The 54291-nt window shown below is 60.6% G+C and carries 46 protein-coding genes, 1 tRNA gene and 4 pseudogenes; 24 read left to right on the top strand and 27 right to left on the bottom strand.

Annotated elements, in window-relative coordinates; translation table 11 throughout:
* Positions 1–120: 120 nt before the first annotated feature.
* Positions 121–1941, bottom strand: a complete 1821-nt coding sequence (gene ade, locus NKJ06_RS17920; protein WP_352629018.1) for an adenine deaminase — start codon at positions 1939–1941, stop codon at positions 121–123.
* A gap of 197 nt (positions 1942–2138) precedes the next feature.
* On the opposite strand from ade, the gene NKJ06_RS17915 reads away from it, so the two are divergent.
* From NKJ06_RS17915 to NKJ06_RS17905, 3 genes are all read left to right on the top strand, one after another.
* Complete coding sequence (locus NKJ06_RS17915; RefSeq protein WP_352629020.1) at positions 2139–2804, top strand: outer membrane protein; 666 nt, start codon at positions 2139–2141, stop codon at positions 2802–2804.
* Positions 2805–3077: 273 nt separating this feature from the next.
* Positions 3078–3163: transfer RNA gene (locus tag NKJ06_RS17910), tRNA-Leu, on the top strand.
* Positions 3164–3358: 195 nt separating this feature from the next.
* Positions 3359–3901, top strand: coding sequence for a DnaJ domain-containing protein (locus NKJ06_RS17905; RefSeq protein ID WP_352629022.1), 543 nt, complete (start codon positions 3359–3361; stop codon positions 3899–3901).
* Positions 3902–3924: 23 nt separating this feature from the next.
* Here the strand turns inward: NKJ06_RS17905 and NKJ06_RS17900 are convergent, their stop codons facing one another.
* From NKJ06_RS17900 to NKJ06_RS17895, 3 genes are all read right to left on the bottom strand, one after another.
* Positions 3925–4620, bottom strand: coding sequence for a GNAT family N-acetyltransferase (locus NKJ06_RS17900; RefSeq protein WP_352629024.1), 696 nt, complete (start codon positions 4618–4620; stop codon positions 3925–3927).
* Positions 4621–4711: 91 nt separating this feature from the next.
* The gene (locus tag NKJ06_RS35820; protein WP_502905631.1) at positions 4712–4924 is read right to left on the bottom strand and encodes an exopolysaccharide production repressor protein; all 213 of its coding nucleotides are present in this window, start codon (positions 4922–4924) and stop codon (positions 4712–4714) included.
* Positions 4925–5237: 313 nt separating this feature from the next.
* Positions 5238–5816, bottom strand: coding sequence for an NUDIX domain-containing protein (locus NKJ06_RS17895; protein ID WP_352629026.1), 579 nt, complete (start codon positions 5814–5816; stop codon positions 5238–5240).
* A gap of 209 nt (positions 5817–6025) precedes the next feature.
* Here NKJ06_RS17895 and NKJ06_RS17890 point away from each other — a divergent pair, with 209 nt between their 5' ends.
* The 4 genes from NKJ06_RS17890 (at position 6026) to NKJ06_RS17875 (ending at position 8219) form a co-directional block, all read left to right on the top strand.
* Complete coding sequence (locus NKJ06_RS17890) at positions 6026–7129, top strand: NADH:flavin oxidoreductase/NADH oxidase (RefSeq protein WP_352629028.1); 1104 nt, start codon at positions 6026–6028, stop codon at positions 7127–7129.
* 108 nt (positions 7130–7237) lie between these two features.
* Positions 7238–7555 carry an SH3 domain-containing protein gene (locus NKJ06_RS17885; RefSeq protein WP_352629030.1) on the top strand — a complete coding sequence of 106 codons (318 nt, stop codon included), beginning with the start codon at positions 7238–7240 and terminating at the stop codon, positions 7553–7555.
* Positions 7556–7671: 116 nt separating this feature from the next.
* The gene (locus NKJ06_RS17880; protein WP_352629032.1) at positions 7672–7950 is read left to right on the top strand and encodes a DUF982 domain-containing protein; all 279 of its coding nucleotides are present in this window, start codon (positions 7672–7674) and stop codon (positions 7948–7950) included.
* Between the two features lie 29 nt (positions 7951–7979).
* Positions 7980–8219 (top strand): DUF2188 domain-containing protein, encoded by a 240-nt coding sequence (locus tag NKJ06_RS17875; protein WP_352629034.1) that lies wholly within the window; start codon positions 7980–7982, stop codon positions 8217–8219.
* A gap of 100 nt (positions 8220–8319) precedes the next feature.
* Here NKJ06_RS17875 and NKJ06_RS17870 read toward each other — a convergent pair whose 3' ends face one another.
* Together NKJ06_RS17870 and NKJ06_RS17865 are read right to left on the bottom strand one after the other, a co-directional pair.
* Positions 8320–8604 (bottom strand): hypothetical protein, encoded by a 285-nt coding sequence (locus tag NKJ06_RS17870; RefSeq protein ID WP_352629036.1) that lies wholly within the window; start codon positions 8602–8604, stop codon positions 8320–8322.
* 56 nt (positions 8605–8660) lie between these two features.
* The gene (locus tag NKJ06_RS17865) at positions 8661–9674 is read right to left on the bottom strand and encodes an alpha/beta fold hydrolase (RefSeq protein ID WP_352629037.1); all 1014 of its coding nucleotides are present in this window, start codon (positions 9672–9674) and stop codon (positions 8661–8663) included.
* Positions 9675–9894: 220 nt separating this feature from the next.
* Here NKJ06_RS17865 and NKJ06_RS17860 point away from each other — a divergent pair, with 220 nt between their 5' ends.
* The 8 genes from NKJ06_RS17860 to NKJ06_RS17825 all read left to right on the top strand — a co-directional run bounded on the left by NKJ06_RS17860 (position 9895) and on the right by NKJ06_RS17825 (position 19686).
* The gene (locus NKJ06_RS17860; RefSeq protein ID WP_352629039.1) at positions 9895–10638 is read left to right on the top strand and encodes a competence/damage-inducible protein A; all 744 of its coding nucleotides are present in this window, start codon (positions 9895–9897) and stop codon (positions 10636–10638) included.
* Positions 10639–10719: 81 nt separating this feature from the next.
* Positions 10720–11553 (top strand): universal stress protein, encoded by an 834-nt coding sequence (locus NKJ06_RS17855; protein ID WP_352810324.1) that lies wholly within the window; start codon positions 10720–10722, stop codon positions 11551–11553.
* Between the two features lie 234 nt (positions 11554–11787).
* Positions 11788–12288 carry a xanthine phosphoribosyltransferase gene (gene gpt / locus NKJ06_RS17850; protein ID WP_352629043.1) on the top strand — a complete coding sequence of 167 codons (501 nt, stop codon included), beginning with the start codon at positions 11788–11790 and terminating at the stop codon, positions 12286–12288.
* A gap of 211 nt (positions 12289–12499) precedes the next feature.
* Complete coding sequence (locus NKJ06_RS17845; RefSeq protein WP_352629045.1) at positions 12500–12988, top strand: NUDIX hydrolase; 489 nt, start codon at positions 12500–12502, stop codon at positions 12986–12988.
* Positions 12989–13080: 92 nt separating this feature from the next.
* Positions 13081–13392: a PilZ domain-containing protein gene (locus NKJ06_RS17840; RefSeq protein WP_352629047.1), complete on the top strand. Its 312-nt coding sequence runs from the start codon at positions 13081–13083 to the stop codon at positions 13390–13392.
* A 661-nt stretch (positions 13393–14053) separates the two neighbouring features.
* Entirely contained in the window at positions 14054–17830 is a 3777-nt protein-coding gene (locus tag NKJ06_RS17835) for a vitamin B12-dependent ribonucleotide reductase (protein ID WP_352629049.1), read from the top strand.
* 282 nt (positions 17831–18112) lie between these two features.
* Positions 18113–18967 carry a hypothetical protein gene (locus NKJ06_RS17830; RefSeq protein WP_352810323.1) on the top strand — a complete coding sequence of 285 codons (855 nt, stop codon included), beginning with the start codon at positions 18113–18115 and terminating at the stop codon, positions 18965–18967.
* Positions 18964–19686, top strand: a complete 723-nt coding sequence (locus NKJ06_RS17825; protein ID WP_352810322.1) for a type I phosphoribosyltransferase — start codon at positions 18964–18966, stop codon at positions 19684–19686. Before NKJ06_RS17830 ends, NKJ06_RS17825 begins: the two co-directional genes overlap by 4 nt.
* A 151-nt stretch (positions 19687–19837) precedes the next feature.
* Here NKJ06_RS17825 and NKJ06_RS17820 read toward each other — a convergent pair whose 3' ends face one another.
* Positions 19838–20314 (bottom strand): hypothetical protein, encoded by a 477-nt coding sequence (locus NKJ06_RS17820; protein WP_352810321.1) that lies wholly within the window; start codon positions 20312–20314, stop codon positions 19838–19840.
* Positions 20315–20496: 182 nt separating this feature from the next.
* Between NKJ06_RS17820 and NKJ06_RS17815 the strand changes: the two genes are divergently transcribed.
* Both NKJ06_RS17815 and NKJ06_RS17810 read left to right on the top strand, forming a co-directional pair.
* Positions 20497–20961 (top strand): Ros/MucR family transcriptional regulator, encoded by a 465-nt coding sequence (locus NKJ06_RS17815; RefSeq protein ID WP_352810319.1) that lies wholly within the window; start codon positions 20497–20499, stop codon positions 20959–20961.
* Positions 20962–20994: 33 nt separating this feature from the next.
* Positions 20995–21525: a hypothetical protein gene (locus NKJ06_RS17810; RefSeq protein ID WP_352810318.1), complete on the top strand. Its 531-nt coding sequence runs from the start codon at positions 20995–20997 to the stop codon at positions 21523–21525.
* 117 nt (positions 21526–21642) lie between these two features.
* Here NKJ06_RS17810 and NKJ06_RS17805 read toward each other — a convergent pair whose 3' ends face one another.
* From NKJ06_RS17805 to NKJ06_RS17785, 5 genes and pseudogenes are all read right to left on the bottom strand, one after another.
* A complete protein-coding gene (locus tag NKJ06_RS17805; RefSeq protein ID WP_352810317.1) occupies positions 21643–23562 on the bottom strand; it encodes a hypothetical protein in 1920 nt (639 codons plus the stop codon).
* 12 nt (positions 23563–23574) lie between these two features.
* Positions 23575–25548 (bottom strand): hypothetical protein, encoded by a 1974-nt coding sequence (locus NKJ06_RS17800; RefSeq protein WP_352810315.1) that lies wholly within the window; start codon positions 25546–25548, stop codon positions 23575–23577.
* Entirely contained in the window at positions 25545–26213 is a 669-nt protein-coding gene (locus NKJ06_RS17795) for a hypothetical protein (RefSeq protein WP_352810314.1), read from the bottom strand. The genes NKJ06_RS17800 and NKJ06_RS17795 overlap by 4 nt, the downstream gene beginning before the upstream one ends.
* Entirely contained in the window at positions 26185–27042 is an 858-nt protein-coding gene (locus NKJ06_RS17790) for a hypothetical protein (RefSeq protein ID WP_352810328.1), read from the bottom strand. Before NKJ06_RS17790 ends, NKJ06_RS17795 begins: the two co-directional genes overlap by 29 nt.
* Positions 27043–27153: 111 nt before the next feature.
* Positions 27154–27300, bottom strand: a pseudogene (locus NKJ06_RS17785) (DUF4236 domain-containing protein); the annotation flags it as partial.
* Between the two features lie 393 nt (positions 27301–27693).
* On the opposite strand from NKJ06_RS17785, the gene NKJ06_RS17780 reads away from it, so the two are divergent.
* The 4 genes from NKJ06_RS17780 (at position 27694) to NKJ06_RS17765 (ending at position 33350) form a co-directional block, all read left to right on the top strand.
* The gene (locus tag NKJ06_RS17780; RefSeq protein ID WP_352810313.1) at positions 27694–28551 is read left to right on the top strand and encodes a metallophosphoesterase; all 858 of its coding nucleotides are present in this window, start codon (positions 27694–27696) and stop codon (positions 28549–28551) included.
* A gap of 67 nt (positions 28552–28618) precedes the next feature.
* A complete protein-coding gene (locus NKJ06_RS17775; RefSeq protein ID WP_352810312.1) occupies positions 28619–28909 on the top strand; it encodes a hypothetical protein in 291 nt (96 codons plus the stop codon).
* 180 nt (positions 28910–29089) lie between these two features.
* A complete protein-coding gene (locus NKJ06_RS17770; RefSeq protein WP_352810311.1) occupies positions 29090–30145 on the top strand; it encodes a 3'-5' exonuclease in 1056 nt (351 codons plus the stop codon).
* A gap of 385 nt (positions 30146–30530) precedes the next feature.
* Positions 30531–33350, top strand: a complete 2820-nt coding sequence (locus NKJ06_RS17765; RefSeq protein ID WP_352810327.1) for a TM0106 family RecB-like putative nuclease — start codon at positions 30531–30533, stop codon at positions 33348–33350.
* Positions 33351–33897: 547 nt separating this feature from the next.
* Here NKJ06_RS17765 and NKJ06_RS17760 read toward each other — a convergent pair.
* The 5 genes from NKJ06_RS17760 to wecB all read right to left on the bottom strand — a co-directional run bounded on the left by NKJ06_RS17760 (position 33898) and on the right by wecB (position 40347).
* On the bottom strand, positions 33898–34290 hold the full coding sequence (locus NKJ06_RS17760) for a hypothetical protein (protein WP_352810309.1): 393 nt from the start codon (positions 34288–34290) through the stop codon (positions 33898–33900).
* Between the two features lie 840 nt (positions 34291–35130).
* Positions 35131–36954, bottom strand: coding sequence for a helicase-related protein (locus NKJ06_RS17755; RefSeq protein WP_502905630.1), 1824 nt, complete (start codon positions 36952–36954; stop codon positions 35131–35133).
* A 381-nt stretch (positions 36955–37335) separates the two neighbouring features.
* Positions 37336–38154, bottom strand: a complete 819-nt coding sequence (locus tag NKJ06_RS17750; protein WP_352810306.1) for an aldo/keto reductase — start codon at positions 38152–38154, stop codon at positions 37336–37338.
* Positions 38155–38342: 188 nt separating this feature from the next.
* Positions 38343–39095 (bottom strand): hypothetical protein, encoded by a 753-nt coding sequence (locus tag NKJ06_RS17745; RefSeq protein ID WP_352810305.1) that lies wholly within the window; start codon positions 39093–39095, stop codon positions 38343–38345.
* 109 nt (positions 39096–39204) lie between these two features.
* Positions 39205–40347: a non-hydrolyzing UDP-N-acetylglucosamine 2-epimerase gene (gene wecB, locus NKJ06_RS17740; protein ID WP_352810304.1), complete on the bottom strand. Its 1143-nt coding sequence runs from the start codon at positions 40345–40347 to the stop codon at positions 39205–39207.
* Between the two features lie 1128 nt (positions 40348–41475).
* Between wecB and NKJ06_RS17735 the strand changes: the two are divergent.
* A pseudogene (locus NKJ06_RS17735) lies at positions 41476–42478 on the top strand (IS5 family transposase); the annotation flags it as partial.
* On the opposite strand, the pseudogene NKJ06_RS17730 reads toward NKJ06_RS17735, so the two are convergent.
* The 7 genes and pseudogenes from NKJ06_RS17730 to NKJ06_RS17700 all read right to left on the bottom strand — a co-directional run.
* A pseudogene (locus tag NKJ06_RS17730) lies at positions 42454–42649 on the bottom strand (electron transfer flavoprotein-ubiquinone oxidoreductase); the annotation flags it as partial. The pseudogenes NKJ06_RS17735 and NKJ06_RS17730 sit on opposite strands and share 25 nt — an antisense overlap.
* A 19-nt stretch (positions 42650–42668) precedes the next feature.
* Positions 42669–43610 (bottom strand): annotated as a pseudogene (locus NKJ06_RS17725) (electron transfer flavoprotein subunit alpha/FixB family protein).
* 25 nt (positions 43611–43635) lie between these two features.
* Positions 43636–44400 carry an electron transfer flavoprotein subunit beta/FixA family protein gene (locus tag NKJ06_RS17720; RefSeq protein ID WP_352810303.1) on the bottom strand — a complete coding sequence of 255 codons (765 nt, stop codon included), beginning with the start codon at positions 44398–44400 and terminating at the stop codon, positions 43636–43638.
* Positions 44401–44417: 17 nt separating this feature from the next.
* Entirely contained in the window at positions 44418–45275 is an 858-nt protein-coding gene (locus NKJ06_RS17715; protein ID WP_352810302.1) for a sugar phosphate isomerase/epimerase family protein, read from the bottom strand.
* Positions 45276–45278: 3 nt separating this feature from the next.
* Entirely contained in the window at positions 45279–46427 is a 1149-nt protein-coding gene (locus tag NKJ06_RS17710; protein ID WP_352810301.1) for a dihydrodipicolinate synthase family protein, read from the bottom strand.
* 11 nt (positions 46428–46438) lie between these two features.
* Positions 46439–47218, bottom strand: a complete 780-nt coding sequence (locus NKJ06_RS17705) for a 3-ketoacyl-ACP reductase (protein WP_352810300.1) — start codon at positions 47216–47218, stop codon at positions 46439–46441.
* Positions 47215–48357, bottom strand: a complete 1143-nt coding sequence (locus NKJ06_RS17700; protein WP_352810299.1) for an acyl-CoA dehydrogenase family protein — start codon at positions 48355–48357, stop codon at positions 47215–47217. Before NKJ06_RS17700 ends, NKJ06_RS17705 begins: the two co-directional genes overlap by 4 nt.
* Positions 48358–48513: 156 nt before the next feature.
* On the opposite strand from NKJ06_RS17700, the gene NKJ06_RS17695 reads away from it, so the two are divergent.
* Positions 48514–49530: an aldo/keto reductase gene (locus tag NKJ06_RS17695; protein ID WP_352810326.1), complete on the top strand. Its 1017-nt coding sequence runs from the start codon at positions 48514–48516 to the stop codon at positions 49528–49530.
* Positions 49531–49572: 42 nt separating this feature from the next.
* On the opposite strand, the gene NKJ06_RS17690 is transcribed toward NKJ06_RS17695, so the two are convergent.
* From NKJ06_RS17690 to NKJ06_RS17680, 3 genes are read right to left on the bottom strand one after another with little or no spacing between them, the layout of a single operon-like run.
* On the bottom strand, positions 49573–50832 hold the full coding sequence (locus tag NKJ06_RS17690; protein WP_352810298.1) for a glycerate kinase type-2 family protein: 1260 nt from the start codon (positions 50830–50832) through the stop codon (positions 49573–49575).
* Positions 50833–50872: 40 nt separating this feature from the next.
* Positions 50873–51646: an enoyl-CoA hydratase/isomerase family protein gene (locus tag NKJ06_RS17685; protein ID WP_352810297.1), complete on the bottom strand. Its 774-nt coding sequence runs from the start codon at positions 51644–51646 to the stop codon at positions 50873–50875.
* A complete protein-coding gene (locus tag NKJ06_RS17680) occupies positions 51643–53214 on the bottom strand; it encodes an acyl CoA:acetate/3-ketoacid CoA transferase (protein WP_352810296.1) in 1572 nt (523 codons plus the stop codon). The genes NKJ06_RS17685 and NKJ06_RS17680 overlap by 4 nt, the downstream gene beginning before the upstream one ends.
* 140 nt (positions 53215–53354) lie before the next feature.
* Between NKJ06_RS17680 and NKJ06_RS17675 the strand changes: the two genes are divergently transcribed.
* A complete protein-coding gene (locus NKJ06_RS17675) occupies positions 53355–54173 on the top strand; it encodes an aldo/keto reductase (RefSeq protein WP_352810295.1) in 819 nt (272 codons plus the stop codon).
* Positions 54174–54291: the final 118 nt, after the last annotated feature.

Here is a 54291-nt window from a genome sequence, read left to right as displayed (position 1 = left end):
CAAGCGATCCGATCAAACCATCTCAGCCAATACTTGCAAGCAGGGGGCCGTCCACATATGAGCACCGGAAGCGCAGAAAGCCGTCATTCGCAGGCCGGCATCACCTGAATATCGACGTGCCTAGACGAAGAGGTCGACCTTCTGGAATGTCGTCACGTCGATCAAGCCGACATCCGAAATCCTCAGTTCGGGAATGACGACCAGGGCCAGCAGCGAGTGCTGCATATAGGCGTTGTTCAATGAACAGCCCATCTTGCGCATCGCCTCGGCGAGCTTATCGGCCTTGGCGGCGACGATTTCAGCCCGCTCGTCCGACATCAGCCCGGCGATAGGCATTTCGACCAGCGCCAGTTCCTTGCCCTTGGAGAACAGCACGACGCCGCCGCCGACCTCGCCCAGACGGTTCACGGCCAGCGCCATGTCCTGCTTGTTGGTACCGACGCAGATGATGTGGTGGGCGTCATGCGCCACGCTGGACGCCATGGCGCAGTCAGCCATGTAACCGAATCCGGAGACGAAGGCGTTGGTGACGCCGCCGGTGCCTCTGTGGCGCTCGACCAGCGCGATCTGGCAGACATCGTTGCGGCGATCCATGGCGACCAGCCCGTCCTCGACCGGCAGATCGGCCTCCAGTGCCCGCGTCGGCGCCTGGTTCTCGATGACGCCGATGACGCGCACCCGCACCTCGTTGGCGCCCTGGGGAGCCACGATGTCGAAGTCGCCGCCCTTCAGCTTCTTGCCGAGCTTGACGGTGTTCTTCGCCGTCAGGGGATAATCATAGGCCGGAATGTCGATTTCGAGCTTGCCGCCCTTGGCCAGCCTGACACCGCGTGCATAAACTTCGTCTATGGTCATCGCGGCGAGATCGGAGACGATCAGCAGGTCGGCCAGCCGCCCCGGCGCGATCGAGCCGATCTCGCGCTCCAGCTTGAAATGCTGGGCGGTGTTGAGCGTCGCCATCTGGATCGCCGTCACCGGCTTCAAGCCTTGGCTGATGGCGTGGCGCACCACGCGGTCCATATGGCCTTCATGGACCAGCGTGCCGGAATGGCTGTCGTCGGTGCACAGGATGAAGTTGCGCGGGTCGATCCCGCTCTCCGTCACCGCCTTGATCTGCGAGGCGACGTCATACCAGGCCGAGCCCAGCCGCAGCATCGCCTTCATGCCCTGGCGCACACGCGCAATGGCATCCTCGGCGCGCGTACCCTCGTGGTCGTCTTCCGGGCCGCCGGCGACATAGCCATGGAACGGCAGGCCGAGATCGCGCGAGGCATAGTGGCCACCGACCGTCTTGCCTGCCTTGACCGTCGCGGCGATCTCGCCCGACATGACCGGGTCATTGGCGGCGACGCCGGGAAAATTCATCACCTCGCCGAGCCCGATGATGTTTTCCCAGGTCATCGCTTCCGCCACATCGGCAACCGTCAGCTCGGCGCCGGCATGTTCCAGCCCCGGCGCCGAAGGCACGCAGGACGGCATCTGCACATGCACGTTGATGGGCATGGCGACGGCCTCGTCATGCATCAGCCGCACGCCCGGCAGGCCCAGCACATTGGCGATCTCATGCGGGTCGATGAACATCGAGGTGGTGCCGTGCGGAATGACAGCCCGGCAGAACTCGGTCACCGTCACCATACCGCTTTCGACATGCATGTGCGCGTCGCAAAGGCCGGGCACCAGATAGCGCCCGCCGGCGTCGACCACCTTGGTGACGCCCTGGCCGATGGCGTGGCTGGCATCAGGCCCGCAAAAGGCGAAGCGCCCGCCGGCAATGGCGATGTCGGTGCCGGCGATGATCTCGCCCGAATGGACGTTTACCCAGCGGCCGTTGCGGATGACGAGATCGGCGGGTTTGCGCCCCATGGCGACATCGACCAGATGCGTCGCCATCTCGGTCCAGGGTTTGGGTTTCGTCGCATGCCCCGACGGCTTCTTTGTCATGAAAGACTCCTGTTTGCCCGACTGTGCCAAGCCGATGTGGTTTTGGCCAGCGCCGAACGGTCTTTGCTACTGTCGATCAACGGATTACGCCGTCTTCACCACATATTGGTCGCAGTCGGAAATGGAATTCCGTTTTGTGGCAAATCAGGTTACCCTTCCCGCAAGGACATTTCTGGATCGCCATTTCGGGGAGTTCGATGCGTCGCCTGGTGGTCGCAAGTGCCGTTTTTCTTGTCGCTTCGGCCGTGCCGGCTTTTGCAGCCGACCAGATGGTCGACGTGCCGATGACGGCGCCCGGCTTCGACTGGACGGGCTACTACGCCGGTCTGCAAGGCGGCTATGGCTGGGGCCGATCCGATATATCAACGACGGAAGGCGCGCCGTTTTCCATCACCCCCGATATTGATGGCGGCTTCGTCGGCGGCCATGTCGCCGGCCTGTGGCAGTTCGACCAGGCTGTGCTCGGCGCCGAGGCAGACCTCAACTATTCCTCGATCGAAGGCACGACGGAATCGGGCCTGGGAAGCACATTCGGGACCGACATCAAGTGGTTCGGGTCGGTCAACGCCAAGGCGGGTTACGCCATGGATCGCCTGCTGATCTACGGCATTGGCGGCGTCGCCTTTGCCGGCATCGAAACCTCGCAGGTCGCGGGTCCGGCGTTCGCCAGCACGCGCACAAATATCGGCTGGACCGTGGGTGCCGGCGTCGACTACGCGCTGACCGACAAGTTCGTCGTCGGTGCGCAGTATCGCTACTATGATTTCGGCTCCGAGCACTACGACGTGGCGGAACCCTTTAACGATCGCGATCAGAACGTGAAGCTGAACACGGTCGGCATCAATTTGAGCTACAAGTTCTGAACCAACCCGTTGTTGTAGCGCTGAAGGCCGGGACGGACTTCGGGGGGAATTGGGGCGGCCGGCGCTCCCAGTGGGCGGGGGAATGGGTTGGGCCTGAGAGGCGCCGGCCTTGGCGGATCAGATCCGCCGCACAAACATCATATCCGTGCCCGCAGCGCCGATAATTCCGTGATCGCGCCAGTATCACCAAGCCGGCTGGTTTGTTCGCGCGTTCGCCAAGGCCCAAGAACACGACTTGACGGCCTGTGTCTGGCGTCTGAAAAGGGCTGGCCTGCGGACGTGGCGGAATTGGTAGACGCAAGGGACTTAAAATCCCTCGATCTCTGATCGTACGGGTTCGATTCCCGTCGTCCGCACCATATTGTGCCCCACGGCTGTCGACGGTCCTTGGCGCCGGTGATCTTTCACCCCGTTGATCTGAACGGCAGGACTAAGGTCTTGGCTGCCTCAAGCAATGGTCCGACGCAACCGCTTGAGGTCGGTCAATGTCCATTAAACGTTCCGTCTTTCGGCGAATACGCATATACAGTTCTGCTGGAGAGGAACGCGATTCGATGGTCACTGACTACTATGAAATTCTGGAAATCAGCCCGAACGCCAACTCGGAAACGATCGAACGAGTATTTCGTTATTTTGCTATGCGCTACCATCCCGACAATCGGGACACCGGCGATGAAGCGCGCTTTAGCGAGATCGTAGAGGCCCACAATATTCTCAAAGATCCGGTCAAGCGCGCGCAGTATGACATTCGACATAAGGATCATGCGAACTTTCGCCGCGAGTTGGCAGAAGAAGCCACCAACACAAAAGGCTTTGAAAAGGACGTCGTCATTCAGGCCAGGGTGCTCTCGCTCCTTTATGTGAAACGGCGGCAAGACGTTAATAATCCTGGCATTGGCGATACAGAACTCGAACGCTTGTCAGGCTGTCCGCGTGAACATCTCGAGTTTCACCTCTGGTATATGAAAGCCAAGGGTTGGATAGGCAGGGTCGAGAACGGAACGATCGCGATCACCGTAGAAGGCATCGATCGCGCCATCTCCGAAGATACTGGCCCCACCATCAGACTGCTCGAACGTGATCTTCATGGCGCCTGATTAGAAAGCCCGCCGCCCCAATCTCAATTGCGCGGCAGAGACGCTCTGACCTGCTCCAAGGACTGCATCTGGCGTCCATCGGCAAAATTGTCGGGAGATAGCCAAGTCAGGAAGGCGCCCTCGGCGACGGTCCATTCCCGCGCCAGGAGGGAGTACATGCAGATGTCGCACGGGCGCCCTTTCAGGATGAGACTCTCGCGCAATATACCCTCGAAGACGAAGCCCAACCGGTCGGCCGCTCGTCTGGATTTCGCATTGGCTGTGGTGCAGGTCCATTCCAGGCGGCGATAGCCCAGATCGTCGAAGACGTGCCGCATGATGAGGAATAGCGACTCGCTGGCAGCGACAGTCCTCTGTAGGCTGGGCGCGAAAAGGATGTAGCCGAGTTCAATCACCCGATGCGCCGGCCTTGCCTCCATCAGGCAAAGCCAGCCGACAGGCCCCCTGGCGGTGCGTAGCGTCAGGAATGCGCGCGACTGGTCGCTGAGCAGATCCTCGACATGCGCGCGGAAAGACTCAACCCTGTCGAACGGCCCCATCTTCATCTCGGCCCAGATCTCGTCGCGTTCGCCAGCATGGGTCAGCCGGAAGATTTCGTCGGCATCTTCGCGGCAGAGCGGCACGAGGCTTATATGGTTTCCCGTCAACGTTACTGGCCTGGGTGGGCTCGCGCTGCCGGCTGCTTTCGACAGTTCCTTCCATCTGTCTTGCTCAGCCATATTCCCTCCCCCGCCGATTGGCGCAGACCTTGGAACCCGAGCTCGACCACAAGCGCGGCTTTCCGCGTGCGGGGCATTCAACCTGACCAGTTCAGAAAGGCCAGAATAAAAGGGGGCTTGTAGGGTCAATAGCCGGCCGTGCGTCCGAGGCTTCAGATGGTCGCCGGAAGACCAGATAAATAACCAAGCCGCCGTAACCGACCTGCAGGACAACCAAGGTGAGAATTGCCCACCCAAGCGACGCCCAGACCGACCCGGCCTCCAAGTAAGCCCAGATTGCAACGCCGATCGTCGTTGCGGACATTCCAATCAGATATTGCGGAAAGTACATCTCTTTTCCCAGCCCACTCCAGCCTGTCGCCGGCGCCAATCAATTAAGTTGTCAAATAGAAAACCTTCACGCTCACCTCGAGAACCCAGACCAGTAGCCGCAAAGGGATGAATGGCCAGTGCGGTTGGCTTAGGGGTCTAAGGGGGCCGCACCGGCCATCGCGGGTGGGGTTTGGGCTTCCCCCGCGCCGATCAATCTAGATATATATTAGAAATCACGCAAATAAGAATCTTGATACCGATGAGACAGCCCTGCCAACGGGTCCAACGGCTGCCTTGGACCCAAGTCAAGCCCGCATCGGGTTCAGCTTCAAATGCTGGATCAAAATAATCGTCTTGGCGTCGATGATGCGGCCATCGGCAATGCCGGCCAGCGCCTCGTCGAGCGGCATTTCCAGAACTTCGATGTCCTCGCCTTCGTCCGCCGCGCCACCGCCGGCCGAGATGCGGTCGGCGGGCGAATAACGGGCGATGAAGAACCAGAGCCGTTCTGTGACGCTGCCGGGGCTCATATAGGGCGAAAACAGCCTCTCCACGTTCTGCAGCCGGTAGCCGAGCTCCTCCTCCGCCTCCTTGCGGATACAGGTTTCCGGATCGTTTTCATCCAGCAGGCCGGCACAGGCCTCGATCAGCGGTTCGCGGTGGCCGGTGACGTAGGCGGGATAGCGGAACTGGCGCACCAGGAGCACGGTCGAACGCGAGGGATCGTAAGGCAGGATCACCGCGCCATCGCCGCGATCATAGGTCTGGCGCACCTGCGTCTCCCACTGTCCGTCACGCCGGCGGTAGTCGAGAACGGTCTTCTTCAGGACGGCCCAGTCGTCGGAGAGGATTTCCTCCGAACGGATGCGAACGCGATCTTCCATCATGGTCTCCATGCTCTTGGTTCATGCATGTCGTTCTCCCAAAACCGGGGCCACTTTTGGGCGACATGCATTGGCGGTCGAGGCGTAGCCGCGAACCGGCGTTTCGGCAATGCCGTCAGTGATTGGTCCAGAAGCCGTTTCACCGCCTCGTGTCTGGCGCAGACTCGATCGGTTGCCTAAATAGCTGCTAACCCTCCCCGGAGTTTCTCATGACCGCATCGCTTTTCCAGCCGATCACCCTCGACGGCCTCACCTTCCCCAATCGTATCGCTGTCGCACCGATGTGCCAGTATTCGGCCGAAGACGGCTCGGCCAGCGACTGGCACCTCTACCATTGGATGAACCTTGCCATGTCCGGCGCCGGCATGGTCACGGTCGAGATGACCGATGTCGAGCGCCGCGGGCGCATCACGCATGGCTGCCTCGGCCTTTATTCCGAAGACAATGAGGCCGCCGCCCGCCGGGCGCTGGATGCGGCAAGACGCGTCGCCGCTCCGGGCACGAAATTTGGCACGCAACTGGCCCATGCCGGCCGCAAAGCCTCGAACCGCAAGCCGTGGGAGGGCGGCGGACCGCTGCAGCCAGATGAGGACCCCTGGCAGACCGTGTCGGCCTCGGCCATTGCCTACGACACCGGCTGGAACGTGCCGCGGGCGCTGGAGGAGAAAGAGATCCTGCAGCTCATCGAACGCTTCGCCGAGGCGGCAAGGCGGGCCGAACGCGCGGGCTTCGACTTCCTCGAACTGCACGCCGCGCATGGTTATCTGATCTTCCAGTTCCTGTCGCCATTGTCCAACCAGCGCACCGATCGCTGGGGCGGCTCGCTGGAGAACCGCATGCGCCTTGTCGTCGAGATCGCCAAGGCGGTGCGCAAGGCAACGCCAAAGCTGATGCTCGGCGCGCGGCTGTCGGTGAAGGATTGGGTCGATGGCGGCTTCGACGTCGAGGACGCGATCGAAGTCGCGAAGGCACTCAAGGATTTGGGCGTCGCCTATCTCTGCTGCTCGAGCGGCGGTAATTCGCCGTTGCAGAAATTGCCCACCGGCCCCGGCTACCAGGTGCATCTGGCGGAGGCCGTGCGCAAGGGTGCAGGCATTCCGACCCGCGCGGTCGGCCTGATCGATGACCCGAAGCAGGCCGAAGCGATCCTCACTGAGGGCCGCGCCGACATGGTGGCGCTGGCGCGCGCCTTCCTGGCCGATCCGCGCTGGGGATGGCGTGCGGCGGCGACGTTCAGCGAGACAATCCACCCGGCGCCACAGCTTGCCCGTTCGGTGACCACGATGCAGCACTGGATGAAGGCGGCGGGCTGATCAGCCCGTTCTCCTGACACCGGCACAGTTTGCCCCGCTTCAATTCTCGCCACAAACTGCTACGTTGGGTGAGGCTGCGGCGGGCGCGGCCGGGCTTGGGAGGAAGTCATGCCATTGAGGGCATTCTTGCCGGTTGCAGCGCTAACCGTCGTGGCCGGACTTTGGATCGGCACATCGACGCCGGCCGGTGCACAATATTGCGAGGGCACGGTGCACGGCCTGTCCGGCCGCTACAATCTGGCGACCGGCAGCGGCTTTCTCGCCGTGCGGACACGGCCGAACTCGTCGTCGCGGATGATCGGCCAATTGTTCAATGGCGATCATACCGAGATCTTCGACCGGCGCGGCAACTGGTATCAGGTCGAAATCGGCGGCCGGACCGGCTGGGCAAACGCCCGCTGGCTGCGCAACGACTGCGGTTACTGAGCGGCTGTTTTCGAGCCGTTCCCGGTCAGATGGCAGCCTCCAAACAGGCTCTGAGACGTTTGGGCGCAGGCTGAAGGCCACGTTTGCAACCAAATCGGCTGCTTTGCGTTGCGGCCATGATGGATAACAAACCTTTTGAAGTGCCGGTGGTTGTCGAACTTGGCCATGTCGGCAAATATCGCCATATCCGCAGCGCCCAGGAGGCCGCGGAATGCCTGATGACCGTGTGGCCGCTCAATCGCGGCCCGCGTCATCGTGATGCCCTCGACACTTGCCTCAAAGTGCTGGAAGGTTATCGTTCGACAGCGGATGCGCGCCGGGCGCTGATTGAAGCCGCCAAGGAATCGGAAGTGCTGGTGCCCGACGACAAACTGCCCGACGACCGGCTGCATTGAGCAGGCGGGCCTTTCAACTGGAGGTTTTCATGGCGAAGCTGACTTACAAAATCGTCGAGCATGACGGCGGCTGGGCCTACAAGGTCGGAGCAACCTTCTCGGAGACGTTTCCCACGCATGAGGACGCATTGCGCGCCGCCGAAATCGCTTCGGCCGAGCAGCAGGTCGCCGGAGCCACGGACGGCATTCAGTACGAGGACGCCGAAGGCAAATGGCATGAAGAACTCGCAGACGGCCGGGATCGGCCGCAAACAGAGGTTTCCGAGTAAGCCTGGGATCTCCAGTTAATTTTTGGCGGTATAGAGCGGGGCGCCAGCCGCAGACGTCCGGAGAGGAAACGCTCCGCAGCCAGCAACCGCCCGCGTGGCCTTATTTGCCGCAGTACTGATCGTTGACGTTCTGCCCGGCATTGGCGTCCGGACCGGGCGTGTTATGGGCACATGGTCCAATCCCGCCGGTGTTGCCCATGGTGTTCAACCCGGAGCCGTCTGCATTGATGCTACCGGTGGTGTTGGGATCGACAGTCGTCTGGTCTTCATTACCGAACAGCCACCAGTTGTGACGGCTGGAATATGTGCTGTCCGACGACTGCGCCATCGCCGATGTGGCGAGGCCGATCGTCAGGACGGATGCTGCGAGAAGTTTTGTGTACATTTTGAATTACTCCATATCTTCGTCGTCTTGGGTGCGACGCGGGCAAAACCCGGCAATCAGCCGAATGGTTCCTTGAAATTGTTGTGAAGCCGGTTTGATGTCGGCTCGGAAAACGCACGCGCCGCAATGCGTTTGATGAAGGTAATGCTCCGTTCGGGCTCATTGAATTGCGGCATGTGGCCGAGACCGTCGACAGATTCGAAATCAAGTGTTTCGATTTCGCTCTGCATTGGCTCGCCGTGGGTACGGATATCGACAACGCGGTCGGCCGTTCCGAAGAGAATGCCGGCCGGCATGGCGATCTCGCCATAACGCTGCTCGATGCGGCCGAGATCCTGTTCGACTGCCACGACATCCGACGACGTGGCGTAGAAATGGGCTGGCCTCAGCCCGAGCCATCCACCTGCGTCGACCATGTAATCGGCAGGAAAAGCCTGCGGCGCGAAGATGAATTCCATCGTCGGCCGCGCATATCGGAGACTTGTCGGTATCGCCATGGTGTAAGCCGTGATCCAGCGCCGCAGGCGCGAGGGGATATTGAGCAAGCCGGACTTTTCGCGCATGCCGGCTTCCAGATGGGTCAATGGCGCCAAGAGCGCGATGCCGGAAATCGCCTCGGGGTGCTCCACGGCCAGGGTCAGCGCGACGGCGCCGCCCAGCGAGTGACCGACCACCAGCGGCCTTTCCAGCCCCAGGGCTTCGATGAAGCGGCGTACGATCTCAGCCTGTTCGGGCAGCCGGCCCGTAGCGCCGCGCGCCCGCACCGAATAGCCCGACCCTGGTCGATCAAGCGCGATCAACCGGTAGCCCGGGCCGAACCGTCCAAACAGAGTGTGCCCGAAATGATGGAGTTGGGCACCAAGCCCGTGCACGAAGACGATCGGCCGCCCTTCACCCTGATCGACATAATGGATGCGGTTGCCGTCGATCTCGATGAATTTTCCGACCGGCGGCACCAGCCTTTCGGCCTTGGCGGCGATCCACAGCGTCGCCAGCACCAGACAGGCGATGACAAGGACTGCCAGCAACAACAGCACGGCCAGCAGCCACGACAGAATCGACAACAGCATTGTTCACCCGGACCAGAGTCTGGTTGAGCTTAGCCGCATCCGGCGCCGCTGCAACCTTGCATCGAAACTGTGGCCCAGGGACCCGTCGACAGGTCGATTTGCGCTGACGCGGCAGCCCGCCGGGCATTCAATGGATATCTGGGAGTGTTCACCGTTCCGGCGGCATTGCCGCCGCCGCCGCGCCGCGCTATCTCAGGCCACCGTCATGCCGGAGCCTTCCATGCCTGAAATCGTAACAGCCGCCATGCTCGTCATCGGCGATGAGATTCTGTCCGGCCGAACCAAGGACAAGAACATCGGCCATCTCGCCGATATCATGACGGCGATCGGCATCGACCTGAAGGAGGTGCGCATCGTGCCGGACGAGGAAGACGAGATCATTGCCGCGGTGAATGCGGTGCGCGCCCGCTACACTTATGTGTTCAGCACCGGCGGCATTGGACCGACGCATGACGACATCACGGCCGATTCCATTTCCAAGGCTTTCGGCGTGCCTTGCGAATACGATGCCAAGGCCTACGCGATGCTGGAGGCAAGCTACGCCGCGCGCGGCATCGAATACACAGAGGCCCGCAAGCGCATGGCGCGGATGCCGCGCGGCGCCGATCTCATCGACAATCCGGTGTCGGTTGCGCCCGGCTTCCGCATCGGCAACGTCCATGTCATGGCCGGTGTGCCGTCGATCTTCCAGGCCATGCTCGACAACGTCGTACCGACGCTGAAGGCCGGCACGAAAATGCTGTCGGCGACCGTGCCCTGCCCATTCGGCGAAGGCCTTATCGGCGGGCCGCTGGGCGACATCCAGAAAGCGCATCCGGACACGATCATCGGCTCCTACCCGAAATATGGCGATGGCAAATTCTGGACCGAACTGGTCGTGCGTGCCCGCAGCCAGGAGGCGCTGGATGCCGCACGTGCCGATGTCGAGGCCATGGTGGCCGGGTTCGCCAGCAATCCCGGCTGATCTGGTCCACACCGGAACCAAGCACGACGCTGCAACGTTTCCTCGGTGCGAGTTCGGTAGCTCGTAAACTGAGGGATTATCATGCGATTCAAAACCATCGTCGCCATTCTGCAGAACGAGCAGGACGCGGAGCGCGTGCTCGACTGCGCCATTCCTCTCGCCACCCGGTTCCAGAGCCATCTGACCGGTATCCATGCCGAAACGCTTCCGGTGCCCTACACTTCGGCCACGGGTTTTCCGGACACTGAATTCCTGCAGGTTTCGGCCGACATGAACCGGGAGCGTGCCGAAAAACTGCAGGCGACTTTCCTCAGACGCATCGAGGATTCCGGCCTGTCCTTCGAGTGGCGAAGCCTGGAGAGCTTTTCGGGTGACAGTGCGCTGACCGGGATTTCGAGCGTGCGCGCCGCCGATCTGATCATAGCGGCGCAGCGCGAGACGGGCGGTGACCCGAGCGCGGATGTCGACACGCTGGTCTATGATGCGGGCCGGCCGGTGCTGGTGGTGCCGCATGCGGGTCCGCTGGTCACCACCTTCAAACATGTGCTGCTCGCGTGGAACGGCAGCAAGGAGGCGGCGCGCGCCGCCGTCGACGCGCTGCCCTTCATCATCGAAGCCGAGAAAACCGACATATTGGTCATCGACCCGCCTGAAACGCTCGACGACAGCCCGGAGGCCGCCGGCGCCGAAATCGCGGCCGCGCTGTCGCGCCACGGCGCCAACGTCAGCGTCTCGGTGCAGCAGTCGGGCGGCAATTCGATCGATGACATCATCCAGACCAGGATCGCGGAGACCGGCGCCGATCTGCTGGTGCTCGGCGCCTACAGCCACTCATGGCTGCGCCAGCTTCTGTTCGGCGGCGTGACGCGCAGTGTGCTGCGCACCGCGCCGGTGGCAGCCTTCCTGTCGCGCTGACGCATGTCACTCATAAGTGGCTCCGGGCTTGAGAAAACGACATGCATGGCAACAGAGACTTGAAGCGCATCGCATGAATTCGTTTCGACGCGACGCACTTGAAGTCCACAGCGATTGCTCAGGCCTGCTCTTGCCAAGCCCCTGCTCTTGCCAAGAAGGGGGCTTTCCAGCTAATTCCGCGCGCATTCCCCTGTTTTCTTGCGCGCGATCCCCGCGTGCTGCGGAGTGCGCGACATGTCCCTTCCCGAAAAAGCCTTTCCGGTCTCCTGGGACCAGTTCCATCGTGATGCCCGCGCGCTCGCCTGGCGGCTTGCCGGCGCCAACAAGGGGCAGTGGAAAGCGATCGTCTGCATCACACGCGGCGGGCTGGTCCCAGCGGCGATCATCTCGCGCGAACTCGGCATCCGGGTCATCGAGACGGTCTGTGTCGCCTCCTATCACGACTACACCAGCCAAGGGCAGATGCAGGTTCTCAAAGAGATTACACCCACCCTGCTGGTCGATGACGGCGTCGGCGTGCTGATCATCGACGACCTGACCGACACCGGCAAGACGGCGGCCATCGTGCGCGCGATGATGCCGAAGGCGCATTTCGCCACCGTCTACGCCAAGCCGAAAGGGCGGCCACTGGTCGATACTTTCGTCACCGAAGTCAGCCAGGACACCTGGATCTATTTCCCATGGGACATGGGCTTCACCTACCAGAAGCCGATCGCCGACGACCACGCCGGCTGATTCGCAACAACCTGCCTGTTACAGATCAGCAACTTGCACCGGGCATTGTTTGCTTTCGCAAATGGGCCCGACAGGCCAGATATTTTGCGAAATCGACGTCTACTGGCGGAAATCGGCGTGACGAATGAAATTTTTTACTTTTATTGCTGACAATTAGCCGTAAGATTCGTGAGACGGCAAACGATTCCGGAGGCTGGGGCTAGCTTCTTCGATGTTAACGAGGCCAACGACGCACAATCATCTGGCCGAAAGGGTCCGACGGCTCTTCGGCACGGCGCCGTGCCGCCTGCAGGTTGCCGCCTTGCCCTGGCGCGATACCGGGAACGGTGTCGAGATCATGCTGATCACCAGCCGCGATACCGGGCGTTGGGTTATTCCCAAGGGCTGGCCCGAGGCCAGGGAGCCGCTCTGCGAGGCCGCGGCGCGCGAGGCCGGCGAAGAAGCCGGACTGCGCGGGAGTGTCTCTCATCTCGAAGCCGGCCGTTACTTCTACGCCAAGGTGCTGGCTTCCGGCGAAGAAGTGCCGTGCGAGGTTCTGGTGTTCCCGCTGCACGTCGACAAGGTCGCCGACCGCTGGAAGGAAAAACACTCCCGCACCCGCAAATGGGTCAGTTCCAGCGAAGCGGTGCGCATGATCAACGAACCCGACCTTTGCCAGATCATCGCCTATTTCTGTGCCGATCCGCACAGCTTCCCCTGAAGGGGCATTGAACGGCCGCGGCGGCGCGCCTCAACGTGAATGCTTTGCTAAGGAATCACGGGTACGGTTCGGCAGCTCTGGTATTTTCATCGATGGCGAACCCTGCAAGTCCAATTCCGAACGAACCCGGCGAGCCCCAGCGCGAGCATCGTCCGCGTGTGCTCAAGGGCGGGTCGATCATCACCGGAATTTCGAATTCGGAAGTCGGTTGCACACTGCGCAATCAGCACGAAGGTGGCGCCGAACTGAAGGTACCGCTCGAAGCCCGGGTTCCCGATCGCTTCCTTCTCTATGTGCCGCTCGATGGCATTGCCTATCGATGCGAGGTTCGCTGGCGGCGCAATGACCGCCTTGGCGTGCAGTTCACCGGCACCGAGCCAAAACCCCGGCTGCATTACGGCTGATCCTGCCGGGGCTTGGGTGGCAAGCTTGCGCCTCGGTCCTCCTCGCAATAACTTGGCCTTGCCACAGCCCCGTTGCCCCTGGCGGCAAATCGCGATCGCCGCGCCGAATTCTATCCCCGTTATCCACATATGTGACACACAAGATGTTGGGGTCACAAAAGCTACGCAAACGAATCCTTGACGGCGCAAAACGAGTCGCCTTTTATAGGCCATGCGCTTCTGTTGAGAGTGCGACCGGAAAGTTCTGAGCCCGGTCTTTTTCCTGGATTATGTGCGTTTTTGCTCGCATTTCCGCCCGTTTACGAGGCCGGCGGAAGCGTTGGAATTGTGGGGCGATTGGGGACGATTGGGACAATTGTCGGGCTTGAATAAATTGTCTGTTAACACTATATTTAGTGTTTGCAGGTAGGCTCGACGCTAGATAGTGTGAATTTCCCTCAAGTGAGGGAATCGGAAAAAATCAGTTTTGAGGGACCCGTGGGTTCATCGGCGCGTTGGACAGTCGCTTCGCAAGGAGTTTTGACCAGCAGGGCCGGCGAAGACTGCGAAATGGAGAAGCCGGCCGTTTTTGAACGCCGGCAGACGGCGGACATGCGTGTTTCGCATTGGGGCAGAAATCCCCTGACGAAAGCGCTATATATAGACAAAAGGGACCGGACCAATGCGCATCGAGCGTCGTTTCACCAAGCCAGGACAATCTGCCTATGCGGAGATCGAATTCCGCAAGGCGCTTTCGGAGATCAAGAATCCGGATGGTTCGGTGGTGTTCCGCTTGGACAACATCGATGTTCCGGCGCAGTTCTCCCAGGTTGCCGCCGACATCCTGGCGCAGAAGTATTTCCGCAAGGCCGGTGTTCCCGCGCGCCTGAAGAAGATCGAGGAGAACGACGTCCCCTCCTTCCTGTGGCGCTCCGTCGCCGACGAGGCCGAACTCGCCAAGCTGCCGGAAGCCGAGCGCTACGGCTCCGAGATCGACGCCCGCCAGGTCTTCGACCGGCTGGCCGGCACCTGGACCTATTGGGGCTGGAAGGGCGGCTACTTCAAGTCGTCGGAGGAAGACGCACGCGCCTTCCGTGATGAGCTTGCCTATATGCTGGCCACCCAGCGCGTGGCGCCGAACTCGCCGCAATGGTTCAACACCGGCCTGCACTGGGCCTATGGCATCGACGGCCCGAGCCAGGGCCACTTCTATGTCGACCCGTTCACCGGCAAGCTGACCAAGTCGAAGTCCTCCTACGAGCATCCGCAGCCGCATGCCTGCTTCATCCAGGGCGTGCAGGACGACCTCGTCAACGAGGGCGGCATCATGGACCTTTGGGTGCGTGAAGCGCGCCTGTTCAAATACGGCTCCGGCACCGGTTCCAACTTCTCGCTGCTGCGCGGCGAAGGTGAAAAGCTGTCGGGCGGCGGCCGCTCGTCCGGCTTGATGAGCTTCCTCAAGATCGGCGACCGCGCGGCGGGCGCCATCAAGTCGGGCGGCACGACGCGTCGCGCCGCGAAAATGGTCATCGTTGACGCCGACCACCCCGATATCGAGGAATTCATCGACTGGAAGGTCAATGAAGAGCAGAAGGTCGCCTCGCTGGTGACCGGCTCCAAGATCGTCAAGAAGCATCTCGAAGCGATCATGAAGGCCTGCGTCAATTGCGAAGGCCATGATGACGATTGCTTCGACCCGTCGATCAACTCCGCGCTGAAGCGCGAGATCAAGGCGGCCAAGAAGTCCGCCGTGCCGGAGAACTACATCTACCGCGTCATCCAGTTCGCCAAGCAGGGCTACTCCCAGATGTCGTTCAAGACTTACGACACCGACTGGGATTCGGATGCCTACCTCACGGTCTCGGGCCAGAACTCCAACAATTCGGTGTCGCTGAAAGACAATTTCCTGCGCGCCGTCGAGGACGATGCCGACTGGCACCTGACCGCCCGCAAGGACGGCAAGGTGCTGAAGACGCTGAAGGCCAGGGATCTCTGGGAAAAGATCGGCTATGCCGCCTGGGCTTCGGCCGATCCGGGCCTGCATTTCAACACGACGATGAACGATTGGCATACCTGCGCTTCCGCCGGTGCGATCCGGGCGTCCAACCCGTGCTCGGAATACATGTTCCTCGACGACACGGCCTGCAACCTCGCCTCGATCAATCTGCTGCCCTACCGCAACGCCGACGGCACGATCGACATCGCCGCTTACGAGCACACTGTGCGGCTGTGGACCATCGTGCTGGAAATCTCCGTCATGATGGCGCAGTTCCCGTCGAAGGAGATCGCCAAGCAGTCCTACGAATACCGCACGCTTGGCCTCGGCTACGCCAACATCGGCGGCCTGCTGATGACCTCAGGCATACCCTACGATTCCGACGAAGGCCGCGCGATCTGCGCCGCACTCACCGCCATCATGACCGGCATGGCCTATGCCACCTCGGCCGAGATGGCCGGCGAGCTCGGCGCCTTCGCCGACTACGACCGCAATGCGCAGAACATGCTGCGCGTCATGCGCAACCACCGCCGCGCCGCCTATGGCGAGAAGCAGGGCTATGAGAAGCTCGCCGTCAACCCGGTGCCGCTGGTCGCTTCCGACCTGAAGCAGCAGGAGCTTGCCACCCACGCCAAGGCCGCTTGGGACCGCGCCATCGAGCTTGGCGAGGAGCATGGCTACCGCAATGCGCAGGCGACCGTCATCGCGCCGACCGGCACGATCGGTCTGGTCATGGATTGCGACACCACCGGCATCGAGCCCGACTTCGCCCTGGTGAAGTTCAAGAAGCTGGCCGGCGGCGGCTATTTCAAGATCATCAACCGCGCCGTGCCGGAAGCGCTGCGCACGCTCGGCTACTCCGAAGCCCAGATCGGCGAGATGGAGGCCTATGCGGTCGGCCACGGCAACCTCAACCAAGCGCCGGCCATCAACCCCGGCGCGCTCAAGGCCAAGGGTTTCACCGACGAGAAGATCGTGGCGCTCAACGCAGCCTTGAAGTCGGCCTTCGACATCAAGTTCGTCTTCAACCAGTGGACGCTCGGCGCGGACTGGGTGAAGGAGACGTTCGGGTTCACCGACGAGCAGCTCAACGATTTCTCGTTCGAGATCCTGCCGGCGCTCGGCTTCTCCAGGAAGGACATCGAGGCCGCCAACATCCATGTCTGCGGTGCGATGACGCTGGAAGGCGCGCCCTTCCTCAAGCCCGAACACCTGGCTGTGTTCGACTGCGCCAGCCCATGCGGCAAGATCGGCAAGCGCTCGCTGTCGATCAACAGCCACATCCAGATGATGGCGGCAGCGCAGCCCTTCATCTCCGGCGCTATCTCCAAGACCATCAACATGCCCAACGATGCGACGGTGGAAGACGCCAAGGGCGCCTATATGCTGTCGTGGAAGCTGGCGCTGAAGGCCAACGCGCTCTATCGCGACGGCTCGAAGCTCTCGCAGCCGCTCAACTCCTCGCTGCTCGCCGATGGCGAGGACGATGAGGAAGAAGCCCTCGAGCAGCTGATCGCCGCACCGGCGGCGGCGCGCGCGGCGCAGATCACCGAACGGATTGTCGAGCGCATCATCGAACGCGTGTCGCGCGAGCAGGAAAAGCTGCCCGGCCGCCGCAAGGGCTACACGCAGAAGGCCAAGATCGGTGGCAACACCATCTTCCTGCGCACCGGTGAATATGACGATGGCCGTCTCGGCGAGATCTTCATCGACATGAACAAGGAAGGCGCGACACTGCGTGGCCTTCTCAACAACTTCGCCATCGCCATTTCGCTGGGCCTGCAATATGGCGTGCCGCTCGACGAATATGTGCACGCCTTCACCTTCACCAAATTCGAGCCGGCCGGCATGGTGCAAGGCAACGACGCCATCAAGAGCGCGACGTCGATCCTCGACTACGTGTTCCGCGAACTGGCGATCTCCTATCTCGGCCGCAACGACCTCGCCCATGTCGACCAGTCGGACTTTTCCAACACCGCACTTGGCCGCGGCATCAGCGAAGGCAAGACGGATGCGGTCTCCAAGGGCCTGACCCGTGGCGCTTCGCCGGTGAAGCTGGTGTCGCGCGTCAGCGGCAATGATCCGAAAGGCTTTGCAGCACCCTCGGGCGCCCCTGCCCGCTCAGTGCCGACAGCCTTCTCCGGTTCCAACGTGCTGGCGCTGAAACCGGCCAGCGACGAAGCGGTCGCCTACAAGCGCGACTATGAGGAGCGGGCAAAGGAACTGGCCGAGGACATCGCTTTCGAGGAAGCGGCTGCTTCGGACGCCACGGCAGGCTTGTTCACCGACGCCGCGGCCGTTGAGGCGGCCGAAGCAAAAAAACTCGCCAACGACCGTCGCGCCAAGTCGCTGCTTCAAGGCTACACCGGCAATTCCTGCTCCGAGTGCCAGAACTTTACCATGGTACGCAACGGGACTTGTGAGAAGTGCGATACGTGCGGCTCGACGAGCGGGTGCAGCTGAGAGCCGATGCCACTGGTGCCACACTCAAAGTTGGGTACCTGAAAGCCAATGTTGTGTACTTGGAGCGGCTAATCGGCCGCTTCTCATAAAGCCAGCAAGTGAGAGGCGGCCGATTGCGGAGGGAGTGCGTTCACTCTGACAACGACGCAAAGCCCTATTCCGAACAAGAAGGCCCAGGTACATCGACTGGGCCTTCTCATTTGGATGCCATGATGTGGTATGCGGAGCCGAATCCGCTGATTGGCGCCGTGCGGCTATCCTGATCAGAAATTATTCATTGAGATGTTGACCCTCGATCAGATTGAGACTTTGCTTGGCGCGGAGGCTCGGCAGGCAGTCGAGAGGAAGCGTCGCGGGGGAGACAGTGCCGACAAAGGATCTGCCTACGAACGCGAATACGCCCTAGCGCGTATCGTTCAACTAGCTGTGGAATGTCTTCTGTCGGCGGACGACGGGACAGAATTTCGCTTACAAGCGCAGGCGCTCTGTTTCATCGATGACTTTCTCGTCCACCATCCTGACCGTTCGATCTTTTCGCAACTGAAGGACAAGCAGAGCCAGAGCTGGGCGGGTCTGGCCGACGATTGCCGCTCGCAGCGCGCGTTCAACGAGGCAGCCAGGCTAGAAGGGGCCATCGAGATCGTTGTTTCCAAAGCTGACGTTGCCACTCGGCTAGCCGAAAGTCGCCCAGATGATCTAGCCGATGTAGATGTGGTTCATTTCGAGACCCCCTTTCGGGACTACGATGAAACGATAGGCAAGATTCTGGAGCCTTTTGACACCAGCAACGCGAGAAGGGACAGTCGCCGTCACATCCTCGCAGCTTGGGAAGACCTAGGTCGCAATGCAACGCTTGCCCAGATTCTACAGCGCGCAAGCGAATTCTCATCGGGAGCCATTCGAACTCTCGAGCCGGAATTTCTGCTTCGGGAGGGCATTCGCATCATTCTGGATCAGTTACCCGACTTCAATTACCGTATCCGTTCGAGGACCTTCATCTATGACTTTCCCGATTTGCGCGGGCGAGTTCCTTATCAATGCGGCACTGAACGGTGGAATGATTTCGAGAATCGATTGCAACTTTCTCCGCCATCGGATTTCCTTGAGTTCTTCGTACTGACAAAGGACACGCCATGACGAGTCGCAGGCGATATCTCGGCGTAGCTACGAACGACGTCCTCGAGCCGCTTGCAGCGCTGATGGAAGCGAGCACTCCGCCCGCAGCCTACCGAGACGCGTTGCAGCACCTAGGCGACTGCCTCGCGAACCGGATGTCACAATCTGTCGACCTGAAGGGCAAAGTCGTTTTGGTCGTCGCTGGGGTGGAGGACGTCGACTCATTGGGAAGCGGATTTATCGAGGTCCTGGCTAAGGCGGGCGCGGATGTCCGACTAACTTGCTTGTGGATGGACCGTAAGACGTTAAAGGTCCCGTATCGCGAGGAAGTCGCTAATATCATTCAGGAGTACATGGACCCCATCCCCCCACACGTCGACCACTTCGTAGTTCTGAAGAGCATCGTTTCTAGTTCGTGCACCATCCGGACAAGCCTTCTGAGAATGCTTGACGAGACAGATCCGGGGCGTATCCACGTCGCATCGCCAGTGATGCTCAAGGGCGCGCGGAAGCGGCTCGAGGCTGAGTTTCCTGCTTCGGTTGGAGACAAGTTTGAGTACTGGATTCTAGCCGTAGATGCGCAAGCGGATGAGAATGGTAACGTCATCCCAGGTATCGGCGGCAGTGTCTATCAGCGGATGGGGTTTGACAGCCAGGATGACAAAAACTTTTATATGCCTGCGCTGGTCGCGGACCGGATTGTCAGCCGTCGAAAGCCTAGCGATCAGCCTTCGTTGTAGAATCTGAAGCACATACAAATCGTATCCCATGTCGAAAACGGTTTGTCGGCGCGGGAAGTCTCTCGGCTCCATTTCGGTCACTGCCAGCCATGCAGGCCATCAGGTAAGACGAACTGCGGGCGGGAAAACATTTCCCGAACCCGCTGAATTCCTATGAGAGCGATTCAAGTGCAGCGTGAACCCGGTCGGCAAGGCTTTCAGCTCCGGATGCGGCGATCCAGCTTTGCCAGGCCACGTGCGTTGCTCTGCCTTCCGCCAGGCGACCGGCGAACAAACCTTGAGCCACGGCCCTTGGCAAGGCTACATCATCGTAGAACTCAAAATCCCTGGTCCAGCGTACGGCCGCAATCCAGTCGGCTTTCTCGAGATTGTGTGGCTTGAGCGATATTCGGGGAAAAGGTCCATCCGTGCCAAGCATGCGCGACTTTACCTCGATCTTTCCGGATAACGGCGAGATGACATCGCTTCCGCGATTGTTGCCTCCAACCACTTCTCCGTCGGTAGCAATGGCCACAACTAGCTCCGCAAGGAGCTGATGACTAATGCTGTCGTAGCGCTTGATGCAGTTCGCCGTTCTCAAGATGCTGTACATCTCCGCGGCGTCCTGGTGGGCATACTTCGCTTTCACTGGCTGCTCCGTGTAACCTCTTGGGCAGTCGAGCTACTAGGTCGAGGATTGCGCCAAGCTATCCGCATCCCTGCCGTTACCTCCCGTGTCGCGTCCGAAGTGCCCGAAACGCGCTCGAGCAAATGAGTATTAACGTACGCTTCTATCGTTGATTGCACCACATCGGGAAGTTAGGAAGACGGATGCTTGAAAAAGGAGAATTTGCTTTGGCCGACGAGACTTTCAATCTGATCGAACTGACCGCCGACATCGTTTCCGCCTACGTCAGTAAGAACGCGGTACCGGTGGCTTCTATGCCGGAACTGATTTCCATCGTGAATTCGTCACTTTCGAAAATTGGCCAGCCGATAGAACCCGAGAAGCCGGCCCAAGATCCAGCAGTCAATCCGAAGAGATCAGTGTTTCCTGACTACATTATTTGCCTCGAGGACGGAAAGAAATTCAAATCCCTGAAGCGTCATCTCGGCGTCCACTACGGACTGACTCCGGATGAATACCGCGAGAAGTGGGGATTACGGGCGGACTACCCTATGGTAGCGCCGAACTATTCGGCTTCGCGGTCGGAATTAGCCAAGTCTATGGGTCTTGGTCGGAAGGGCCCTGCCAAGGCTGCAAAAAAGTCGGCACGGCAGAAGGCTCGCCAATAGCTTGAGATTTGAGGCGACTGAGAGAGGACATCGATGGAAAGGGCTTCACGCTTATTTGCCGCAGCTTTCCGCAGTTTTGCGCTAGCCGCCCTCCTTCCCGTGACGGTGGCTCGCGCCGATTGGCAATTCACCAGATGGGGGCAGTCGCCAGACGAGGTTTTGAAATCGAGCAAGATCGCATTGAGCCAATCGACGCCGGAGGACCAAGCTGGGCATGCTATCCCGCTAATCCGCGGCGCCGCGCTTCTGAATGGCATCTACGCCGCTCCGGAATTCAAGGCCCCGGTCTGGCTATACTTTGCCGACAACAAGTTAAGCGGTGTCTACCTTGAGATTGCCGATGGCGAAACCGCTTCGCTCATCGGAGGCCGACTTTCGAATCAATACGGAGCGCCAGCCGAGAAGAACGATGGCTCCCAAGGTGACTGCAAGTATTCAGCCAAGACATGGAACGACGCGGACCGAGGAAACCGGGTGCATTTCTCGTGGGACGTTTGCGACAGCGGCTTCCATAATTTCGTACTGATCTACACCCCGATCGAACAACCAGACAGCGGACTCTAGAACAACGATCAAGCCGAAGCAGCCGCCGGCATCGCCATCTACGGCCGCTTCCATGGCTTCAGCTGCCTGATGTCGCTGATGCACGATGCGTCAAGCAGCATAGCTTTACATCAAACCTCAAAGAGAAGATGGCGACTGTTTCCTCCCTTGGACTCGGAACACGGCAACTGAGTAATCGGCCTGCCCTGACGGCGGCCGTTTACGGATGACGTCGACCAAGTTCTCGATGTGATCGCTGCCTCCACCTCGATCAACCAGATCAAGGACCATCAGAGCGCAGAACCTTACGCTTGTCCGCTGATAGGAAACCGTCTGAAGGCCAAACTCGTCGACCAATTGTGCGAGGGTCAGATGGGTGTGGGTCTTCTTCAGCTCGGCGACGGTTTTCACTCCTGCCTGCTGGAAGTGAACATCCGCCCGCCCGTGCGCTATGCCCGGAACTTCGCGCTGTGCGCATTCCTTCAGTGGCGTGCCCTGCAGGAATCCGAAATAGTCGCGGTGGAGGTCGCTTTCGACGGGAGGCTCCTTGCGGCTGAGGTTGAAGAGGTAATCGACGCCGGACACCGCTGCGGGTGTCTGGTTTTCCCGAGACGACACGAAAAGCAGCGTATAGTACAGGATAAGCAGGAAGAACCCGGCTGCGGCTCCCTGATAGTCTGGATTTCCGAACAGCTTCGAATGCAGGACCTCAAGGATTCTGATCGTGACCGGATCGGTATAAAGGAGAAAGTCCGCCGACATGGAAGCCGCTAGAACCTTGGCCGCCTGCCCTCTCAGTGCGAGTGGAACGTGATCTTCCGACAGGATTTCGGCGGCGGTCGCTGCGGCGGCCACCGCCTCAATAGGGTTTCGCCGGAGACTTGCCTCCATTGCATGTTGGATTTGTGTCCTCATCCCCGCAATCGCGGCAGCAGAGCCCTCTTGGGGATTATCCTCGAGCCACTGGTCAAGACAAGCGAGGCGCGAGCGCTCTTCCCGCATCGCTGCGACGATCCGCGGCCGGACCACTGCTTCCACGCCACCGTCAGCAGACCTCTTCAGGATCAGCTTGCTCGCGCAGAACACGCGCGCAAGCTCGTCTTCGATGACCCGAGCGGCATCAAGCCAGGCTTTTTTCAGCAGGCTCAAGTCTAGCGCGGCGAGCCGCGCGCCTAGCTCTGACCAAAAAATGCCTTCCATGATGGACGAGCCCAACCAGCTAGTCCGATCGATCCGACGGTTCGACGGCATCAGGATCGCCATGTACTCGAAAGCGGACGTCCTAATCGACGCGAGCCGATCCTGAAGTCCCTGGCTGTGGTTCCCCTGTTGGAAATCCAGGAGCACGTCGAGGCAGGATGAGTAAAGCGCGGCATCGTATCTCACTTCTGCCGCAGCCATCGCCTGCTTCATTCGCTGGCTCGCCTTTGACAGGGACGAGATCGCTGTTTCGCGGTTGCCGTCACCGAGTGCGTCTGCGATATGAAGCAGTCCCAGCGCAACCAACGCCTCGTCCTCGGCTTCCGGGACATCGAGAAGCAATTCCAGCTGCCTGTAGAGATCGGCATCGGATACATGGGCGAGGACTACGCCCTGGATCCGCGCGACATGGCGCAAGTAATCGCCCTCGTCATCTGCGGTCACATCAAGCAAGTGAGACTGCAGGGCGCGAAGCAGCGCCGGGCGGCCTTGAGCGACAAACATCGCGCCAAGCAGGGCGTGAGATCTCGTGCCAGAATAACGGGATCTATCGGCAGACTGGGCGATGAAAGCCCTCAGAAGGGACCGCGCGAATCTGTCACTGAGCGGGACTGTCGGTAGCAGCCTTACCGTTTCGGCCATGACTCCGGGATCGGCCGTATGAGCGACCAGGTCTGCGGCAGCTGACGCGCCGTCACCCGTTCCTGCTCTTCCAAGCGCCTGGAAGAACTCTACCGCTTCCGGCATGTCTACTATGTCCGCAGCGGCACGTGAAAGCGCATCGGCCGACAGGCTGCGTAGGTCTAGCGGCTCGCCGCGGCGGCAGGCATCCACGAAGCGACGGGCAAGTTCATCCATGTCCATTCTATCCTAGAAAAGCTCGGCACTCCCGATAGCTTCCCTACGGTGACTGAAATCCACCACGGCGTCGAGTTCGGGTCGTTTGACCGCGCCCACGATGACCTGGACTCCCGGCATTTCCGCCACCACTTCGCCTACGGCGCGGACGAGCTGGGAGAAGTCCTTGGCGCTCATTTCTGGCGCGGCGGGGGAATCCAGCACCAGCATTCCTGGATGACGGCCGAACCCGCGGGCCTGAGCGACCTTCAGTGTGGCCAGGGAAGCGGCCAGCCGCATGCGAAGATTCTCACCCACGTTCAGGCCGCCAAACGTATTGTCCGTGCCTCCCTGGCGGATATCCATGCGGTGGGGTTTGAAGGAAAGCGTCTCGAGGTTTGCCACTCCGAATTTTTCGGCGAGCTTGAAGGTTTCGCCTTCGACGTCTTTCATGATTGCAGCCTGCATGTCCTCCATCATTCGTTTGGTAAGGTCGGTCGCGGCCTCTAGGATCCGTTGGGTAGCTAAATCGGCATCGCTGATCGTTTCCTGGTCATCGCCCTCCCGCTGAAGTTCCTCCAGACGGCCCTCGATGACCGCGATATCGAGTGCCAACTGGCTCGAAACGTCCTCCTTCGACAGCTGACGTTCCGTCTCCTTTAGAAGACGCAATGCCTTTTCCCGAATTGCCTCTGCGTCTGTAAGTGACTTCTCCCCCTTCGCCATCGCTGCTGAGGCAGATTTCCACGCTGCGTCGGCATCCTTCGCCGCTGTCTCCATCGCGGTCAGATTTGCCGCATCGTCATCGTCACCATGCACCTCGCTGCTCCCGCAGAGGCCACAGGCTTCGGCTTCGACTGCCTCGAACCTACCGGGCTGGAAGCCGCTCTCGCACGCGGGGCAGCAGACAGGCCTAAGCTTTCTGAACACATAGCCAGCCGCCGCCTCGTCCTTGGCTTGCTGCAGCAATCTTCTCGTCTCGGTATGGACAGCTGCGGCATTCATCGCGCGAGTGCGCAGCTGTTCGAGACTGTTTCTCGTCCCTGTGACGGCTGCCTGGGCGGTGGCGACTTCGCCATCGAGGCGGTCGAGGTCGAGCCTCAACCCGGACCTGTCCGGCAGCTTCGCCGCCTCGCCTTTCTTCTTCGCCAGCAGATCAGTTAGTTCTTTGAGGCGCGCGGCGATTCGGGATTTCTCGGCCGTCGATGCTCGCCGCTTCCTGTCGGATACGTCCTTGGTCCGTTTGAGCGCGCTCGCCAAGGCCGTGTAGGTCGAGACCCAGGGAAGTCCAATGAACATCTGGATGAGTCTCAGAGGAAGGCCGTCCTCCATGTTCTCGCCGAAAATCGCCTTGCTGGGACCCGTGATGAAAAGGGCCGCTGACATGGCTGGCCATCCATGCTCTACGACTGACCCGCTCGCGGACTTGTACGCATGGAACCGTTCGAATCCGAGTTCTTCCATGAAGAGGTCCGCCACAGCACCAGTGAGCCCCTCACCTGCGGAACCCGAGTAGAGTGCAACCTCGGCAGTCCCGTCCCTACGCATAAGCAACGCCTTGCCCTGCTTTTCATCCGTCTCGCCTACTTCCTTGAGGATGCGAACCTCGTACTGCACGTCGTCGATGCTGAATCCGACGCTGGCGGAATCGATCCAACTCCAGATGTCTTTCTTTATTCGGCCTGGGAATCTGCCCTGGAGCGCGGCACGGACCAACAGCAGGATGCTCGACTTGCCTTTCGAGTTCCCCTCTGAAAGCAACGCCCATAGGCCCGGGCCCAATCCGGACCACTCGAACAGGAATCTGTCCTCCGATCGAAGTGTCTTCTTTTGGCCTTCGATCCTTATCGATGTAGCGGTGACCGTGCGCGCCCGCGGCAGGATAGGCTGCGCCCGAACACCGAACTCCTCAAGCACGTTGGAGACGGCCTCAGCAGTCGCGCCCGCGTCTTCCCCGATCCTTCCAAGCCATTGCGCCGTTCCGGTCGGCAGGTTGTCCTCGCTCATGCTTTCGCTCCCGTAGTGCCAGCGATCCTGCGCAGCACGCGTTCCTTAATGGAGGGGATCGCCTCACCGAACGGCGTGCCGGCATACTCCTCCTCGGCGTAGTGGATGTCCTTCAGCGCGGTTCCGCTCTTGTTCTGGGCGACCTTGAGTGCCAGAGCGGTTTGGCGCTCATACCAGGCCAGGCCAGGCTGCTGCGACAGCGCCTCTGCGAGGAAGTTCCGGGCCAGTGGACCTGTAAGATATTCGTACATGTAGCCGCCGTTCGGCAGCTTGCGCCTCATCGACTTCGCGAGGCCGCGGAAACCCAGTATTGCAAGCGACGTCTGTAGGTCGTCGTAGGCGCCGCGACGCCAACGAACCATCTTCACCAAACGGAGGTCAGGCTCTTCCTCCCGCAAAATTTCGGCAGCTGCGTCGAACAGCGTACCGTCTCTGGTGGACTTGTGCAGGTCCAGTAACTGCTCGGCTAGGTAGTCGGGGTAGCGCAGCCAGAAGTCGATCGCGAGTGCGCGCTTCTCGCCGAGAAAAACTCGGTCCCAGCCGTCCTGTGGCGTCTCCATTGGAATGCTGCCGCGCACGAGAATGAACAGCAGCCGCAACGCGTCTCTGAACGCGTGGCCGACTTCTTCGCGAGGATCAGTCGGACCGGCTTGTTCTTCCTGCATGCTCCCCCCTCGACGAAACGAGCCGCCGCAATTCTGCTGCGAATGGCGCCAATCGACCTTCGGCGCTGATCTGAACCAGTTCGTTCAGGCCGCTGCGGCTCGAAAAATGGCCTTCATCATAAGCGCAGATCGGAATCTGCCTGTTGTCCCTGAAGCGCCTGTCCGGCCCCCCATTCCGGTTGGGGTGTAGCCACGTATGCCCCACCACCCTCGCATCGGATGGAACCCGTCCGTCTTCAACGAACCTTGTGCTCTGGACATCCAATTGAAGCTCACCGTATTCGACCGCGCCAACCTTTGCATTGTCCACGACCAGAATCCGATCAGGGAAGAAGTGAAGCACCTGCTTTCCTACAGGGATAGATGGAACGTCGATGTTCGACTTCACGACGCCCGGGCTGGAGAGAGCCAGCCGGATGTTGCTGCGATTTTGGATCCGCGTCGCGCCGCCGTTGCGCTTCCAATTGCGATCGTTTCCCTCGGCTGCGACGTGCCATATAGAATCTGTTCCGATCAGGCGTTCAAACGACGCAACAAACCCTAGATATCGCTCCAAAACGTCGGGTTCAAAGTCGTATAGAAGGACAACCGAACGCCGGATTTTGTCCAAGTAAGAGCCGACAATCATGGCAATCACGGTGAGAACAACACCACCCGCAGCAATGGATTTGAGACTTGCCAGGAGCAAAACCGCGACAACCAACGCTCCGATTATGAAGGCAGCCATACTTAGACGGATTCTGGAATGTTTGCCGTTAATTTCGGCTAGGAGGGACGCCGCTGACTCCGGAACCATATCGAGTACGGAACCGCTCTCGATCTCATGCATCGCGACTTCATCGTGGTGATGGCGTGGAGTCCGCCCCGGTAGGCTGCTCATGGAAACCGGAACTGACTTTCGAACAGGCCGAACCGAAGGCAAAGTGGCTCGGTAGTAGAAGCCATTTCTTCCAGCATGGATGTAGTTGCCGCGAGGTCCGCTTCCGACCCTGAGTCCCGGTATGCCTACTGACGCTCCGATTCCGGATTTCGACAAATTGAAACGGAACGGTCCGACTGAAACCGATTTTCGAATATGGAATCCCACGATACGCCCCCCGGCACTCGTTCCTAATAACTTTGACTTCTAACTGTTTAGCCAAAGATCCTTCAACTGATATTTCTCTGAAATCTCCCGGATCGACTATATGGCTACATCCGATTTTTGTTGTTCTCCAATTTTTCTCCCAAGTCCACCCAGGGGTGCTGTGGGCCAGCGCGGAATTTTCTCCAGACCTCGCCTGACTCAGCTGCACTCGCACCCCTGGGAATGTCGACAAGAAAAGGCATAGATCATTCTGCGGCAAGGCGCTCCAGCACGACTGGAACACGGCTCTGCACTGCGTGACCGCAGAAAAGCGCGATCTAGATCGCCTTATCAAAGCCGATTTAAGAGAAAACCAATGACCTGCCAGTAGGCGTGTCCCGAAAGGAACAACGCTTGGCCCATGCCACCTACGCTATCGGGGATGTTCACGGCCGTGCCGATCTTCTCGAATCCTTGCTAGCCGCGATCGCAGGAGATGCAGATGCGTCCGGTGCCGAACCTCGAGTGCTGTTCCTCGGCGATATCGTCGACCGCGGTCCCTGCAGCCGTGAAGCGATGGATCTCGTTTGCGACACCCTCGCCCGGTGGCCGCGGTCACGGCTGATCCGGGGCAACCACGACGCCTACTTCCTAGACTTCATGACCGCCGACCAGGTTGACGAGGATAGGTTCGGGAGATGGGTGCGGCGGATCGGCGGCTACCAGACTATGGAGTCCTATGGCCTCCTGTCTGCTGGCAGCATCCGGGACGCAGCCGACAGGTTTCGAGCAGACCACGCTAGCCACCTGCAGGCGCTGAAAGATGCCTCACCGATCGTCGTCGACGATCGCTTCGCTTATGTTCACGCAGGAATCGATCCTACCCGTTCCATCGGCGACCAGGCCCCAAAGGACTTAATGATGATCCGGGACAGGTTCCTCGATCATGAGGGGCAGCTGTCGCACATCATCGTGCACGGCCACACCCCGACGTCGGACAGCATGCCAGACTCGAGGCCATGCCGGATCGCCATAGACACGGGTGCCTATGCCTCTGGCAGACTAACCTGTCTGGCGATATCCGCCGATGAACGGAACCTTCACTTCCTGTTTGCTACGGCTTCGGGCGGAAGCATCGAGGTCGCGCGGGGCAGGCAGACGAATGACCGATTTTTTCCGGCTGAAAGCGAAATATCCGGACCTCATTCCGACGACGATGACATTTCAGTGCGGAGTCGGGTGGGAACGGGTTCTGGATCAATATTTCGGTGAGATAGCCCAGGCGTTACCTGCGGGCGCTCGACTGAGCCTCGATCGGGTTTACGAGAAATACGGGAGCTTGAGGATCGATGCTACGGCAGCGGGCATTGTCACCCCCGAGATTAGGCTTGCGCTGGACAAGGCAGAGGTACTCGCAGATTCGCGCTCCTACCGATATTGTGAGACTTGCGGCAAGCCGGGAAGTCTTCGCGACAAGCGAATGTTATACGTCGCATGTGAAGACCATGCTGACGGAGCGGCGGCCCTGCCGCCAGACGAGGGCGGGGTCAGACTGGACGGAATTGCCTACGAGTACGATGAAGAGGCCGACGATCTGGTCGTTGTCGAGGTGGAGAGGGAAGACCACTAGAACCATTCGGACTGTTGGCATCGCCCCGAGAGGCATCCGGCCTTTCGGCCCGTCTGCCATGCGACCGACAAATCAAATACCGTCCGAAGGTGACCCCATCGATCGTCGGCAGCCGGCGCTGAAGGGATGACTTGCACCATTCGGTGATTTCCCTGATGCTCCCGAGCGGGGGACCAGATTATGCAGCTACCAGAGCGCCTGCTGTTCGTTGATGTAGAGACGACAGGGTTTTTCAGCTCCGATCGTGTTGTCAGCCTCGGTCTAGTGCAGCTTAGAACGGCCTCGTTACCTTCCGGAAAACTCGATCTACAGCTGGGGCACTATATCTTCGATCCCGGCAGGAAAAGTCATCCTCGCGCCGAAGAGGTTCACGGTTATTCCGATTGGCTTCTGAGACATCAAGATCCCTTCGACATGCACGCTGCCGACATTAGGCAGCTATTTGAGGAGAGCGGAGTGATCGCTGCTCACAATGCCAGTTTTGATCAACGTTTTGTCGAAGCCGAATTTGAGCTAGCCGGAGCGTCGCTCTCCAGGCTGCCATTCTTCTGCACCATGCAGGATTTTCGCCAGAAGATCGGCGGGCGCTCCGGGCTCAACGCCGTGCTGGCCCAAATCGGCATGGCTCGGGCGGGCAAGACGCATGGAGCGTTTGAGGACGCATGGATGGCCATGGAGGTCTTCCTGTGGCTCCAGGGCCTTCCCCGGCCATCCGCCGGCGCAATGCCAGCCTATATGCCGACAAACCTCAGAGAGGCCCCTCCCTTGCCGGATGGTGCCCTGCCGCGCCGCAAGCGAAGAACGACACCAACGCCTAGCGCGACAATCATACTGGAGAAGCCAATCCCTGCTCCAGTCATTTCAATCGAGATCAGATCGAAGCTGATGACCGCCACGCGTGCGACAGCCGTGTTGATGATGTGGATCGCAAGATCGGATGGGATCGTCGATCCCGAGATCGATGCACTTGCGGCCATGGTTGGAGCGACAATGGACCGGCTGGCGATTCCTCCCGATCCTATCCTTCAGAATGACACAGCCGCGGCTCTTTCCGAGATTGAGCCGTCCCCGGAGATGGTTGACGTTGCCGCCAGACAGATTGTCGGCGACGCGTCGGCGCTTGACAGCCTCGGGTATTGGCTGAAGTTCGTAACCTATGCGGACGGAAAAGGTACAGAGCATGAGAGGCTGGCTATCGCCCGGATCACCGAAGCCTTCTTGAGAGCCAGGCGCTGAAGGCCTGCGTCCGGGGAGCAGAAGGGCACATGCCAGGAAAACAGCGCGAGCGTTATTGCTTTGGTCGAGCCCGCAGAGAAACGGGCCTATAGCCGCGGTAAAGGCCGTCAACGTACCGACGAGAAGTTCGCCTCGCTAAGTGCCAACGAACGCCATGGATTGATCCGCTACGGTGATCGGAGGACTTATGACAGCACGGCAGAAATGCGCCTCATTCCGGCCGTAGGGCGTCCCCTTCGCGCGCCCCGAAATCGGACGTATGGTGGATGGGGCGAGGCGGCACGTTTTCGCTACTGGCGGTCATCCGCGTTTGGCGACGTGAGTCGACACGACCTGGAATTCGGGATCTCGAAAGCACCCGGTTTCGTCTTTCGACGATGTCACCATACTGACGACCGTTCCCGCTGCCCCCTTTCTGGACGTTTCCCAACGTTGTCGCGACGCCGTACATCCGTTTCGTCACAACAAGCGGCGCCGAGCCGACGATCACCTGTGTCTCGTGGCCGGGATATCCAAGGTGCAGATCAACGAGTTGAAAACCCGTGGCGTTGGCGCGATGGAATCGCTAGCCGCCATGCCCCTGCCCTTGCAATGGAAGCCCGAGCGCGGTTCGGCTCATTCCTACGAGCGCGTCCGTGAGCAAGCGCGGTTGCAGGTGGAGGCGAGAGCCAGCGGCAACCTCGGTTTCGAGCTCCTTCCTGTCGAAGCAGGCTTCGGACTGTCTTGCCTTTCGGAACCCTCGGACGGAGATGTCTTCCTTGACCTCGAAGGCGACCCGTTCGTCGGCGAACACGGGCTCGAGTACCTCTTTGGATATCATTTCAGAAATGAAGCGGGCGAATGGACATACGTCGGAGATTGGGCTTTCACCCGCGCCGACGAGAAGCTGGCGTTCGAAGCGTTCATAGACTTCGTAACGAAGCGTCGGGAGGCTTATCCGGAACTGCACGTCTACCACTACGCACCTTACGAGCCTGGGGCTCTGAAACGACTGATGGGCCGCTACGCAACGCGTGAGGAAGAATTCGACAACATGCTGAGGTCGAAGCTGTTCGTCGATCTTTACAGCGTTGTCCGCAACGGCCTTCGCGCCAGCGTTGAAAGCTATTCGATCAAAAGGCTGGAACCATTTTATGGCTTCACGCGCGAGACAGCTCTTCAGGATGCAAACGTTGCACTGCTGAGTCTCCAGTCGAGCCTGGAACTCGGACATCCGGACAAAATTCGCGAAGAAGACCGATCGGTGGTCGAGAGCTACAATCGCGACGACTGCGAATCAACGCAGTTTCTCCGTGACTGGCTGGAAATGCTCCGCTCACAGGCGATCGCTGCTGGTGAAATCATTGCCCGGCCGCAGCCTGGCGACGAAACAGCGAGCGAAAACGTCACGGCCTGGCTCGCAAAGATCGGGCCGCTGATCGCGCGGCTAACCGCGGACGTGCCCGCCGATCCGGAGGAACGCGGCGAGGAACAGCACGCGCGATGGATACTCGCCAACATTCTCGATTGGCATCGGCGCGAAGCAAAGGCTTCGTGGTGGGAGTTTTTTCGCCTTCGCGATCTATCGGCCGATGAGCTGATGGATGAACGGAGCGGCCTGTCAGGCCTCACCTTTGTGGGCGAGGTTCCCGGGGCCGGAAATCTGCCGACGCACCGTTATTCATTCATTCCGCAGGAAACAGACATTCGCGTCGAGGACGACCTCCACAATGTCGGCGGCGACAAGATTGGAGCTGCCGTTGCACTATCGCAGCAGAACCGCACGATCGACATCAAAAAGACAGGCAAGTCCGTCGGTGTTCATCCGCAGGCGATCTACGGCTCCAAGAATTTCGGCTCTGAAGAACAGGCGAATTCCCTCGTGCGCATCGGCGAATACGTGGCGGACCATGGGCTCGCTGGCGACGGGCCATATTGCGCGGCGCGTGATCTGCTGTTGCGCCAGCCACCGCGTCTGCGCGGCGAGCCGATCAAGACCGATGGGGAAACAACCTTGGCCGCGGCGATGCGGGTTGCCACGCTTTTCGGTGGCGGCATCTTCCCCATACAAGGCCCTCCGGGCACTGGTAAATCGTTCACCGGTGCGCGGATGGTATGCGCGCTTGTTCGCGAAGGTAAGACCGTCGGGATCACCGCAAACAGCCACAAGGTCATCAGGAACCTGATCGACAAGGTCATCGAGGCAGCTGACGAACTAGACGTCGACCTGACGTGCATCGTGAAGCCGAAAGCGGTGGAGGCCAATCAGCACCGCTTGGTCTTCGCGAAGAACAATGCCGACGTGTATGGAGCGTTGAGCGGGTCGTGCAAGGTCGCCGGAGGAACGAGCTTTCTCTGGTCACGGGCCGACGCGTTTGCATCTGTCGACGTTCTCGTCGTGGACGAAGCGGCACAAATGTCCCTCGCAAATGTGCTGGCGGTTTCGCAGGCAGCACACACGGTTGTTCTGCTTGGCGATCCTCAGCAGCTGGATCAACCGATGCAGGGAAGCCATCCGGATGGAACCGACGTGTCGGCGCTGAATCACATTCTCGCTGGCGGGAAAACGATCGCCGCCGGGCAAGGCCTGTTTCTCGAAGAGACCTGGCGGCTCCACCCCGACCTGTGCGCGTTCACGTCGGAGCTATTCTACGAAGGCAAGCTGAAATCACGGGACGGCCTTGACGGCCAGATCATATCAAGCGGTCCGATACGAGGGTCCGGCCTGCGGCACATCCCGGTCAGCCACAGCGGAAATCAGAACTCCTCCCCGGAAGAAGCTGTCGTCATCCGCGACCTCGTGAACCACATCCTGCAGTCGAACACGCATTGGGTCGATCGGGACGGGAAAGAGGCTCCAATCACGCCAGATGATATTCTAATCATCACGCCCTACAACGCGCAGGTCTTCGAAATCCAGCAGCACCTGCCCAGCGCCAGAGTCGGCACGGTCGATAAATTTCAGGGTCAGGAGGCGCCGATTGCGATTTATTCGATGGCGACTTCAACTCACGCAGACGCTCCGCGAGGCATGGATTTCCTTTACAGCCTTAATCGCTTCAACGTAGCAACGTCACGGGCCAAATGCCTGTCGATTCTCGTAGCTTCACCCCAGGTGTTCGAAGCGGAATGCAGGACGCCACGACAGATACAGCTTGCCAATGCGTTCTGCCGATATCTCGAGATGTGCTCGTTGATTCAGCTGCCGGGGTCACAGCAGAATTGAATGACTGCCCCGCCGATGAGCTCTCTACTCGCTGTGCCAGCATTCCCGGCTTCGGCCCGAGCCTTTTTGCAGTGCAAACGCCCGGATAGCTTTCCCGCTAGCGGCCCCGCCAATATGCGTGCGTGCAATCCTGTCGGCGAACAGCATTGTTGTCCAGGACTCGGTGCTGCAGATGGGATTTCTCGTTGACGGCTGTGTTTCGTTGGTCCAAGCGAAGCTTTCAAGATGGCGAGGATGCGGACGGCGAATGAGATCAGCTATCGTCTTGGAACTGGTACCCGATGCATCGTTTATGGTCTTCGGCGTTCAGCGGTCTCTCGGAGCTTCGAGCTCATCTCGAATATTTTATTGGGCTCGAACTCCCGATGGAAGGATCGTTTCAGGATACGACGCCGATGGCCGAAATTCGGTACAGGGGATCCTTGCTGATTTGGAGCATCGCACAGCCGTCAGCGAGATAGTGGACATAGTTGAAACGATGGCGTTGGGCGACACAGCCATGGCAGTCGGAGGTCGTGAGATCCCGGTACAGTACTTCGCTGTCGACTCAGATGGCGACGTACAGAAGTTCGCCTCGCTCGATGCACTTGTTGAGACTGTCTGTCCAAGCATTGGACTTCACCCCTGAAGCTTGTCGACGACGGGCGTTCTCCACCATGATCTGGGATATGTCCTTCAGCCCTAGCTCGATGCACTCAATGATGCCGTGATGTTCAAGGTCTAGACAGCTGCCGACGCCATGCTCGTCCTCGAATTCAAGCATGGCGTCGCAACAAGCCTCAATTCGACGCCACGCCTGACTCATGGTGGCATCTGCCTCCTCGAAGAAGCGAGATCGCACCGCGATCCAGCGCCTCAAACCCACGAGATCACCGCACATCACGAAACGCTCGAGTAATTTCAGCGTAGCCTGCTGAATATTCTTGTGATCCGGTGCCATATCCACCCTCGTTCCAAGCCATCAACACAAGAGAGGGAATCGGTGCAACCGACAAGAAAACTGTTCAACCCATCGTCAGCCCATTGTGGACACCGAATTGAGATCAACCGAATCCTTGCGGAGGAAGGGCTGGCCCGGACATTCTGGACTTACTCGCTCGGGCCGGCTGAGGAAGCCCGTATCGGCGATACGAATTGCAGCGAACCCTTTGCGTCGAAAGAAATCCTCCCGCATGGTACGCCACCTCTTCCGGCGGTACTCTTCGACAACCCGTTTCGCTGGCCTGCTCGATCTGCTGGATGGCTTGGCCAATCTCGAAGAGCCGGCGGTTTTCTGGTCGATTTTCCATCAAGTTTGGTCAAGCTGCGATGTCACGTGGGAACACGGACGGAGAGCCATCCAGCAATTGGAGAGGGCTCGCCATTGTGGAGAGTTCCTAGGATGCGAGGATAAGCAATTCTATTCCGCCCTGCCGGAGCAGGTGACGGTCTATCGAGGCTGTTCGCGCGCCCGTGTCAAAGGAATCTCTTGGACAACAGACATGGCCGTGGCGGAAGGTTTTGCGCAGGGTCATCGTGGGATACGTGTGCCCCGTCCCGTGCTGGCGAGGGCGGTCATTTACAAAGGCGATATCCTTACAGTTTCATCGCATCGTGGAGAGGCAGAGGTGTTGCTCAACCCCAGCAGGGTCGCGGGCCTCTCGGTCTGTCCATTTGCGGCACGCACTTCGGCCAATGCCGACAGAGCGGTCAAGGTGTATATCGGGCCACCAGCACGCTGGCGACCTCAGCAAGCGAGTCGGATTGTGTGGGCGTCTTTTCTTTGCATGCTTGCAATCGGTTAAAAGCTTGAATTCCTGGACACGAGCACTTCCCCTGCCATCATCCCAAGGTCTTCTCCGATTCTTGAATGCGCCCTCGCCCACAGCCGCCGCAGCAAGGTTTCCGGCACCATCTCGTCGAATTTCGCAGTCCTAAGGTTCTCCACGAAACCCGCGATCGATTCAATGTCCGGCGGCCGCTCGGCAACCTGCCGAAGGATTGCGGCAGCTTCATCGGGCGTCGTCTCAAGGACCGTGACGCCGACGTCGAGAACCACGCATTCCAAGCCTGCCGAAACGAGAGCGAAGGCCAAAACCGAATTCGCGTCCGTACCTCTCCATGTGAGGATATGGGTGTCCTTGCCTGCCTGCAGAAATTGGGAATCATCCAGCCCCAGCAGTTTGTAAGCCGCCCTTCCTTGCTCAAGGAAATCGATTGCGGCCACATCCAGATAGGCGGGGGTTTCCATTGACGACAGAACCGCCTGCATCTCGGCCGCGAGCCGGTCGTGAATCGGTTCGTTCATAAGGGCGTCGAATTTCGGGATCTTTCCGGATCGGTGCCTTTCGACTTCGATCACTTTTCCCCGATCGTCCACCGTGACGATGCGCCACCGCTGCCCCGCGAACGAAATTACTGCGCCGGTCCCCACTGGATTGGAGACAGGGATCGTCCCTAACGTGCGCCCTCCGGAGACCAGCCTCCATTCCTCGTCCGTCGAGAAAATGGCGTAGAAATCGCGCGCGCCCGTGAGCCTTTCACCGATCTCGCCAAGCATGATCGTGCCGTCTGGCGCCTGCTCGATCAGCCCTTGTTCTGGCGACGCCATCGACCGGAGAAGCTCCACGTAGTCAGTCTTGTCGAGCGCGGACAACGGCCCGGCACCGCATAGCAATCGGAACAATCTGTCAGCACGCGCGCCGCCTTCCTGAACAATCATCGAAAGCGTTTGGTGAAGCGCTACAGTCGCGGTGGCGCTGGTTATGGACGGAGGCTCGACGAACCGTTCAATCAGGAGACGGACCGAGGCAGTTGCCCGCACCGTCTCCAATCTCAGCTGATCTAGAGGATCGGAATCCGCGGCGAGGCTTCGCTCACGCACATAGATCCGGAGAACGGCCGGGATGCCACGCCGGCGCCCGCTACGCCCAAGCCGCTGGCGCAGTGACGCCAACGACCGTGGCGCGCCGATCTGCGCCACCGATTTGACCGAACCGATGTCAATCCCAAGCTCGAGCGTCGTCGTCGCCACGCCCGTGGTAGGAACATCGCCTTTCTTCAGCCGATCCTCCAGCTCCTCTCTAAGTTCCTTCGATAAGCTACCGTGATGCGGGAAGAATTCATTCGGCACGGCCGCCCTTTCGGACCGGATGCGGAGTCGATCGGCCAACGCTTCGACACGCTTTCTCGATCCGGCGAAGGCAAGATTGTTGGATCCCCGCAAGTTCGCAAAGACATGGTCGGCAATCAGATCGAGGGCGGTTGGGGTCCCTTCTTCGTTCTCAAGGCCATCGGAGTCTTCGACCTCCTCGGAATCGGCGTACGCCCTAACCTGAAGACGGAGCTCCGGTGAATCGGCTGCGGATTCGACGATCACTACAGAAGAAGGGTTCTCAGGCCGGAGCCAGAGCGCGGCGACGGAAAGGTCGCCGATCGTGGCCGAGAGACCGATACGCCTCGCCGGCTTCACGGCCAAATCATCCAGCCGACGGAGAAGGCTCGCAAGGTGCAGCCCCCGAGGTCCATTGAGGAAAGCATGCAATTCATCGATGACAATGAAGTCCAGCGAAGCCAACATCGCCTTCGCGTCACCCGGGTGGCGGAGTAGCATTGCCTCGGTCAAAAGAACGAACTGACGACGTCTAGTGTAGTCGGGGCGCGCTCAGTGAACCCTGTCGTCATGTCGCCCCGAATCTGGAGCGTCGACTTTTCGTTCGGCCCTTCCCGCAGGGCAATCTCCTGACAACGGCCGTTGCGTATGCGGCGTCTCCGCCCCATTGATTTTTTGGTTGCAACGGTCAGGTCGAGCGCTTGCAGATGGTCCTATGAGCACGTCGGGGAATCAAAACGCATTCGTGGCTGCAGGGTGCCCGAGGTCGAGTTTGTATTCTTCACCATCCCACAATTTTCGAAGTATCGATCGCGTCCGTGGATGGTAGCAGGGAGCATTTCGCAGAGACACAGGAAGCAGAGAGCGGTTACTCATGGCATACTCAGCAATCGGTCAATCCCATTCCGGCGTCCACGGCACCTTCTTCTTGTCCACGCATCTGAAGTTCGTGCGCGTGAGAGCGTCGATCCGCTTCATGTCGACGCTAGATAGAACGAAGTCCATGACGTCGAAGTTCGACCGCATGTTTTCCGGCTTGGTTGACATTGTATTGACGGCGACGCCTTTCTGCAGAATCCACCTCAACACCACCTGCGCAGCCGACTTTCCGTAGGTTTTGCCGATCTGGCCAAATTGCGGATATTTGAAAACCTCCCCCCTCGCGACCGAAGCGAACGAAGCCAGCGGAACACCCGTCTGAAAGGACATGTCGAGCAGAATTGCCTGGTCGAGAAGCGGGTGGAATTCAACCTGGTTGATCCCGATTTCACCATTGAGGAAGGATTGCGCGTCCCGCATCATTGAGGCCGTGAAATTAGAGACGCCGATCTCGGTCGCGAGTCCCTTGCGCTTCGCGCCCCGAAGTAGGGAGAGAGACTTGCGATTGTCCCCGGACGGATCCGGCCAATGAAGGAGCAGAAGGGTGACCTGCGACACGCCAAGAGCGTCCAGACTCGCCTCCACCGATTTCAGGAACTGTTCCTCGGTGTAGTTCTCAGGGTGCACTTTCGTGGTGATGAGAAGGTCGTCTGTCGAGACGTTAGTCCGGCGGATGGCCGCGCCCAAGTCGGCCTCGTTTCCGTACAGTTGAGCTGTGTCGAATGATCGATAGCCGACCTCGTACGCAGCGGCAAATGCCTTCTCCAAATCCTCGCCCTTGAGCGGATATGTTCCAAACGAACGCTCATATCCCGGCCGAAAGCAGATCGACATTTTCCTCTCCTTTCCCAGAGCCGTAGCGAACCGTGTGCACGATGAACTGATATAGATATAGATGGGTGCTGTCTCAGCCCACGGCGCGATCGATCGACTCGATCAGCTTCCTCTCTGCCACGGCCATTCTCCGAATGACGTCCTTTCATCAATGCAGTGGTCAACCTCCGTTGTGGATGGAGCAGATGTCAATCATGCGATCCAGCGAACGGATGAAGCTCCAAAGCCAGCCATATGCAATCCGTATCCGCGTAATACTGATGCCATGGGTAGAGAAACCCGCCAATGCTATCGCTTGTACAATCGAAGAATGGCTGGGCGAAGCCCGGAGCCATCAGGATTTCTTCGGTAAGTGTCTCCCGCTGCTGCGTCTGAAACTTCTGCATCCGTCCCACTCCCATGATCTGTACATGGGTCTCGATGAATGGATGCAGATTGTGGATCAGGCAGTCCGTCGCTTCCGGAGCAAACCAAAGATTGGCTTTCGCGGCAAAAGTCATGCCCTCTGTCTCCGGGCTCCCGGCGAGCATTGCCGCTGCACCGCTCAGACGAATTTCAGTAAGGTCGTCCTGCGGTGAGCGGTAGAGCGGCAGTCCGAGAATTTCCGCGGTCGGATCGGTGATGGTCTCCGCATATCGCGGCCACCCTAGAGTGCTCGCCCAGTCTTTGGCGCCTTCTGTCTCGCGAACGCGGATCACAATCATTGCCTGTGCGTTCTCGATGACCGCGTCGATGAGCGTGGTCGATGACAATGGCTGGATTCTTTGCCGAGGCGTGCCAGCAATCTCAACGACGGTATCACCGATGTTGAAGACGATATTGCGCCCGTGAAGTGCGAATGACGAAGCGCCCTCAATCAGTTCCGCGGCAACAACAGCGTTGGAGAAATTGAGATCTCGCCGGTTGTTACTCCTAGCCATGAGCTTCTCTCTTGTCATCATCGCCCGGTCCGGTCAGTCCGAAGGGACATGGTGGTGTTCGTGGTGGGCGCGTGGATCGCAGCGAAATCCAAAGGTCGGTGCGCGCCACGCCGCTGACATCTGATGCCCATCAGCTGGCCAGCCGCGCCTCGCCTGCGGTCTGTGCAGCGAAATATCTCGCGATTGCACCGATAACCCGAGTTGTCGCCTTTCCATCGCCGTATGCGTCCACAGGCTGGGCCATTCGTGAATATTCGTCCGGATCGCGCAGCAGTCGGGTCGCTTCACTCACAATGCGGGCGGTGCTGCAGCCCACAAGGCGTGCCGTGCCAGCTTCGACAGCCTCCGGCCGCTCGGTGATGTCTCTTAAAACAAGCGTCGGTTTGCCGAGTGAAGGGCCTTCTTCCTCTGCGCCGCTGCTGTCCGAGATGATGATGTCCGAGCGCAGCATAAGGCTGCAGAAATTCCGGTACGGTAGCGGATCCACCACCGTAATATTCGCCTGGTTGCTCAGATAGGGCAACATGACTTCGCGCACTGCCAGGTTCTGGTGCAATGGGATGATGACACGCACGTTCTCCTGGGACGATAGCTGCACCAGAGCTCTTGCGATCTCGTGCATCGGTGCGCCCCACGACTCGCGTCGATGTGCTGAGGCGACCAGGATTCGCCGCGTATCGTTCTTGAGGTCGGCAAGTGCGGGCTCGGCGAAGGCGGGAGCATTTTCGGCCGCCCAGTGAAGTGCATCGACGACCGTGTTGCCGGTGACCGTGACACGATCCTCACGGGCACCTTCGCGGATAAGGTTCTCGCTGCTCCGGATAGTCGGCGCCAGGTGGAGATCCGTTATCTGGGCGACGAGGCGCCGATTGGCCTCCTCTGGATATGGTGATGCAATGTTGCCGCTGCGTAAGCCCGCCTCGAGATGGATGATGGGGATACGGTGCTGGAAGGCGGCCAGGGCGCCTGCCAGGGTGCTCGCGGTATCGCCATGAACGATCACCGCGTCCATTCCCCATTGTTCTATTTGCCCCGAGAGCCTTTCCAGTATTCGATGTGTGACCTGCGACAAGCTCTGGCGAGGTTGCATGACGTTTAGTTCGATGTCCGGTTGAATACCGAATTCCGCTAAAGTGATATCCAGCATCTCTCGATGCTGCCCCGTGGAAACAACGAGTGGCTCGAACCTGCGGTCGATCTTCATTGCGTTGATGACTGGGGCGCATTTAATCGCCTCAGGACGAGTACCGAAAATGAATGCCACTTTGGGCATGATCGTCTCTCCAAATGAATCTGAGGGCGCTCTCTGCTAAACACTGATACGCCGTGCCTGCGTTGCTTTGGGGGGTTGCCGGAGACCGCAGTTGCCAAGGAATTGCATAGGGGGCTATAGGGGGGCGATCCACCAGGGCCGAAGTGAACCACGTCTTGGCCAATCACAGCGGACGACGAGAATCCTCTAGCCAAGGTCGACTGGAATGCGAGCGTCGCTTTCTGGTGGACTTGGCGATGTGCCCTTCCCATAGAACCCGATCTGACGCAGATCTCCTTCCTTTGTTTCATCCATCGCGGCTAATCGCGCCATCAATGCTGGTCGGCAGTTGCTGCCGCCCTCCTCAAGGATGAGATACAAAACTCGTGCCAATTTGGCTGATCGAGCTGAAGAAAAAACTTTGTGATTGCTTTACAGCTATTTAGCCAAAGGAACAAAAGATCGGCTAAACAAGACTGTGTGTCACGGACCCGACAAAACCGACAGACGGCGCGGATATGGTGCGACGAAGAAAAAAATTGGCCGCGTCGGTCCACGCTGGCGTTGGACCGCCCCTCAAAGCGTCGCTGACTCTTGACTCTTTCCCTGATCGCCCACCACCGTCCGGCAGTCATTGGCGGAGAATGGCTGTGGGGTTCTGGATTGGCTTTTCGGTCGAAAAGCGAAAGGGGATTTCAGGCTGACAGAATGAGAACTCTCGGAACGAGGTAACCCGATGATGGTCTATCGCAACAGAGACTAACCATCATTTCCGTGATCAATGGTTGTCTCTGCATGTTGGCTAGCTGTCGGGGCACTCTTCTGTCTCCGCGCTATGTCCAGGACGGCAATTAACCTTCCTGGCCGCGGGCCCCGAGTTTTGGTCTCGGCAATCGGGCCTCACTATCAAGCGAAAGATGTTGTTGAGGAGTACCTAAAAGAACTCGCAGAGAAGCAACGTGTAACCGGACGCTCAACGAGAAAACAGCGGGCACGCTGCATCGCCGTCATGATTGGAATCGCAATACCATTCATCCTGGCCGTTGGCACCGCGATCCCTCTGCTTCTTCATTTGGACAGTTCGAAATACCTCGCCTTTGGAACCGGATTTTGATTCACTCGACGCGTTGACTTGCACGGAGGCAGTGGATGCGGGGACAGGCTGGTTTCTGGGACATTGACGAGCGATATGTCCGGCTGAGCGAGGCGATCCGCTGGAGAAGCTGAATGCGGTGGTGCCGTGGGAGGTTTTCCGCAAGCCGCTGGGCAAGGCGCTGAAGCGCTCCGATGGCGCGAAGGGTGGCCGGCCGCCTTACGATCCGGTGATGATGTTCAAGATCATGGTTCTGCAGGCGCTCTACGGCCTGTCTGACGACCAGGCCGAGTTCCAGATCCAGGACCGACTATCCTTCATGCGCTTCCTCGGGCTGGGTCTCGGAGACAGGGTGCCGGACGCCAAGACGATCTGGCTGTTCCGGGAGCATCTCACACAGGCCGGCGCGGTGGACAACCTGTTCGCCCGTTTCGACAAGCACCTCGGCAAGGCCGGCTACCTGGCGATGGGCGGGCAGATCGTCGATGCCACCATCGTGGCGGCGCCCAAGCAGCGCAACACCGACGCCGAGAAGACTGACATAAAGGCAGGCAAGGTTCCGGACGAGTGGAAGAACAAGCCCGCGAAGCTGCGCCAGAAGGACCGCGATGCACGCTGGACGGTGAAGTTCTCGAAAGCCAAGGTCGCCGAAGAGGGAAAGGCGCAGCAACGCGACATCGCCATTCCCGCCTTCGGCTATAAGAACCATGCCTCGATCGATCGCCGGCATGGCTTCATCCGGGGATGGAACGTCACGAGCGCGGCGGCCTATGACGGCGCGCAGCTTCGCAATGTGCTCAACCGCGGCAACACCGGCTCGACGGTGTGGGCCGACACGGCCTATCGCTCGAAAAAGAACGAGGAGTGGCTGGAAAAGAACGGCTACGTCTCTGACATCCACCAGAAGAAACCGAAGGGTCGGCCGATGAGCGAGGCGACGTCGCGGGCCAATGGGCGGAGATCGAAAACCCGCGCATTCGTCGAACACGTCTTCGCGCAGCAGAAATCCAGGATGGGCCTGTTCGTGCGCACATCGGCATCGCCCGCGCCAGGACCAAGGGATAGACAACGGCACCCGAGAGGATATGCGCGCCGACTTCGGTGCCCTTCTCCAGGACGACCCCCGAGAGTTCCGGATCGACCTGCTTTAGGTTGCAGCGGCGAGCCCCGCCGGAGCCGCCCGGACAATCACCACTCGATTTCCATCGACTCCCGTTCCCTCAAATCCATAGCCTCGTCATCATCGATTCTACAGCGCCTTTTCGAGTTCTGGCAGGACGTTGAAGAGGTCGGCGACGAGGCCGTAGTCGGCGACCTGGAAGATCGGCGCCTCCTCGTCCTTGTTGAAGGCGACGATCACCTTGGAATCCTTCATGCCGGCCAAGTGCTGGATGGCGCCGGAGATGCCGCAGGCGATGTAGAGGTCGGGGGCGACCACCTTGCCGGTCTGGCCGACCTGCCAGTCGTTGGGCGCATAGCCGGCATCGACCGCCGCGCGGGAGGCGCCGACGGCCGCGCCGAGCTTGTCGGCGACCGGCAGGATGACCTCCTGGAATTTTTCCGCCGAGCCCAGCGCGCGACCACCCGAAATGATGATCTTGGCCGAGGTCAGTTCCGGACGGTCGGTTTCGGAAAGCTTGTTCTCGACGAAGGAGGACAGGCCCGGATTGGCCGCCGCCTTGACCGTCTCGACCGCTGCCGCGCCACCCTCGGACGCCGCCTGGAAGGAGGCGGTGCGCACGGTGATGACCTTCTTGGCGTCGGTCGTCTGCACCGTCTGGATGGCGTTGCCGGCATAGATCGGCCGCTTGAAGGTGTCCGGCGCAATCACCTTGATGATCTCCGAGGCCTGGGCGACGTCCAGGAGGGCGGCGACGCGCGGCATGACGTTCTTGCCGACCGAGGTGGCGGCGGCAACCAGCGTGTCATAAGAGCCGGCGAGCGAGACGATCAGCGCTGCCAGCGGCTCGGCGAGATTGTTGGCTAGGCTTTGATCCTCGGCAACGAGCACCTTGGCGACACCGGAAAGCTTCGCCGCCTGTTCGGCGATCACCTGGACGTTCGAACCGGCAACGAGCACATGCACGTCGGCTCCAGCCCCACTGGCGATCTTGGTCGCCACCGTCAGCGCCTTCGCCGTCTGGTCGGAAAGCTAGGTCATGTCGTGGTCAGCCAGAAGCAAAATGGCCATGATGAGTTCTTACTTTCCTTAAACCTTAGAGGACGCCGGCTTCGCTCTTCAGCTTCTCGACGAGCTCGGCGACCGACTTGACCTTGATGCCGGCCTTGCGTCCGTACGGCTCTTCCGTCTTCAGGCTTTTCAGCCGCGGCGAAGTGTCGACGCCGAAGTCGGCCGGCGACTTCTTGTCCAGCGGCTTCTTCTTCGCCTTCATGATGTTCGGCAGCGAGGCATAGCGCGGCTCGTTGAGGCGAAGGTCGGTGGTGACCACCGCCGGGAGCCTGACGTCGATGGTCTGCAGGCCACCGTCGGCTTCGCGCGTCACCCTTGCTGTGCCTTCTGGCGCCTTGCCGTCGCCGATCTCGACCTTCGAGGCGAACGTCGCCTGCGCCCAGCCGAGCAAAGCCGAGAGCATCTGGCCGGTCTGGTTCGAGTCGTCGTCGATCGCCTGCTTGCCGACGATGACGAGACCCGGCTGTTCGGCCTCGGTTACACCCTTGAGGATCTTCGCCACGGCCAGCGGCTCCACGGCATCCTCCGTCTCGACCAGCACTGCCCGGTCCGCGCCCATGGCCAGCGCCGTCCTCAGCGTCTCCTCCGCCTTGGCAGGGCCGATCGACACGACGACCACTTCCGCAGCCTTGCCCGCTTCCTTCAGCCGCAGCGCCTCTTCCACGGAGATTTCGTCGAACGGGTTCATCGACATTTTCACGTTCGAAAGCTCGACACCCGAGCCGTCCGCCTTAACGCGGATCTTCACGTTGTAGTCAACAACACGCTTGACTGGCACCAGGATCTTCATGGCTAAACTCAAATTCGTCAGCAGAGAGAGTGGAAACGCTCGATCATGACGTCAAGCACCTCACCGGGGTCACGCTTCCACCAGTTGTTCGCGGAAAAGATTTCGACCTCGCAAGGCCCGGCATATCCCGCGCCTTCAACGCCGGCGCGGATCGCCCTGAGGTCGGCAACGCCGTCGCCCATCATGCCGCGGTCGAGCAGCACGTCGCGCGTGTCGGCAAGCCAGTCGCAGAGGTGGTAGCCGAAAATCCTGTCCTTGCCGGCGCGCTGCAACTGAGCGTCAAGGCCGCTGTCCCACCAGACATGATAGACATCGACGGCGACGCCCAGGTTCGGCGCATCGACTGCCTCGCAGATATCCACGGCGTCCCGAACGGTCGTCAGGCAGGAGCGGTTCCCGGCGTAGACGGGATTGAGGGGCTCCAGCGCCAGTTTGACATTGCGTTCCGCCGCATAGGGCGCAAGCGCGGCGACGCGATCGGTCACGATCTTCAGGCTCTCGGTCGTCCCCTTGGTGTCGGGATGTACGCCGCCGACGACGATCGTCAGCACCGCAGCGCCGAGGCCGGCGGCCATGTCGATGGAGGCCTTTGCCTCGTCGAGAACCGCTGCCTCGTCGACGGCATCGGTGCCGACGAGAAACGGCGTGCGGCAAAGCCCGGCGACGGAAAGCCCTGTTGCCCGCGCCCGCTCGCCGATCTCCACCGCCCGCGAACCGATTTCGCGGCGCCAGAAGACGACGGAGCCGAAGCCGCGCGCCGCGCAGGCATCGATCACCCGCTCCGGGGACCAGCCTGCACCGTGGCCATCCAAGTTGTGTCCGAGGCTAGCGGTGTTGAGCGCGAGCGCCGAATGGTCGGTCGAGAAATCGCGCATCGCCTACGCCCCGTAAAGAGCGAGCAACTTCTTCATGCGCTCGACGGCGCGGTCGGGATCGCGCAGCAGGCCGCACTGGTCCGCCTGACGGAACACCTCGACGAAATACGGCAGCGGCCGCATCGCCTGGGCGCCGTTCAGCATCACGAAGTGATCCTGGAAGCCGTTCAGCCAGGCGAGGAAGACGACACCGGTCTTGTAGTATTGCGTGGGCGCGCGGAAGATCAGGCGAGCGAGCGGTACGGTCGGATCGAGCGTTGCGCGAAAGGCTGCCGTGTCGCCCTCGCCCAGCCGCTCCACCGCATAGGCCGCGGCAGGGGCGAGCGGATCGAAAATGCCGAGTAGAGCATGCGAAAATCCGTCGCTGTCGCCCTCGATGAGCTCGGGATAATTGAAGTCGTCGCCCGTATACATTTTCACGCCGGCCGGCAGGCGGCGGCGCATGACGATCTCCTTCTCCTTGTCGAGGAGGGAAATCTTGATGCCATCGACCTTGGCCGCGTTCTCTTCGATGACGGCAAGCGCCCTCTGCATCGCCGGATCAAAATCGGCATTACCCCAATAACCGGCGAGCTGCGGATCGAACATATCGCCAAGCCAGTGCAGGATTACCGGCTCATCACAGGCGGAAAGCACATCGGAATAAACCTTGACGTAGTCGTCAGGCTTCATGGCGACCCGCACCAGGGCGCGGGAGGCCATGAGGATGAGCCGGCCGCCAAGCTTCTGGATAGCTTCCGCCTGCTCCAGGTAGGCCCGGCGTACGTCGTCAATGCTCGTCGCCGTCGCGGGGTCGAGATGATCCGTGCCGCAGCCATTGGCGACGAGCGCGTCCGGCAGCTCCTCGCGCGTGCGGCGGATCAGCTCCAGCGCTCCGGGCCAATCGAGACCCATGCCGCGCTGCGCCGTATCCATCGCCTCGGCAATACCGAGACCGAGACCGGCCAGGTAGCGGCGAAACTCCATCGTCTTCGCCCAATCGACCGTGGTGCGGCCCGAGGGATCATTGGCGGTAAAAGGATCAGCCACGACGTGAGCGGCGGAATAGACGACGCGGGCCGGGTTCTTGCCAAGTGTGGCGGCGGCGATTGGCTTTCCGGAGAGGGCGTAGTCGGTGGAATGGCCGGTAGCATCGGGAAGGGCGATTTTCATGGAAAGTAACCTCAGAAACGCGGGACGAGCATGCCGGCATCGGCCGCGATCGACAGTCCGGTTGTGTAGGGGAGCCGGCCCGTCGCCAGCGACGCGATCAATGTGCCAACCTCGTCCGGTTCACCAACACGCGGGAAGAGCGTGAGTCCCTGGGCTGCCCGTTCGCGATAGGCCTCGATCACAGGCGCGGTCATCTCGGTGGCGATCAGGCCGGGCTGAACGTCGTAGACGGCGATGTTCTCCCGCCCGAGCCGGACGGCAAGCGTTTTTGACACCATGGCGGCAGCGGCCTTCGAGGCACAATACTCAGAACGATGCTCCGCCACAGCAACTGCATTCGACGAGGTGACATTGACGATCGAATGGAAGAGCGGCGGCCGCGCGCGTGCAAGAAGACGACGCGCGAAGGCCTGGCTCAGGAAGAACATGGCCTTCGTGTTGACGGCAAAGCACCGGTCCCAGCTCTCTTCCGAGACCTCCATCATGTCTCCGCGCTTGAGCACGCCGACACCGGCATTGTTGACGAGGGTGGTAAGCGGTCCGAGTTTTTCCTCGACCGCATCGATCGCCGCACCGTGACCGCCGATCGCAGCGACATCGAACGCGGCGGCGGCGACGGGGACGCCTTGGGCGGCGACGCGCTCGACCGCGGCGGCAAGTTCGGCGTCCTCAGCCGGCCCGTTGACGGCGACCGCAAATCCTTCCTTCGCCAAAGCTTCAGCAACGGCAAGCCCGATGCCGCGCGAGGAGCCGGTGACGAGCGCGACCGGCCGGGCGGACGCGGCGCTCATGCTCTAGCGCCTTTCTTCAAGAGTTCGCGCGCGATGATCATGCGCTGGATCTGGTTCGTGCCTTCATAGATCTGCGTGATCTTTGCATCGCGGTAGAGCCGCTCCACCTCGAAGCCGCGGATATAGCCGGAGCCGCCAAAGACCTGCACGGCATCGGCGGTACGCTGCACAGCCATGTCGCTGGCAAAGCACTTGGCGATGGAGCAGGCTTTGGTCGCGTCCGCGCCGCTGTCGATTTTCGAAGCGGCAGAGTGGACGAGCAGGCGTGCGGCCTCGATGTCCTTCGCCATGTCGGCCAGAAGCCATTGCACGCCCTGGAAGTCGGCGATCGCCTTGCCGAACTGTTTGCGCGTCCCGGCATAGTCGAGGGCGGCCTCCAGGCCGGCCTGTGCGATACCGACGGCGAGTGACGCAATGCCGACGCGCCCCTTGTCGAGGACTGACATCATCATGTGGAAACCGCGCCCCTCGGTGCCGAGCAGGGCATCTGCCCGAAGGCGCACATCGGTGAAGTTCAGCGCGCCGACCTGGCTGGCGCGCTGGCCCATCTTGTGCTCCTTCGGCCCCTTCTCGACGCCGGCCGCATGCAGGTCGACGATGAAGATCGACATGCCGCGATTGCCGGCTTGCTTGTCGGTTCGCGCCAGCACGAAACCGTAGTCGGCCACCGGCGCATTGTGGATCCAGATCTTGCCGCCGTTCAAACGCCAGCCGTCGCCGTCGCGCTCGGCCGTCGTGCGGATACCCGAAACATCAGTGCCCGCCTCCGGCTCGGTGATGCAGTAGGCGACCTTCGAGCGCATGCCGAGAATATCCGACAGCATCGTCTGCTGGCTTTCCGTTCCGTGGCGGACCAGCAGGGTCGATATGAGTTCGATCAGGCCGCATTGGTCGGCGACGGAAGCATAGCCGCGGCTCAGCTCCTCCATCACAAGCGCATAAGTGAGCGTGTCGAAGCCGGGACCGCCGAGGGCCTCCGGCACACCTATGCCGAACAGGCCGAGCTTTGCCATTTCGTCGTAAAGAGCCGCCGGGAAGCGTTCCTCGCGGTCCAGTTCCTCGGCCAAGGGCCGGATCATTTCGTCGGCAAAGGCGCGCGCCATCTCTCGCACCTGCTCCTGCGTTTCAGTGAGATACATGGCCCTCGCCTCTCGCATAGTAACTATCCGGTTATATACATTCTCCGGTCGCAAGACGTCAAGGCGGAAAAATCTGTGACCGAGAAGGAAGCTGCTTGCACAGGCGTTTGGTCCGTGCTTATTTATTCACCATCTGGTTACTTATGGAGGAGAACCATGCACCCTGGCGAAAAGAGGAAATTCGGCCGAACAGAACTTGACGTCACGACGTTCGGCTTTGGGACCGCGCCCCTCGGCAACATTTTCCACGAGATCGACGAAGCCACATCCGGGGCTATGTTCGAACGCGCATGGGCCGCCGGCGTGCGCTTCTTCGACACCGCGCCGATGTATGGCCACGGCCTTGCCGAACTGCGCACCGGCCATGCCCTGCGCTGGAAAAACCGCGACGATTTCGTCCTGTCCTCCAAGGTCGGCCGCCTGCTGCGCCCGGCACGGCGCGACACCATCAACTTTGCGCCGTGGACGAATGCTGCGCCCTTCACCATCCATTTCGACTACAGCTACGATGGCACGATGCGCGCCTTCGAGGACAGCCTCCAGCGTCTGGGGTTGGAGCGGATGGACATGTGCTTCATCCATGACATCGACGTTTTCACACGCGGGAGCGAGCAGCCGGAAGTATTCGAGCAGGCGATGGACGGCGCCTGGCGCGCGCTGGAGCGGCTGCGCTCGGAAAAGGTCGTGAAGGCGATCGGCGTCGGCGTCAACGAATGGCAGGTCTGCCATGAGGCCCTCCGCCGTCACGATTTCGACTGCTTCCTGCTGGCCGGCCGCTACACCCTCCTCGAACAGGATGCGCTCGACGCGTTCCTTCCGCTGTGCGAGGCACGTGGCGCGGCGGTCGTCGTGGGCGGCGGCTTCAATTCGGGAATCCTTGCCACCGGCGCGAAGGAAGGGGCGAAGTACAATTACGCGCCGGCGCCGCGCGACATCCTGGAAAAGGTCGCGAAGATCGAGGCGGTCTGTGCGGCGCATGGCGTGCCGCTGGCCGCCGCCGCACTGCAATTCGTGCTCGCCCATCCTGCCGTACCCTCTTTCATGGCGGGCACGCGCACGGTCGAACAGCTTGACCAGAACCTTGCCTGGTTCTCCCATCCGATCCCGGCAGAGTTCTGGGCGGATCTCAAGAGGCAGCGCCTGTTGCGCGAGGACGCACCCGTTCCGGGCTGAGCTCGCATCAGCCCGCGCTGCAACAAGCGGCGCGGGCAACCTCTAACGGATCAGGATTGCCCTGAAGTCATTGACATTGGTTCCTGTCGGGCCGGGCACGAACAGGTCGCCCAAACGATGAAACGCCGTCCAGGCGTCGTTGCCGGCAAGCAGTGCGGCAGGATCCGCCCCCAGTTCGCGCAGGCGCCCCATGCTGGCGCCGTCGGCAAAGGCCCCCGCATTGTCCTCTGAGCCATCGATACCATCCGTATCGGCGGCAAGTGCTGCAAACGGCACACCTTCGCCTGCGAGCGCGAGCGACAACAAAAACTCCGTGTTGCGTCCACCCTTGCCACGTCCCTTGATCGTCACCGTCGTTTCACCGCCCGAGAGGATGACGACGGGACGCAAGAACGGGCGGTCACGGCTGGCGACCTCGCGAGCGATAGCGGCGTGAACACGCCCGACGTCGCGTGCCTCCCCCTCGATGCAGTCCGATAGAATGACGGCGGGCACGCCGAGCGCCTCCGACCGTTGCGCGGCAGCCTCCAGTGAGAGGCGTGCACAAGCGATGATGTGGACCTCATGACCAGCAAAGGCTGGGTCATGAGGCGATGGCGGCTGTCCCACGTCTTCATCAAGCCAAGCCTGGATCCGCTCGGGCAGCTTGACACCCCATGTCTTGACCAGTGCGCGCGCCTCTTTGCGATTGCTTGCATCCGGCACGGTCGGTCCACTGGCGACCTGCGCCGGGTCGTCGCCAGGCACATCGGAGACAACGAGCGTCACAACCCTTGCAGGATGACATGCGGCGGCGAGCCGCCCACCCTTAATGCCGGAGACCTGCTTGCGAATAGCGTTCATGACGGAAATCGGCGCACCGCTCGCCAGCAGCGCGCTGTTTAGGGCGGCTTCATCCTTCAGCGTGAGATCGCCGGGCGGGGCTGGGAGCAGGGCGGACCCGCCGCCACAGATCAGTGCCACGACGAGATCATTCTCACCAAGCCCCTTTACCTCGTCGAAAAGCGCTTGAGACGCTTCAAGCCCCGCAACATCCGGAACGGGATGGGCAGCCTCCAGCACACGGATCCTCTGGCAGGCCGCCGAATAGCCATAACGCGTCACCACAACACCTTCCAGCGGGCCATCCCACAGCCTTTCGAAAGCCGCGCCAAGCTGCGCGGCGCCCTTGCCCGCGCCGATGACGACGGTCTTTCCTTTGGGTCGGGTCGGCAGATATGTGCTCAAGGCCTTTTCGGGAACCGCGGCTTCGATCGCTGCGCGAAAGAGTTCTGCGAGAAAGTCTTTGTCTTCAGGCTTCATGAGACCGCCAAACGGATCAGGAGTATGGGATGACCGAAAGCTATCTGTCGAAACGCGCCGGCCGCTTCTGCCTGTGGGCCGCCAGCCCTTCCGTGAGATCTTCGGATGCAGCCGCCACCGCGCCAGCCAAGGCCTCCACGACCCGTTCACTTTCCTCGTGCTCGGCGGCATTGATCAGCATCTTCGTCAATTCTGTCGCCCTTGGAGACCGCTTCAGCACACGCGCTGCGGCGGCCTCTGCGGCGGCGCCACCCTCGCCCGTCGCCACGACCTGATCGACGAGCCCGAACGCGAAAGCCTGCTTAGCAGAGTAGACTTCGCCAAAAAGCGCCATGCGGCGGACAAGCTGCGTGCCGAAGCGGCGCGATGCCCGCTGCGTGCCGGACCAGCCGGGAATGATGCCGAGGCCGGCCTCCGGCTGGCCGATCTTCACATGCGCTTCGGCGATGCGCAGGTCCGCGCAGGCAGCAAGCTCCAGCCCGCCGCCGAGCGCGTGGCCGTTCAGCACCGCGATCAGTGGAACCGTGAGGCGGGCCAGCGCATCGAGGGCGCCGTGTCCGTCGCGCAGCCAGCGGCGCGAGAACGTGTCGGCGTCGAGGCTGCTCCACGCCTCGATATCGCCCCCCGCGCAAAAGGACCTGCCGCCCTCTCCCGACAGGATCGCAACCCGGGCATCCGAGCGCTCGATGGTACGGCAGGCCTGCAACAGCGCATCGACCATGTCCTCGTCGATCGCGTTCAGCTTTTCCGGCCGGCGCAGGGTGAGCCGCGCAAGGTGGCCCTCGATGCGGAGTTCGATGCGCGGATCGCTCACAGCGCAAGCCCCATGGTGCCAGCGCGGAATAGCGCATCGTCCATCACCTTGAGCGTCTGCGAGACGCGCAACGGCGTCGCCGCCTGGTCGAGGACATCGCGCTGGAGGTCGAGGCCGGGGGCGATCTCGGTTATGACAAGTCCGTCCGTATCAAGCTCTATTACGCAGCGCTCCGTGACATACGTGATCTCCTGCCCCTGCGCGCGGGCGCGCTTGCCAGAAAAACTGACCTGATCGACCTTCGGCACGAACTTGGCGATGCGGCCCTCCATGTCGATCACCAACCGGCCGTCCTCGATGTGCATCTTGGCGCCTGCATTGAAATTGCCGGAGAAGACGATTTTTTTCGCACGCGACGTGATGTCGACAAAACCGCCGGCGCCAGCGGTGCGGTGTGGCGTTGCCGCCAGTCGGCTGACATTGACCGAGCCCTCGGCGTCGATTTCCAGGAAGGACAGGAGCGAGCAGTCGAAGCCGCCAGCCTGGAAATAACAGAACTGATGGGGCGAGGCGACGAAGGCCTCGGCGTTGGAGGCACAGCCGAATTTGAAATCGAGAAGCGGTATGCCGCCGACGGCACCCTGCTCGATTACCCATGTAATTTTGCCGTGATGCCCTTCCTCGATGAGGATGCGCGGCACGTTGGCCGAAATGCCGAAACCGATATTGACGGCCCAGCCATCCTGCAGTTCCCGCGCCACGCGGCGGGCGATGACCTTGCCAACATCGAGGGCCGGCAGGCGGAAGGTTTCGAGCGGCCGGAAGAGCTCGCCGGAAATCGCCGGGTCATAGGGCGTCGCTGTCGTCTGCAACTGATCGGGCGCCTCGACGATGACGTCGACGAGGATGCCGGGGACGCGCACGTCATGGGGCCGCAGGGTGCCGCTGGCCGCCACCCGCTTGACCTGCGCTATGACCAGACCGCCGGAATTGCGGCCGGCCAGCGCCATTTCCATAGCGCCGAGAGTCGCACCCTCGTGCTCGAAGGTGAGGTTGCCCTTCTCGTCGGAGGTCGTCGCGCGGATGATCGCAACATCGGGGCGAAGCGCCGGGAAATGCAGCCAGTCCTCTCCCGCGAACGAAACCCGCTGAACGATCGGCTCGGCGCGCGCACTCGCATTCATCGCGCAGCCTTCCTGATCGGGATCGACGAAGGTCTCCATGCCGACCTTGGTGAGCACGCCCGGACGCTTGGCGGCGCCCTCCCGGAGCATGTCGAAGACGATGCCGGAGGGCACGTTCCAGGCGGCGAGCTCCTCATTCAGGATCATCTGCCAGACCAGCGGCGGCTCGGCATTGCTCGGCCCCGAGGGATAGGAGCCGCCGATGATCTTCTTCAGCATGCCCGGCTTGGCAATGTGGTCTACGCCGCGGGTGCCAAAGAAATCGCCGGCCGCGATCGGGTGAATGGAGGTGAGACCGCGCGGATGGCCTTCGCGATCAAAGCGTTCGCCTAGCGCCTTGAGAACGGCGTCAGGGCAACACAGGCCCGACGAAGAGTTGACTGCAACGACCGCACCATCCCTGACGAGTTGGGCCGCCTCCTCCGCTGTCTTCACCTTCTTCATCGACTTCACCTCCGTTCCGCATTGCATTAAGTAACTAACTAGTTATAGATTAAACACGGCCTGGGCAATCAGACAAGCAGGATTTTTTCGCGTCGACCCGCATGGCACCATCGATGCTCCCAGACAGCCAAGGAGGAGGCATGAACATCTATTTCCAGAAGAGCTTTCAGCGCGGCTTCGGCACCTTTCCGCTGAAGGGAGACGACCTCAGACACGCGATCGATGCCGCCATCGGCGCCGGTTACCGAGCGTTCGATACGGCGCAGATGTACGGCAACGAGGCCGATACGGGTGCGGCACTCGCAGTCTGCGGCGTCGCGCGGGAAGAGCTCTGCATTACCACGAAGGTGCATCCGGACAACTATTCAGAAGAAAAATTCTTGCCCTCGGTCGAGGCCAGCCTGAAGGCATTGCAGATCGATCGCGTCGATGCGCTTCTCCTGCACTGGCCGCCGGCAGACGGTGAAGTCGCGCCATCCCTGCGCCTCCTGCAATCCGCCCGGGACAGAGGTCTTGCGGACGCCATCGGCGTCTCGAACTATACCGCACGCATGATGAATGTGGCGCGCGCCGTGGTCGAAGGACCGCTCGTCACCAACCAAGTGGAGTTTCACCCGCTGGTCAACCAGCAGAAGCTCCTCGCCGCCGCATCGGAGACGGGCATCCCGCTTTCCTCCTACGCGTCCATCGCCCGCGGCGAAGTGTTCAAGCACCGTCTGTTCGCCGAGATCGGCAAAACCTACGGAAAATCTGCTGCACAGGTTGCGCTGCGCTGGACTCTCCAGAAGGGTGTGCCGCTCAACACGATGTCGACCAAGCCGGAAAACATCCGGGGGAATTTCGACATCATGGATTTCACGCTGTCGTCCATCGACATGGACAGGATCGACGCCCTGAACGCGACCGGTTACCGCATTACCAAGCCGGGGCAACTGCCCTGGGTCCCCCAATGGGACTGACGCCACAGGGGGGGGCGGGGGGGCGGCCGCGAGCAGGCGACAGGCCGGAGCCGCAAAGAGGCTAATGCGTGGAAGTGGTCGGGCGGATTGCGGACAGGGATGATAACCAGGAGAGTGT

This window comes from Mesorhizobium sp. M0293 (assembly GCF_040321735.1).
Classification (GTDB): domain Bacteria; phylum Pseudomonadota; class Alphaproteobacteria; order Rhizobiales; family Rhizobiaceae; genus Mesorhizobium.
Note: the sequence above shows the minus strand (reverse complement) of the source record. Positions and strands in the feature narration are given on the sequence as shown.

Excerpts from the sequence above, each read along its gene's own strand:
- ade (WP_352629018.1), bottom strand. The coding sequence starts at position 1,941 with ATGACAAAGAAGCCGTCGGGGCATGCGACGAAACCCAAACCCTGGACC.
- NKJ06_RS17915 (WP_352629020.1), top strand. The coding sequence starts at position 2,139 with ATGCGTCGCCTGGTGGTCGCAAGTGCCGTTTTTCTTGTCGCTTCGGCC.
- NKJ06_RS17905 (WP_352629022.1), top strand. The coding sequence starts at position 3,359 with ATGGTCACTGACTACTATGAAATTCTGGAAATCAGCCCGAACGCCAAC.
- NKJ06_RS17900 (WP_352629024.1), bottom strand. The coding sequence starts at position 4,620 with ATGGCTGAGCAAGACAGATGGAAGGAACTGTCGAAAGCAGCCGGCAGC.
- NKJ06_RS35820 (WP_502905631.1), bottom strand. The coding sequence starts at position 4,924 with ATGTCCGCAACGACGATCGGCGTTGCAATCTGGGCTTACTTGGAGGCC.
- NKJ06_RS17895 (WP_352629026.1), bottom strand. The coding sequence starts at position 5,816 with ATGGAAGATCGCGTTCGCATCCGTTCGGAGGAAATCCTCTCCGACGAC.
- NKJ06_RS17890 (WP_352629028.1), top strand. The coding sequence starts at position 6,026 with ATGACCGCATCGCTTTTCCAGCCGATCACCCTCGACGGCCTCACCTTC.
- NKJ06_RS17885 (WP_352629030.1), top strand. The coding sequence starts at position 7,238 with ATGCCATTGAGGGCATTCTTGCCGGTTGCAGCGCTAACCGTCGTGGCC.
- NKJ06_RS17880 (WP_352629032.1), top strand. The coding sequence starts at position 7,672 with ATGATGGATAACAAACCTTTTGAAGTGCCGGTGGTTGTCGAACTTGGC.
- NKJ06_RS17875 (WP_352629034.1), top strand. The coding sequence starts at position 7,980 with ATGGCGAAGCTGACTTACAAAATCGTCGAGCATGACGGCGGCTGGGCC.
- NKJ06_RS17870 (WP_352629036.1), bottom strand. The coding sequence starts at position 8,604 with ATGTACACAAAACTTCTCGCAGCATCCGTCCTGACGATCGGCCTCGCC.
- NKJ06_RS17865 (WP_352629037.1), bottom strand. The coding sequence starts at position 9,674 with ATGCTGTTGTCGATTCTGTCGTGGCTGCTGGCCGTGCTGTTGTTGCTG.
- NKJ06_RS17860 (WP_352629039.1), top strand. The coding sequence starts at position 9,895 with ATGCCTGAAATCGTAACAGCCGCCATGCTCGTCATCGGCGATGAGATT.
- NKJ06_RS17855 (WP_352810324.1), top strand. The coding sequence starts at position 10,720 with ATGCGATTCAAAACCATCGTCGCCATTCTGCAGAACGAGCAGGACGCG.
- gpt (WP_352629043.1), top strand. The coding sequence starts at position 11,788 with ATGTCCCTTCCCGAAAAAGCCTTTCCGGTCTCCTGGGACCAGTTCCAT.
- NKJ06_RS17845 (WP_352629045.1), top strand. The coding sequence starts at position 12,500 with ATGTTAACGAGGCCAACGACGCACAATCATCTGGCCGAAAGGGTCCGA.
- NKJ06_RS17840 (WP_352629047.1), top strand. The coding sequence starts at position 13,081 with ATGGCGAACCCTGCAAGTCCAATTCCGAACGAACCCGGCGAGCCCCAG.
- NKJ06_RS17835 (WP_352629049.1), top strand. The coding sequence starts at position 14,054 with ATGCGCATCGAGCGTCGTTTCACCAAGCCAGGACAATCTGCCTATGCG.
- NKJ06_RS17830 (WP_352810323.1), top strand. The coding sequence starts at position 18,113 with ATGTTGACCCTCGATCAGATTGAGACTTTGCTTGGCGCGGAGGCTCGG.
- NKJ06_RS17825 (WP_352810322.1), top strand. The coding sequence starts at position 18,964 with ATGACGAGTCGCAGGCGATATCTCGGCGTAGCTACGAACGACGTCCTC.
- NKJ06_RS17815 (WP_352810319.1), top strand. The coding sequence starts at position 20,497 with ATGCTTGAAAAAGGAGAATTTGCTTTGGCCGACGAGACTTTCAATCTG.
- NKJ06_RS17810 (WP_352810318.1), top strand. The coding sequence starts at position 20,995 with ATGGAAAGGGCTTCACGCTTATTTGCCGCAGCTTTCCGCAGTTTTGCG.
- NKJ06_RS17805 (WP_352810317.1), bottom strand. The coding sequence starts at position 23,562 with ATGGATGAACTTGCCCGTCGCTTCGTGGATGCCTGCCGCCGCGGCGAG.
- NKJ06_RS17800 (WP_352810315.1), bottom strand. The coding sequence starts at position 25,548 with ATGAGCGAGGACAACCTGCCGACCGGAACGGCGCAATGGCTTGGAAGG.
- NKJ06_RS17795 (WP_352810314.1), bottom strand. The coding sequence starts at position 26,213 with ATGCAGGAAGAACAAGCCGGTCCGACTGATCCTCGCGAAGAAGTCGGC.
- NKJ06_RS17790 (WP_352810328.1), bottom strand. The coding sequence starts at position 27,042 with ATGCATGAGATCGAGAGCGGTTCCGTACTCGATATGGTTCCGGAGTCA.
- NKJ06_RS17770 (WP_352810311.1), top strand. The coding sequence starts at position 29,090 with ATGCAGCTACCAGAGCGCCTGCTGTTCGTTGATGTAGAGACGACAGGG.
- NKJ06_RS17760 (WP_352810309.1), bottom strand. The coding sequence starts at position 34,290 with ATGGCACCGGATCACAAGAATATTCAGCAGGCTACGCTGAAATTACTC.
- NKJ06_RS17750 (WP_352810306.1), bottom strand. The coding sequence starts at position 38,154 with ATGTCGATCTGCTTTCGGCCGGGATATGAGCGTTCGTTTGGAACATAT.
- NKJ06_RS17745 (WP_352810305.1), bottom strand. The coding sequence starts at position 39,095 with ATGATGACAAGAGAGAAGCTCATGGCTAGGAGTAACAACCGGCGAGAT.
- wecB (WP_352810304.1), bottom strand. The coding sequence starts at position 40,347 with ATGCCCAAAGTGGCATTCATTTTCGGTACTCGTCCTGAGGCGATTAAA.
- NKJ06_RS17720 (WP_352810303.1), bottom strand. The coding sequence starts at position 44,400 with ATGAAGATCCTGGTGCCAGTCAAGCGTGTTGTTGACTACAACGTGAAG.
- NKJ06_RS17715 (WP_352810302.1), bottom strand. The coding sequence starts at position 45,275 with ATGCGCGATTTCTCGACCGACCATTCGGCGCTCGCGCTCAACACCGCT.
- NKJ06_RS17710 (WP_352810301.1), bottom strand. The coding sequence starts at position 46,427 with ATGAAAATCGCCCTTCCCGATGCTACCGGCCATTCCACCGACTACGCC.
- NKJ06_RS17705 (WP_352810300.1), bottom strand. The coding sequence starts at position 47,218 with ATGAGCGCCGCGTCCGCCCGGCCGGTCGCGCTCGTCACCGGCTCCTCG.
- NKJ06_RS17700 (WP_352810299.1), bottom strand. The coding sequence starts at position 48,357 with ATGTATCTCACTGAAACGCAGGAGCAGGTGCGAGAGATGGCGCGCGCC.
- NKJ06_RS17695 (WP_352810326.1), top strand. The coding sequence starts at position 48,514 with ATGCACCCTGGCGAAAAGAGGAAATTCGGCCGAACAGAACTTGACGTC.
- NKJ06_RS17690 (WP_352810298.1), bottom strand. The coding sequence starts at position 50,832 with ATGAAGCCTGAAGACAAAGACTTTCTCGCAGAACTCTTTCGCGCAGCG.
- NKJ06_RS17680 (WP_352810296.1), bottom strand. The coding sequence starts at position 53,214 with ATGAAGAAGGTGAAGACAGCGGAGGAGGCGGCCCAACTCGTCAGGGAT.
- NKJ06_RS17675 (WP_352810295.1), top strand. The coding sequence starts at position 53,355 with ATGAACATCTATTTCCAGAAGAGCTTTCAGCGCGGCTTCGGCACCTTT.